Raw genomic sequence first — 42,753 nt, 5'->3', positions numbered from 1 at the left:
TTCAAGTCATCTGGGCCTTCGTTGGGCATGAAAGTAACGGCTTCGACTTTCTCTTGCTCACCGAAGATCATCTGACCGGATTGCTTTATGCCAGCGGCGAATTGCCCGTGACTGGCAAGAATGATTCCGACCATTGTTTGACGCCTCCTAAATATTATTTGGAATCACGTGAATTTAAAGAATATATAATTATGTTTGTATGAATATAAGCTCACGTAATTTCACCAAAAGTTTAACACAAACGTGAACGTTTTTACAAAGTCCAGACGAAAAAAATTATTGCGCTTTCAGAAACCCACTGTTGCATCATCTGTGTAAGTGAAATGCTGTCTTGACAACGACTACTGGTCTAGTTGCTTGCACCTGCTGATCGCACCGAAGCCAATTTTTGCCCACTGTTTCAAAAGTGTCGCGTCTGCCTAATGGCGCTTCCCGTGCCCCCTGGCTTTCTGGTATTCTGTTATACAACAAGCCCATTCATGCAATGATACTGCTGATATTGGTATAGATAACACGATATTTTGAAATAAAGTGCACGAACAAACGTGCGCAGTTTGTGACAATTTCCAGAAAATCAATGCAGGTGCATAAGCCCAGCCGCAGTCCCTTAAATTCACGAACAATGATCAACAATCCGCCCCGGCAATTGCGCAAGCGCGTATACTAAAACCAACAACGCAATGGAGGAAAACCGATGCAAACGATCCAACATACTCTCACCACGCCATTAAGCCGCGGAGCTGAAGTCAGCGGCTACTTGTTGACCAATAGTCCTGAAATCGACCCGTACCGCATTCGCCCAGCGATCGTTTTATGCCCAGGCGGCGGCTACGAAATGACATCAGATCGAGAAGCCGAGCCGGTGGCCATGCAATTATTAGCCCGCGGCTGGCATGTGTTCATCTTGCGCTATAGTGTCGGCGCGGACCACCCATTTCCCACTGCTTTAGTCGAGCTTGCCGCCACCGTTGCTTGGGTGCGCGCCCACGCCGCAAAATGGCGCATCGATCCCACCAAGATCGTGGCCGCCGGTTTTTCTGCCGGCGGGCATTTAGCCGCGACGCTAGGGACTTTTTGGGCGCAGCCTCGGTGGCAAGAATACGGCTTGACTGCCGATCAGATTCGGCCTAATGCGCTGCTATTGGGCTATCCGGTCATCTCCAGCGGCCAGTTTGCCCATGCGGGTTCATTTGCCACCTTGCTGGGGCCGCACCCGACTGAGGCGCTGAAAACCTTAGTCTCCGCGGAACAACAAGTGACCCAAAACACCCCGCCGACTTTTATCTGGGGGACCTTCGCCGATCCCACGGTTCCAGTGGAAAACAGTCTCATGTTTGCCAATGCCTTGCATGAACACGGCGTTGAATGCGAATTGCACCTGTTTGCGCGCGGCGGGCACGGCCTCAGCTTAGGCACCAATGAAACCAGCACGCCTGACGGTTGGGGCGTGGTGCCGCCGATCCAGCCTTGGATCGACTTATTTGCGACTTGGATGCACACTGTGATCGTCTAACGAAAAACGCGACCGCCTACCTAGCAGGTAAGCGACCGCGCTTTTTTTGCCTAATTATGGGCATGCCGCTTATTAGCAGTCAGCATGTGCCGCGTTGGCCATACTTGGATAAAACTCGTGCTCAAAACCAACAACCCGCCGATGATCTCCGCGCCGCCAAAGTAACTATGGAAACACAAGACCGCGACGACGGTTGCCGTTAACGGTTCAAACACATTCAACATCCCGACCATGGTCGGCTGCAAATACTTGAGGCTTTGTAAATAGAGTAAATAAGCAAATAGGGTGCCAAACACCGTGACATATACGATCCCCAAGACGATCGGCAAGGTCAAACTTGGCGGCGCCAATAAGAAGATCAATGGCGATAATAATACCCCAGCAAACAACATCGCCCAGGCGATCACGATCTGCGGCTCCACCACTTTTAACAGCTGTACCGGCAACAGCGTATATAACGCCGCGCCTAAGCCCGCACCAATACCCCAAAAGATCCCCGCCGGCGATAGTGCCAACGAGCCGAGATGACCATGCGTGACCAACAAGATGATCCCCACAAACGCCACGATCAAAGACAGCACGTCGATGCGGCTTGGCCAACGCCAATGTTTAACGGCTAAATACAACACGATAAACAACGGCCCGAGATACTGCAAAACGGTGATCGTCGGCGCATTAGAAGCCGCCACGCCGGCAAAATAGGTAAACTGCGAAACTAAAATGCCAAAAACACCAAATGCCAAGGCCTGCCTTAATCGTCGCGGCTGATGCACCAGCTGCAGCGTCTCTTGCCGACGCGTCGCCAAACACCACCCCATCAACAAGGCCCCAGCAGCAAGCAGCCGCACGGCGACCAGCCAGTCAGGGCGCAAATGGCAATCATCAAACAGCCACTGCGCGATATTCCCTGAAACACCCCACAAAACCGGCCCCAAAATCGCGCAAGCCAACCCCTTTTGCTTCCCCGTCATCCCTCAAACCTCCAAAATAGTCTGAGGCTATCCTACCGCGGCAGTTCTAAGTCCGCAATGATATATTGATAAATATATAAACCAGAGCGAAACAAGCCGCTCTTAGGGGTGTGGATAAGGCAGCGTGACGCGTTATGGCGTCAGCCATAGCGTGGTGCGATGACTTATCCGCAACCCCGTTGGCTTGTGCAGCTCGACGAAGAAACCAGAGCGAAACAAGCCGGGTTTAGGGGTATGGATAAAGCGGCCTGACTAATGCCAAAACAAATAGGCCAGCAGCACCGCCTGACCTACATGCTACTATGAGTTAGTTGCTTTTTTCCGCTTGTGCCAGCCCTTCTAAATACCAGTGACTGGCAAGCATCTCCGAACAATCCAGTTGATCAGCCAAATTGATCTCGTAGATCAAAGAGGCATTGGAGTTCATCGCGTGCAACACCCGTTTCCAATTGATCGCCCCCTGGCCAAGCACCAAACTATCATGATGCTGCCCCAGCGAATCGACCAAGTGGTAATGCCGCACGAATGGGCGCAAGTGGCGCATGGAGGCGATCAGCTTATTGTTGTCGCCATGCACATAAATGAAGGCATGGCTGACATCATAGGCCAATGGCAGCTGCAGCTGCAACAGTCGCTCTTCAAACGCCGGATCGCCATATGCAAAAATCGGCAACAGACTGTTTTCAAAGACGACATTATCTGGCGCCATCGCAGCAAAATCCACCATACGCCCTAACACGACCTTTTGCGCCGTGGCCAGATCCGGCCAATCGCTGGCAAAATCATGTTCGCCAGGATGCAAGGCATAGCCGCCGTGGATCAAGGCCACGGCATGCACTTGCTGCGCATAGGCGATCAACTGCGAAGAAGATGCCATGACGAAATCATAAAGCTGCGGAAACGCCAACTTGTTGACGCACAGCTCACAGCGGATCCCATGCCACTTCATCGGATGGTGGAACACCACTTTAGGCACTACCGCCTGGACTTTAGCCACCATTTGTTGAAAATGAGCCCAGCCGGCTGGCGTAAAATCGTCATCCGTCAAATGAAACTCAAATACATCTGGATGGTGCATCAAGCGATTGTCGATCTGGCGTTCATCGGTACTGGCCTTCAGCCCTAATTGCATCCTTTTGGCTTCCTTTCTGCTAGCTCAACTCGGCAGCCGCCGCATCATGCGGCGCAACCGGGTGCGATCGATCAAATGTACCCCAAGATCGTCCGCCAGCTCCCGTGCCGAATCGGAAAACTCACTGTTCGTCAACACCGTGGCTTCATCGAGCTTATAGAAATTGTGCCCGGTCCATACTTCTTGCACCGCCTTGTTGCCAACAAAACCAGTATACCGCTTGCATTGGAAACCGTAAGTTTTTCCTTGCTTGCTGGCGATGATATCGATGCCTTGATCCCCTGAAGCTTGCGTCACACGAATGTGTTTATACCCGTTGCGGCGCAAGAGGTAGCCGCAAAAGTGCTCGAACTCTTCGCCTTCCATGGCATCCACGGACTCCATTTGCAGATCACGATATTGAAAATGATGCCGGTACACCCAAATCGCATTGACCACGACCCACACACTAATGAACCCAAACGCTGCCGGATCGAGGACGCTTTTGAAATTGGCATCGCAAAACTGGCGCGCGAAGAAGCTGTAGACTAACGCCAACACAAATCCGCCTGTCAACAGCCAATAAGCGCGCATTAATAATCTATGGAACATTTTGACCACACTCTCTAATCGGCAAGTTGCCGAGGCTTTACTTAAGGGTAACAGAAGATTCCGGGTTTCGCCTAGGGCTTTTGGCCCAAAACCGTTGATTCTTGGGCGTGAATTCGGTAGGCTGGATAGGTAAACGAAAGGAAGCGGTTGCATGTCTATCTCCACAAAACTCTTCGCTAAGATCCAAGGCGAAGTGATCACCCAATACACTTTGACCAACGCCAACCACATGGCGGTGCGCCTGTTGACCTTCGGCGCGCGGGTCCAGCAACTGCGCCTCCCAAACGCTGCCGGGGCCGATCCGAATTTGATCGTCGGCTTTGTCACCTTGCAAGATTATCTCAATCAGCCTGAACCCTTCGGCGCCTTATTAGGACCAGATTTTGATCAACGCACCCGCACCGGTTGGCAAAACTGGAACTGGGACGCCCAGATCAACGCTGACGCCGTGACATTTTCACTCACCCTGCCAAAAAAAATTGACGGCCAGCCTGGCACCCAACACGTCGCCGTCACGCATCAACTCAGCGCCGACAACTGCTGGACGCAAACTTGGACCATCACCACCGATACCCCGATCGCGATCCGCCCTGGGTTTGACTTGGCGTTTATGCTTACTGGCGACCCGGCCCGCGTGATCGACCACCAGCAATTGACTCTCGGCGATCAGCCAGCGGCGACGCCTACCACTGGCTTAACCACAGCGACTAGTGCGCGCTTAAGCGACGAAGCGTGGCAATTAGCCTTAGAAACTGACGCCGCAGGCTTGGCAGTGTCGACGTTTGAACATATCGATACCACGACCAACTTCAACGGGATCTTAGGCCACCCTCGCGCTGCCGTGGGCTTGCGGCCGCTTGTAGCTGCTGATGACCAACCAATCACGATCACGGCTGAGAAGCCCTATCAGCAAACGACTAAGATCAGCTTGATGAGTCGATAATCCAGAGCGGAACAAGCCGGTTTTAGGGGTGTGGATAAGGGAGCCTGGCACAGTACGGCGCAGCCGTGCGGTGTCGGGATCACTTATCTGCGACCCCGTTGGCTTGTGCAGCTCGACGAAGAAACCCAGAGCGAAGTGGTGCGCATTTAGGCATGTGCATAAGGCAGCTTGGGTGCGTGATGGCAACGCCATCGCGTGCACGAGACGACTTATGCGCAATGCCGTTGCACCACGCAGCTCGACGCCACCCAGAGCGGAACAAGCCGCTCTTAGCGATGTGACTAAGGCAGCCTGGGTGCGGTGCGGCATGCACCATGACCGGGATGACTTAGACGCAATCGCGTTGGCTTGTGCAGCTCGACGAAGAAACCCAGAGCGAAACACCGCGGTTATGGGTGACGGGCTAACAGGGCTTGGTGATGGGTGGCACAGCCACACGCCGCCGAGACCGGTTAGAACACTCACCCATGCGGTGTGCAGCTCGACGCCACCCCGAAGCACAACAAGCCGCTCTTAAGCGGTAAGGCAACCTGGTGTCGTGGCACGCGGCGTGACCAACATGACTGACCCACCCTATCTCAACAACAAAACCACTAGCGAACCGCTGCCAAGCAGCCAACGCCAGTGGTTTTAGTTTGCCTTACAGCGCTTGTCGAGTGCAAAACGGCAACAAAAAAAGCGCCTGCCGAAGCAAGCGCCTGATCAGTGATTAGTTATTCGCGTTAGCGGCTAACTTTTGGTCCGCAACGTTAGCAGAAAAGCCGACGCGAGTGCGGGTTACACCGTTTTTGGTTTCGGTCACGGTAGCTGTCTTGCCATCAGCCGAAAGGGTCACATAATATTCAGAGACTTCTTCTGGCAAGTCGGTGGTGTTGACTTCTAATTGGTTGCCATAAACATGGTAGCCCACGGTGCGAGTCACATCAGAGTTGCCATTGCCAACGAACAAGTCAGCGATCTTCATTTCAGTCCCAGGGTTGCTGACGCCGCTGAAGTTGATCACGTTCTTGGCTTGCTTAGCCGTCGCCGTGTTGCCAGATGCATAAGCGGCCTTGGTGTAATAAGCATCCTTAGTCGCCAATGTGGTGACACTTTGGTTGGCTTGATCTTGGGTGCTGCCGCTGTTAGCAGAAACAGTCGCGATGCCGAAGGTTGCCAGCAATGCTGCCCCAACCAAAACTAATAGTACGGAATATAGCTTTTTCATTTAAATCTGCCTCCTGTTTAAATATCGATTTCAATCTGTATTAATTTCTTTCAACATCTATATCATACACGAAATTGGTCAGTTGTGAAGACTTGGGTGACCGGTTTCTTGCAATTTTGGTATAAACACAATCTAAATACACTTTGGAAGGCGTTTTCAGTGGTTTCCGTACCAACTGCTTGTCGCCAAAAATGAGCAATCTCGTGATTGCTCACTGATTCACTGTTTTTCAAAAACCATTGGACTGTATCACGACGATAAATATGACAGGTGCTGTCGACTGTGCCATCGATCATCTCGTCGCCGCTGCCAAACCAGCGTCCGGCAACAAAAACGCCTTGAAACCGCGATCCTAAAAAACGAATCGCGGCTCCAAGGCGTTGGTGTAGTGGATTAAATTGTGGCTCAGCCGCAACGAATGGTTTAGTGCTTTTGGTCTGGCGCTTGCGCTTTGAGTTGTTCGGCCAGCTTCAAGATATATGGCCGCAGCTCATCTTTGACTTCTGGATGGGTCAGCCCATATTCGATCGTGGTTTGCACGAAGCCAAACTTATTGCCGACATCAAACCGCTGGCCTTTGAATTCATGGGCAAAGACCCGCTGCGTTCGATTCAGCGTATCGATCGCATCCGTGAGCTGGATCTCGTCGCCTTTGCCAGGCTTTTGCTGATCCAAGATCGCAAAGATCTCAGGAGTCAGCAAGTAGCGGCCGATAATCGCCAAATCAGAAGGCGCATCTTTGACGGCTGGCTTTTCCACGAACTTCTTCACGTTGAACAATCCCGGATGGACTTCGCTTTCCGGATCGATCACCCCATAAGCGGACACATCTTCATGCGGGACCCGCTTGACCGCCAAGATCGACGAGTGCGTGCGGTCATATTCATCGATCAATTGTTGCGTCAGCGGCACCTTGTCTTGCATCAAGTCATCCCCAAGCATCACCACGAAAGGCTCATCGGCGATGAAAGACTTGGCCAAGCGCACGGCATCCCCTAACCCATTAGGATAAGGCTGGCGGACGAAAAATAAATTAACGCCAATATCCGTCGTATCATGCACCAATTGCAGTAATTTGGTTTTGCCTTTGGATTCGAGGTTTTGTTCCAATTCAGGCGCCGAATCAAAATGATCTTCAATAGAACGTTTCTGCTTGCCTTCCACGATCAAAATGTCTTCGATCCCAGAAGCCTTCGCCTCTTCGACGATGAATTGGATCGTCGGTTTGTCGACGATTGGCAGCATCTCTTTTGCCAGTGCTTTGGTCGCAGGCAAGAACCTGGTGCCCAAACCGGCAGCAGGGATCACAGCTTTGCGTACTTTCAATACGATTGCCTCCTAAAGTTTCGATATCTCCATCATACAAGAAACGGCTGATTTTGGGTAATTTTCTGCTCAAAAAAGCCTATATTCTAATCAAAATGGCAACAGGAAAGCCCTTTAATGTACTACTGTGAAAACCGCGGGTTATTAGGCAATGATGTTTCCAGCTTAACTGACCAGACACAAAAAACCGCTGCCACATCCAAGCGATGCCACAACGGTTTTTGCTGATTATTCGGTGACGCCGGTCTTAAAGATCGCAATCCCGTGGATCCCATACTGTTCATTATTGGTCTTTTCGCGGCCACTGGCCACGTCGATGATATATTGAATGAACTCATCGGCTAGCGTGTCCATATCAGTTTCCAACAAGCGGCCGGCATCAAAGTCGATCCAGCGCGGCTTCTTGTTGGCAATATAGGAGTTAGACGCGACTTTGACCGTTGGCACATACGTCGCAAACGGTGTCCCGCGGCCAGTGGTGAACAAGACCATTTGGCAATCGGCGCTGGCTTCAGCAGAACTGGAAACCAAGTCATTACCAGGCGATTGCAACAAGTTCAAGCCATGAGTCTTGATCTTTTCGCCATATTGCAAGACATCGGTCACTTGACTGGTCCCAGACTTTTGGGTGCAGCCTAAGGACTTATCTTCCAATGTCGTGATCCCGCCGGCTTTGTTGCCGGGAGAAGGATTTTCATAAATCGGTTGATGGAAGGATTCAAAATACTGCTTGAAGTTGTTGATCAGATCCACGATCTTATGGAAGGTGGGCTCATCTTTGGCCCGCGACATCAAGATGGTTTCGGCCCCGAACATTTCTGGCACTTCAGACAACACCGTCGTGCCGCCTTGGGCCGTGACAAAATCAGACAGCCGCCCTAGTAATGGATTAGCGGTGACCCCAGACAAGCCGTCACTGCCGCCGCATTTCAGCCCGATCTTTAATTCAGATAGGGGCTGTGGCGTCCGCACGTCGTTGGCTGCGGCATCATTGAGTTCTTCAAGCAAGTCCAAAGCCGTACCCAAGTCATCATCGACTTCTTGGGCGACCATGAACTTCATCCGGTCAGGATCGATGGCCCCGACTTTTTCGATTTCGGCTTGCATGCCATCCATCTGATTGTTCTCACAGCCTAAGCCATAGATCAATACCCCGCCGGCATTCGGCTGTAAGGCGGCATCGACTAACACCTTGCGTGTTTGTTCAAAATCGTCGCCTAATTGAGAACACCCATAAGGATGCTTCAGCAAGATCACATTATCAAAGCTGCCATTATCAGGATGCAACGCCTTGAATTGTTCCACGACAATATCCAGCAACGGGTTGATGCAGCCCACCGTCGGGATGATGTACAAGTCGTTGCGGATCCCGACTTTGCCATTCTTGCGCTTGTACCCCATGAAGGTCCGCCCGTCTTTAGGAACGGCGCGGGTGACATCATGCGGCTGATAGGTATACTCAAGTTCACCATTCAAGTTGGTTTTGACGTTATGCGTGTGCACCCACTCGCCAGCAGCGATCGGTGCGGTCGCATGGCCGATCGGGAAGCCATACTTGATGATGTCTTCGCCTTGGGCAATGGCTTGCAAGGCAAACTTATGCCCGCGCTTGATCTCAGCTGGCAAAGTCAGCTTGCCAGCTGGTGTAGTCACCGTGGTGCCGGCAGGAATGTCTTGTAAGGCGACCCCTACTTTATCCGCGGGATCCAAGATAATGAAGTTATTCATAGACTAACGCGCTTCTTTCTAACTAAGCTTTAGCGACATCATGCTTTTTTAACGTTAATGGTTCGATCTTCCCTAACCAAAAGGCAAAGGCGATGGCACCTAGTAAGGTGACTAACCCAGAAACGATCAAGGCAGAAACAAATGAACCGGTAGCAGAAACCACAAACCCAGTGATGATCGGGCTTAAGACCCCGCCAATGTTAGAGGCGGTGTTTTCAATGCCGCCTAAAGTAGACGACATGTTCTTAGGCGCCATGTCACCAGGGATCGACCATAATGCCGGAGCGGCAAAGGCCAGCCCTGCATAAGATAAGGATAATAAGGCGACACTGATGGCCGTGGACTTGGTCAAGCCGGCAAATAAGATCACGGTGCCGACTAACATCCCTAAGACTAAGTTGAACTTACGCGAAAATGTGATCGACTTGCCGCGGGTGAAGTACAGATAATCGGTGACCCAGCCGCCGATCAATTCACCAACGATCCCAGCCAATGGTGGGATCATCGCCGTAAAGCCCATGCTCATCGCCGCCATGCCCCGCTCTTGTTCCAAGTAGTTCGGGAACCAGGTAATGAAGAAGAAGATGGAATAGTTCAAGGCGAAGAAACCAAAGCAAATCGCCCAAACGTTGCGGAATTTCAGCAATTGGTACCACTTCATCGGTTGTTCCTTATCCAAGCCGTCTTGTTTCTTTTGGCCGCTGCGAATGTAGTGGAGTTCTTCTTTGCTGACATACTTTTGCTTTTCTGGATCGTTGTAATACCAAATCCAGATCAAGACCCACACGATACCTAACGTCCCAGAAGCGGCAAAGGAAGCTTGCCAGCCCCAGTGGCTGATGATCCACACGATCAATGGCATCGCAATGGCAGTGCCGACTTTGGTCCCAGTATCATAAAACGCGGAAATGCGCCCGCGTTCGCGATCAGGAAACCACCGCGCGGCGATCCCGGAATTGGATGGCGCCGCGCCGGCTTCGCCGACCCCTAACAGCATCCGCAAACCGATCAAGGAACCAAACCCATGTGCCAAGCCGGTCAAAGCGGTGGAAATTGACCACCAGCCCACGGCCAGCGCCATACTGATACGATGGCCGACCTTATCGGCCAACCACCCTGAAGGGATCTGAAACACCATGTAAGACCAGAAGAAGGCCGACATGACGATCCCCATTTCAGCATTATTGATATTCAATGCCTTCATGATGTCACCGGAAGCCGCTGATAGATTGGCCCGATCCAAGTAATTGATCGAAATCGCCAACCACATCAAGATCCCAATTTTCCACCGGACATTTGTGTGCGGCTTGCGTGTATGCTTATCTGTTGCTGCTGCTTGCACTGTTCTCACTCACTTTCAACTCGATACGCCAATAGAGAAAACGATTTCTTAAAACGCAAAACAACTTGCCTGTGCCGTGTGGTCAACACCCCTTTTGCCTGGTCACCGCACCACAACTATTGATAAGAAGATGAAAAATAGCAATTGGTCTAGCTGATGGTATCGGTTTCCTTAATGGATTACGCCTTGATAGTAGTGCTCCAGGTTCTAGATGTAAAGCGTTTTCCAATAAAATAACAGGTGTTATGCTGATATTTCAGTTGCGCAACTGTCACTTTTTTACCAATTTCTGTTAACGTTAACAACACCTATTTATCCCCATTTGGTGCAAAAATCAGCGTTTTTCATCCCGATCGCTGTCATGTGCTCGTCTACCAGTCAATTGTGGCCAACTGAAGTGCCCGCGTGGCTTTGCGGCGAAGTTAGTGAGTACTTACTGTTAAAATTGGCCTATCTAAAAGATTGAGACAGTCTGCCGCGCTTTGCCTGTAACAGCCGCCGAACTGTTATGCTCATTTGACCTTTTGACTGGCAATTTTTGGCATAAAAAAACGTTCGCTTCGCAGACGCAAAAAACCAGCCTTGCCGACTGTCAGCAAGACTGGTTTTTTGGCTCAAGCTTCAGCGTCCAGATCTAACGCCAAGTCATCAAAGGACAACTCGTCGGTTTCATCCAAGCTTGCGCCTGCGACTTGTTCGTCTGCGAGATACTTTTTATCCAGCATTTTGATAAACGGGTAATAAACCGCACACCCCAGCAGCAATAACAGGAGCTGATATACCGACGCGACCCAGCTGCCTGTGGCCAAATATCCGGAAAAGCCCACAGGCGTGGTCCAAGGCAGCGCGACGCCAGTGGTGTATGGAATAATGCCCAAGCGCGTCACCAAAGTCGACAACAAGAGATTCATCAAGGGCACCAGGTTGAACGGGATCAAAATGATCGGGTTGAGCACCACCGGCAAGCCGAAGATGATCGGTTCATTGATGCCAAAGATCCCTGGCAGCAAGGACAACTTCCCGAGTTCCTTGATCCGCTTAGACTTGCAAAACAACACCATTACGATCAATAAGGACAAGGTGGACCCGCCGCCGCCAAAGTTGGTGAAGAAGTTCGAAAAGGGATCGGTGAAGATATTTGGCAGCTCCCGCCCAGCTTCAAACGCATCTAAGTTCTCCATGGTCAACACTTTGGTCACTGGCGCAAACACCGAATTGGCCACCGCCGGCCCGTTGATCCCAAACGACCAAAAAAGCGTGCACGCCAAGCCGTAAATGATTTGGGCAAATAAGGTGTTGCCTGCGCCTTTCAGTGGCGTCTGCAGGCTCTCAAAGATAAACTGATGCACGGTACCAAAAGGCGTCAGCCCCATGCCAATGCGGATCAAGAAGAATAAGCCCATCACTAATCCGCTGGGGATCAACGCCGCAAAGGAATCCGCTACCGCTGGCGGCACGCCAGCAGGCATCTTGATCGTCCACCCGCGCAAAGCGGCAAATGCATACACCCGCACCGCCACCAACGCCACCACCAGCCCTAAAAAGATCCCGTTGGTACCTAAGTATTCCGTATCCAAGCCGATGATGCTGGTGCCGCCTTTGAGCGTTAAGTCTGTCGGCGTCAAAATGATAAACGCGACGATTGCCACACCAGCCGCTTGGATCGCATCGGTTTTTAACTCGCGCCCATACGCATACGCCGTGCCAAAACACGACAAGAACCCGACTAAGTTAAACACGGCGCGGGAAACATTGGACAGCCACGCCTGCCACCCTTCCCCAAAGATCCCCGCCCAAAACTCACTCCAGCCCGGGATCGGAAAGTTATTAAACAGCAAGAACAGTGACGCGACGATGATCAACGGGGTGGTGATCAAAAAACCATCGCGGATCGCGACTAAGAGCTTGTTTCTGCCTAATTTCTCGGCGACTGGCATTAAGGTGTGTTCTAATGCATTCATCATTGGTGTTCACGCCTTTCTATAGTTGACTGAGAGGATCATTGGCGGGCTTGTTTCAGCCCTAGCAACGCTTGTTTTAAGACGCGCTCCCCATTCATGGCGCCGTAATCCGCCGCATCGATCAAGATCACCGGCCGCCTCTTGCCATAAGCGGCCAAGGTTTCCTCATACAAATATTTGACTTGCGGCCCTAACATGATCACATCCACGGCCTCAGTGGCGACGGTTTGCGGCAAGGTGCCATGCGGCTTGGCAACAACAGTGACTGGCAGTTGGTGGTGATCCGCAACCGTTTGCATTTTCTGCGCCAACAAACTCGTCGACATCCCTTGGCTGCAGAATAAATAGATATTCTTGCCCATGCAGTCATCTCCTTTGCTTATGGTAATCATTAACTTTCTAAATTAAGCATAGCGAAGCAGGCACACGGTATGCAATCAAAAAGCCCACAAAAAAATCACCGCCGGCTTGCTGCCAGCGGTGATCAATGTAAGGATTGTTATTTTTGAGTCACATTATGGGTATGTGCAGGCGCGGCGTCAGCCATCGCATTCAAAGCCTGCATGTCGGCGTCATTGATCGTGAAGTCAAGTTTGGTATTGGCTTCAATGTGCGCTCGGCTGGTGGCTTTAGGCAATGGCAGGACGCCATTTTGCAAGACGAAGCGCAAGGCTAACTGCGACACGCTGACGGCATAATGCTTGGCGATCGCCTGCACCGCGGCGTTATTTAATAGATCCCCGGTGGCCAGCGGTGAATAGGCTTCGACTAAGATCCCATGCGCTTGGGCGAAGGCAGTGTTTTTCGGCTCCGTGGCCCCAATGTAATATTGGATCTGATCGACGGCTGGTACCACATCCCCATGATCGAGCAGGTTTTGCAAGTCATGGACGTCAAAATTTGAAACCCCAATGGCGCGTGTTTGATGATCCGCGTAAAACTGCGTCATCGTGTCCCACGCTACCAAGTTCTCCTTGTCAAAACGCGTGCCGGCTTGGCCCCATGGCCATGGTGCATGGATCAAATACAAGTCCAATGCGGCGATATCCAAATTGTCTAACGTCCGCTTAAAGTGTTCTTGCACCCCAGTCTTGTCTTTGATCTGCGCCGGCAATTTAGACGTGACAAAAATCTCCTCGCGCGGCAAGCCGCTATCTTTTAACGCCTTGCCGACACTTTTTTCATTGCCATACACAAACGCGGTATCGATATGGCGATAGCCGGCGTCCAAGGCCCATAACACGGCGTCATATGCTTTTGGGCCATCTGGGATCTGCCAAGTGCCAAAGCCGACTTGCGGGATCTTGACCCCGTTATTTAAGGTGAAGGTATCTGTTAAAACTGTCATTTGATCCATCCTTTCTTTACTGCCTTGATCAATTTGATTATACGCCCAGTCCAAGGCAAAAAAATAGCCGCCATGGGCTTGGCGGCTAAGGTAGGGTTGGGGTTTTTTACTTTGGAGGAGTAAAAATGAAAAAGTGGGGTAGAAACAAGTTATCGCTTGCTTCTATGGTGATTATATTAGCCGCCAGGTGTGAAGAAAGTTTGCCCAAGTTGCGACGGTTTAAAGGTCAATTTCCGACCAATACTCCCCTTACGCTAATTGCTTTAACGCCGCGACTAACCAGCGGGCAAACCCCTCAGCATCGACGGCAGTCGCGACTTGCACATTGGCTGGCTGGTTTTGAACCCCTTTGAGATCAAATAAACTCGCGCCAGCCGTAAGCGGATCCGCCAAGGCCACATCCAAATGCGTCGCAACGGTAGTGAACAGCTCAGGTGCCAGCACCAAAGCCACTGCTAAAGCATCATACATTTTCAACCCGGTTTGCATGCTGCCGCCGCGATAATGTCTGAACAAGCCATCAAACATTGCCCCAACTGCGCCAAGGGCCTTGATCTGCATCAAGGTGCCTGGCAGCAAGCGCGCTTGTTGGCCCACTTCAAGCGGCGCGATGCGCATCGGGATCGGTAACTTAGCGACCATGGCAGCGGCTTGAGGATCGCAAGCAAAGTTGAACTCGGACAAAACGCCAAGATTGCCGCGGCCTAATGCTCCGCCCATGATCACCAATTCAGCGACATTGGCCAAGTCGGCGGGATACAAATGCGCAAACAAGGCAATATCCGTTAATGGCCCGATCGCGATCAAAGTCACCGGCTGGTCGCTGGTGCTGACCACTTGATGCATGGCTGCCACCGCGGTTTGGCGCAAATCCGCAACTTGGGTCGGTTGCGGAAACGCAAAGCCGTCCATCCCGCTTTCCCCATGGATCTCCGCCGCAGCGCTCGGCGCGCGCAATAGCGGGCGTTGGCTGCCGGGGACGACTGGGATCTCGGCCTTAAAAAAGGTTAACAGCTTCAACGTGTTGGCCGTGGTTTTATCCCGGTCGACATTACCAGCTAATGGGCAAATCAAGCGCACCTCTAATTGTGGACTGGCGATGGCCAAGGCGATCGCCACCGCATCATCAATGCCAGGGTCGGTGCTTATGATCACAGGTTTCATGGAATCTCCTTTGAAGTCGTATTCTGATGGTGATAACTGTAGCGAGAAGCGGCGGCGCGGTCAAGGGGTGTGCCGGGGTAAATGCGGCGTTTTGCTCTGGGATTCTTCGTCGAGCTGCGTGGTGCAACGCGCTAGGACTAGCGGCACTGCCGTCTTTGTGTCTGCGCCACAACGCCGACAGTACACACTAGTCTACGCGCTAAATGCGCACCACTCCGCTCTGGGGTTCTTCGTCGAGCTGCACGCCGCAACGGGGTCGCAGATAAGTGATCCCGGCACAGCACGGCTTCGCCGCACTTTGCCAGGCTCCCTTATCCACACCCCTAAATGCGCGGCGTTCCGCTCTGGGATTGTCGTCGAGCTCCGCAAAGCAACGGGGTCGCAGATAAGTCATCGCGCCTCGCTATGGCTGACGCCATAACGCGTCACGCTGCCTTATCCACACCCCTAAACCCGCTTTGCTCCGCTCTGGGGTTGTCGTCGAGCTCCGCAAGCCAACGCAATTGCGGGTAAGTCATCCCGGTCACGCCGCGTGCCGCGACGCACCCAGGCTGCCTTACCCACATTGCTAAATTCGGCTTGCTCCGCTCTGGGGTTAGCGTCGAGCTCCGCAAAGCAACGGGGTCGCAGATAAGTCATCGCGCCTCGCTATGGCTAACGCCATAACGCGTCACGCTGCCTTATCCACACCCCTAAACCCGCTTTGCTCCGCTCTGGGGTTCAAATAACGGTACCTGTTTTTGGCTTTTGACATCAAACATCCCCTTGTCTGACAACTTCAATGCCGGCGATACTAACAGCGACAAGGTCGAAAAGGACATGATTTCGTTGGTGTTCACATACCCTAACGCTTGCATTTGTGCGCGGACGTTTTGGATCTGTTGGCCCAGTTCAGCGATCGGGGCGTCGCTGACCACGCCGCCGATCGGCAGAGGCGCATCGGCAACCAGTTGGCCGCCGGCTGCGACCACGTAACCGCCTTGTTCTTCGACCAGACGGTTTTGGGCGATCACCATGTCGGCGATATTCGTCCCTAATACCAGGATATTATGGTGATCGTGTGCCCAAGTCGCTCCCACGGCCCCTTGACCGGTTAAGGTGTTTTTCGCTAAAGCCAAGATCAAATGCCCGCCTTGGCCATAGCGCTCTTGCACCACTGCCAGGCTTAACCCAGCGGCTTGCCATTGGACGTGATGATCCTTAACGGCGAGGGTGACTTTTTCTAAGGCGGTGAAAGTCCCCACTGGCGCGATGGCGATCACATTGGCGACGACCGTGCCGTCTGCTTGCGGCACTTTGAGCGCCAAGTCGGCGGCTTTAAGCGGCACCGCCGCCACCGTATGGCGCAAGGCGGCTGGAAAATGCGTGGTGACCGGCGTGGCCGCATCCACGGTCACCCGCTGGCCAGCCTTGTAAACCGCGTCGATGGCAAAGCTTTGCAGATCATCCAACACGACAAAATCCGCCACCCGCCCTGGGGCGATCAAACCGCGATCCCACAAGCCCATGCGTCGCGCTGGGGTGTACGTCGCCATATAAATCGCCAACTTGGGATCTAAGCCCAACTTGATCGCCAAGCGCACGATTGCATCCAAATGCCCGTGCAAAAGGTCATCCGGCATCACATCATCAGTGACTAACGCGACATGTTCAAACAAGGCTTTTGTTTGGACAGCATCTACGACCGCTTCGGACAGAGACTTGCGCTGCAATTGAATGAACATGCCGTTTTCAATTTTTTCGACCAGTGATGCAGGCGTCTGTTGGGTGTGGTCGCTGGTAATGCCGCTGTAGATGAACTTCGCCAAGTCTAAGCCGGTATACTTCGGGCAATGCCCTTCCAGCGGCATGGTTGGCCGCGCTTGGCGGCAGGCCGCGATGATCTGATTGATCAGCGAATCTGGTTCTTCGGTCAACCCGTGGAAATTCATTGCTTCGCCAAGCGCGATCACCCGCGGGTCTTTTAACAGCGTTTGGGTTTCCGCCACGCCGATCACCCCGCCAGTGGTTTCTAGTTCTGGCGTGGTCGACGGCACAGATGACGGGATCGCATAAAAGGTATCGATCAAACTCGGCTGCGCCATGAAATCTTCCAAGCCTTGCAGCCCGGCGACATTGGCGATTTCATGAGCATCAGCGATCACGGTGGTCGTCCCATATTGGGCCGCGGCTTGCCCAAAGGCAGTCGGCGTGGTCATGGAGCTTTCAATATGCATGTGCGAATCGATCAGCCCTGGGATCAAAAACTTCCCAGCCAGATCTAAAGTCGTTTTAGCTTGGATCGTACTGGTATCTTGCGTCAACCAATAGAACTTTCCTGCTTTGACAGTCACATTGATCCGGCGAAAATCCCGCGTTACGTGATTGAATACCTGAGCATTGGTGATTAACATGTCGACTGCGACCATTTGTCCATCCTCATTTCTATTGTTCGTGTTTTGACCGAATTTTACTTGAAAATAGCCGCCGGTGCGCGGTGGACACGCAAACAGGCGGCTATCGTTCGGAAATTACTTATTCATCAACTTATTCCATTGGCTGATCCAACCCTTGAGGTGGCTGTTCACATACCCGAAATCAATGGTTTTCGCCCGCGCAGCGATGTCGCCATAAGTCTTGTTCTTGGCATCAGCGGCACTTAACGTCACGTCAGTGTTGACCGGGGCGTTGTTCAACGAATCCGCACTGGCGACTTTAGTTTGCGCCACTTTGCCTAAGCGATAATCGATGTACTGATAAGCGGCCTGCTTGTTCTTGGAAGCCTTGACGATCGAAACCGTATCATAGTTGGCATAGGTGCCACTGGCAGGCACGACATATACCGCACTCGGCGCTGCGGCTTGGATCATGCTGACGGCAAAATCGCCCACCACCGCGGCATCGATTTCACCGCTCTTGAACATGTTGGCCAAGTCAGAGCTTTGGGTGTAAGTCTTCACCACATTGGGTTTCAAGGCGGCCATCGCCTTAAAAGCGGCCGCCCCATTATCCTTGGTTACCGCTGTCCCCGCATGGTCGCCGGCAATGTAGAGCATCGCTGGACCAAAAGTGGTGGTAATGTCTGGGATCGCGATCTTGTTTTTCAACTTGCTGTCCCATAACTGATCCCAGCTGGTGATCTTGCCGACTTTGGCCGGGTTGTAAATGATGCCCACGGAGTTCACCGTGTAAGGCACACTATTGGTTGCTTTGGCGAGTTTTTGTTGCGCCGGGCTGAGGGCCTTGAAGTTTTTCAGCTTGCTGGTATCCAGCTTTGCCCACAACCCCTTCTTGTAGCCGGACAAGGCGTTGTTTTGCGATAATTCCATCACGTCAACGCCATTATTAGGGTTATGTTCAACTTGGGTATACCGCGCGGCACTGTCACCGCTTTGCGTCTTGACGGTCACCTTCGTCTTTTTGGTGAACGGCTTGGTGACGTCGCGCGCCATTTGTTTGGTCGACAGTCCAAAAGTCGATAAGGTCAAATGCTGGGCGGCGCCGGCTTGACTGCCGCATCCGGCTAATACCCCGATCAACAACAATCCGGCAACCAATAAACCTGTCTTTTTCATGATCTGAACTTCCCCTTTTTGATTAAGCTTGTAAGGCCAACAATGCCTCTTGTGGCAAATGCAACTGAACGCTGGTTTGATCCGCCAAGCGGTCAAAGCCGACTTGATCGACTTTCAACTCGCCTAGTGCGGTTTGGACCACGTACCGATAGGCATTGCCTAAGTACGTGCTTGATTTCACCTGCCCGCCCACGGTATTTGCGCCTGGCTCTGTCACTAACTGGATGCGGTCTGGGCGGATCGTCAATGCGGTGGCATCAGGTACGGCTGCGGCCGCTTGGAACGTGTCGCCTTGGACTTGATATTGCCCCTGCTGAGCGCTAGTCACCGGCAAAAAGTTTTCATAGCCGATAAAGCGGGCGACAAACACCGTTTTCGGGGCGCGATAAATGTTTTGCGGGGTATCGAATTGCTCGATCTTCCCTTGATTCATCACCGCCACCCGGTCGGAAATCGCAAAACACTCTTCTTGGTCATGGGTGACAAACATCGCGGTCATCTGCAGACGCTGCTGCAGGCGGCGGATCTCTTCGCGCATCGACACCCGCAATTTGGCATCCAAGTTGCTCAGCGGTTCATCTAACAGCAACAACCGCGGATTGACCACCAACGCACGCGCTAAAGACACCCGCTGTTGTTGGCCGCCGGACAATTCCGCTGGGAAGCGCTTGGCCAGCGCATCTAACCCGGTGATCGTCAAGATCTCGCTGACTTGCTTTTGGATCTCAGCTTTGGCCACTTTGCGCTGTTTCAGCCCAAAGGCGACATTATCAAAAACAGTTAAATGCGGGAACAGCGCGTAGCTTTGAAACACCATCCCAAACTGGCGCTTGTGCACCGGCAGCTTGGACACATCGGTGCCATCCACCAGCACTTGTCCACCGGTTTGCGGCAGCAGGCCGGCAATGATCCGCAGCGTCGTGGTTTTCCCGCAACCGCTGGGGCCTAAGATCGACACCAATTCGCCGTCTTTGATCTGCAGATTCAAGTCTTTGAGGATCTGGTGATGCTTATCGTAGCTCATTTCAAGGTCGCGAATCTCTAATTCCGCCATCATGTACTCCTATCTGTTCCATGTTCACCGGACGGTTGGTCCGGATCATTTTTTCTCTGTGGCAAAACGTCCTTGCGCTTGGTCCTACATTTCGTTCAACGCTTTGAGCCCTAAGCCTTTTTCTACCAGCAGCATCATTGCGGCGGTAAACAGCATCAACAACACGGAAATCGCCGAAACGGTGGGATCGTAGTTGTTTTGCAAGTAATTCAAGATCGCTGTCGGCAGCATGCTCAAATCCGGCCCATTTAAAAACAGCGAGATCGGGATGTTGTTGAACGAGTTGATGAAGCACAACATGAACGCCGCCACTAAACTGGCGCGGATGTTGGGGATCGTCACGGTCAAAAATGCCTTCAGCCTGGATGACCCATAAACCCAAGCCGCTTCTTCGATGTGTTCATCCATCAACACCATGCTGGCCGTGACCAGCCGTACCACATAAGGCAGGCATAACAGGAAATGCCCGATCAATAACGTCAGCAGCAAGGGCAGCTGCACGGTGATCACCAAGCCTTGGTACAAAGCAAAGCCGATGACGATTTCCGGAATGAACGTTGGGCTTAAAAACAAGGTCTGAAACCAAGCTTGATGATGGACGTTGTAGCGAGTCAGCGCGTAAACCAGCGGCACCCCGATCACCAAGGCCAAGAGGCTGGCCGCCAAGGCGATGATCAAGCTCATTTTGAACCCAGCAACAAAATCCGGTTGAGCAAAGACATTGGCAAACCAATGTAAGGTAAACCCGTGGATCGGAAAAGCGATCGTCGCGTCGGTGCCAAAGGCGGTGATGATCACCATGATCAAAGGGGCGATCAAGAAGAATAAAACGATCGCGCTGATGGTGACTAACACCTTATTATTAGCTTTAAGCATTGGCAGGCCTCCGATCTAACCAGCGGGTGACCAGGCGCATCAATCCCATGACGATCACCGTCATGATGATCAACACCACTGCGACCACACTGGCTTGATTCCAATCACCAAGCGTCATGGCTTGTTGATAGATCAGCGTTGACATCACCAAGTGGCGATTGCCGCCTAACAGCTGCGGCGTCGTGTATGCCGTCATCGCCCCAGCAAACACTAAGATACTGCCAGTCAAGATCCCGGTGGTCAATTGCGGGATGATCACCTTGGTCAAGGTGGTCCAAGGCTTGGCGCCTAACACTGCGGCCGCTTCTTCGACTTCGATGTTCAACTCATCGACACTGCCGATCAAGCTGGTGACCATGATCGGCAAGAATAAGTACACGGACCCGATCACGATCGCCGCGTTAGTGTATAACAGCGTCACCGGATGCTGGGTGAGGTGCAACCCCAGCAAGACCTTATTTAAGACCCCATCTTTACCTAAGATGATGATCCAAGTAAAGTTGCGCACCACCGCGTTAGTTAAGATCGGAAACAAGATCACCACTGACAGCAAGCTTTTGACGCTGGCTTTTTGCCGCGCGATCCACAATGCCAATGGCAACCCCAAGCCTAATGCCAAGGCGGTGGTGATCACAGCGATCAACAACGTACGGCCTAAAACATTGCGGTTATAGCCGCTGTGTAAGAAATGACTGTACCCACTGCCACCCAAAGTCGGCCAGATCGTCTGGAGCAACGGGAAGAAGAGGAACAGGCAAATGGCTAAGACTCCCGGTAACAGGAGTAAGAAAGCGGAACGATTCTTCAATATTAGCAACTCCCATTCGTGTTTGACACCAACTAATATAACATCATTTCCGGAATATTCAAGTCTAAATTTGAATTATCGTTCGTGTTTATTTCAAGATAATTTCTCTCTTTTCAGACCATTCACGCTGTTTTGTCTACCAATGCCTTGACACTGGTGGCGCTGAGGCCATACCAATCTGCCTTTGCCCACCCTGCGACGTATTAAAACGCTGCCACTCATTTAAGCCAAGCAAAATAGGCCAGCCGCAATGCGACTCGCCTATTAATGTTACTGTTTATGACTACTTTACCTGCTGATAAGGAACATGTGCCATTGCCGGCACTTGATCCCAAGCGACGGGATAACCGGCGCCATGCGCACAAAACACCGAGTCTGGGGTATTCGGCAAGTCCCCTACCGGATCATAATCACTAGCCGCCAATACCGCGGCTTGATCATGACACGGCTGATAACCGGCCACGACGCACTCCAATTGTCCCCGACCATGGGTGTAGGCGCGCACGGTTTGCGCATAACCTTGCATCTCACTGACTGGCGCTTGGCCGCTGACGCTGACAAAGCCGTCACCAGCTGGCTGCGGGGCGTCGGCAGTGCCGCTCATGCGCTGGATATCCGTCAACGCCCGCCCGACTTGTGCTTGGTCGACCACCAGCCGAAAATCATACCAAGGCTCCAGCAGCTGACAGCAGCCGGCTTGTTTTTGCATCATCAGCCCTTGCCGCACGGCGCGCCAAGTGGCTTCGCGAAAATCACCGCCGACTGAATGGACATTGCTGGCCCGCCCGCTGACTAAGGTGATCTTAAGGTCTGTCAAAGGTGCTCCGATCAACACGCCTAAATGTTCCTTGGCGGTCAAACTTGAAAGCACTTGATGCTGCCAGTTGCGGCCTAAGACTTCCAACGAACACTCACTGTCAAATACCAACCCTCTGCCAGGCGCCCCTGGCGTCATTCGCAGGTGCACTTCGGCATAATGGCGCAAGGGTTCAAAATGCCCGACGCCTTCGACTGGCGCCGTCAAGGTTTCTTGATAGCGAATGCTGCCTTGATCAAAATCCACGGTCAAATCAAACCGCTCTTTGAGCAATTGCTGCAGCACTTCTTTTTGCACAGTCCCCATCAATTGCACGCGCACTTCTTGCAAGTGCGTCGACCAAGTCACATGCAGCTGCGGGTCTTCATCATCGAGGATCAAAAGCGCCGCTTGGCAAGCATGCAAGTCTTCTGCCATAGGGTCCAGCCGGTAAGTCAACACCGGCTGGATCACCGGCGCCGCGGCATTTTCCGCTTGCCCTAAGCCCATCCCCGGATAAGTGTCCGCCAAGCCTGGCAAAACCCCGACTGCGCCTGCTTTCAATTCAGGGACGACTTGATATTTCTCCCCGTCATACACCCGCAATTGGTTGACTTTTTGCGTGCCGAATAAGACCGCCTTTGGCCGCAAGCGCCCGCCATCCATCCGGATCCAAGTCAAACGCTCGCCTTTTTGATCATGGGAGATCTTAAACACCCGTGCGGCAAACTCCGGCGCAAACTCCGGCGTGACGGCCCACTTGGCCAAGCCTTGCATCAGCGCGTCAACGCCAGTCAATTTCAACGCCGCCCCAGCGTATACCGGGAACACTTGGCGCTTTTGGATCATGTGCTGCACCGTTGCAGTTGCCAGCTCACCCGTTTCCAGATAATCCGCCAACACCGCCTCATCTTGCAGCGCGATGTTTTCTTGCACGGCTTCAGGCAGCGCATCTTGGCCTGATGAAAAATCCAAACATCCCGGCGCTAAAGACGCCTGCAGCTGCGCAAGGGTCTTGGCCAGATCGGCCCCTGGCACATCTGTTTTGTTGATGAAAATAAACGTCGGCACCTGATACCGCGCCAACAGCCCCCACAAGGTGCGCGTATAGCCTTGCACCCCGTCTGCGGCGCTGACCACCAACACCGCATAGTCCAACACTCGCAGCACCTGTTCAGTTTGGCTGGCAAAATCCACGTGGCCTGGCGTATCCAGCAAGGTCAGATCCAAACCATCAAACTGCAAATGCGCCTGATGCGAAAAAATCGTGATGCCGCGCGCTTTTTCCAGCGCATCCGGATCCAAAAACGCGTCGCCGTTATCGACACGGCCAATCGTACGCAAAGCGCCGGCGCGGTAAAGCAAGGCTTCTGATAACGTGGTTTTGCCGGCATCGACATGCGCGACGATCCCAGCAGTAATTTGTTTCATCCATAATCTCCATTTCGCTCATTTGCTTACTATCATACGCTAAAATTTGGCGGTGTTGCCTTTAATCTTGCATCAAGAAAGCTAACGCCAGCTATTAATCAAATCAGCAAGCACCATTGTGGCTAGAGCGTGATCAAAGACTGGCATCCTGAAAACCCTTTCTATTAATTGTCACCTTCACCATACCGCATGTTTCCCGCAACGTCAGGCTCCTTGAGACACTCACCTAAAACCGCGATCAGTCACGCTCTCACCAAACGCGTTCTCCAAGGCACGGGGGCGCGTGCTAATCGGACGCGTCGTCCGCCGGCTGCGCCGACTGCCGCCACGTCCGATTAGCCCAACCCCCTAAGTACGCCTTGGGTCACCCTCTCATCTAAACGCGTTCTCCAAGGCAACGGGGTCGCGGGTAAGTCATCCTGGCCTTGGCACGGCTGCGCCGCACCCGACCAGGCTGCCTTACCCACACCCCTAAGTGCGCCTTGGTTCACGCTCTCACGACAAAGACACGTCCAGTGGTGTGCTGACGTGTCTCGGGCGATTCCTTGCAAGGCAAGGCGCGGTTGCCGGACCGCGGTTTGTTGGGATACGATGCCTGAGTTTGCGCTCAGGGCTTGGCCGTTTTGGCCTCTTGGCAGGTTTGGCCCTGCTTTGAGGGTGGTACACCAGTGTCTCGCCCTTGCCCGAGTCTTTCCAGGCCATCTTCGGGATGTACCCCTTAGCGTGTGCGAGGCCCAGGTTGCCCCGGCTGGCTGCCCCGCTGTCGATGTCTGGGAAAACTTATGGAGTGCGCACCACCATACCCAGCCACATGATCGTTCGATTAAAATACCACGTCTTACCGATAATGTAAACCCTTTTTTAAAATCTTTTTTCGTGATTAATTCACATATACCAATTATAATATTTCGAACTATTTCAACGATATTTATCATCAAAATTAACAAACCAATTATTGGCATTTATTAATGAAAGCGTTTATAATACGACCACTAGGATACCGTATTTAGATTGGAGGAGTACTCATGCGCGATCGCTTTCAAACCATTCGCTTCGTTGGCGTGGTGGCTGCTGCCAAAAGCCGGCGTGTCCGCTTAAGCGATAATACCTTCACTCAATTGGATCTCTTGTCGCTTGGGGCTTATTATTACTTCGATAGCCATGGCAACCCGCTTGATTGGCCGGCATGGACGCTGTTGGTGGCGCATAATGCCAATTTCTTGAAGCTGCCAGGCAGCGTGAGCATTGGAGATTATTTGAAAGTTACTGGCAAGCTTCAAGCCATCAATCTGGAAACCCGCCGCCAAGATGAACACACCGTGGCCCACATCCTCTCTGCTCAACGCCAGCAAATCGCGTCTCGGTTTGCGCACTGGTTGCACCACCTGCCGCGCACCGCACCGCTGCTCAAAGCAACCCGGCAATACCTGGAAGCCGCGCTTTTAGCCTACACCGCCAAACAGCTTTCCTTAGGCACTTTGATCACGCGCACCCGCCAAGCTTTATTACCGCAGGCTCATTGGCTACTTGACGACTTTCAAGGGCTGCAAAACGACCTGCGCCCACTGATCGCCACGACTCAAGCGCAAATCGACCAGCTGATGACGCCGGCATTTTTGATCACCCACGGCCGACGTTTGGAAGTCAGCCGGGCCTATCACCCAGCCATGGTCGACTGGCATCCCCGCGCAAATGACCCGACTCGCGCTCAAGATGACGCCTATCGCCATGAACAGTTTCAACAGATCGTGGCCAATCAAGCCTTTCGTTCTTTGCATCAAGTGCCATTGGTGCCGCAGTCGTATTTTAAAGGCAAGCGGTTTTGGGATCCGCAAAACCTTGAGCGCTACAGTTAACTCACTAGGCGTTGGAGGGAGGGAGACCCGTGACCACACTTGATTTTGCCATTACCGGCACCTTAATGTCAGCCCAAGCAGAAACTGCCTATGACCTTAATGGCGACACCCATCACTATGACTTCACCGTGATCCAAGTGGCAGGCGTCGCTTCCGCAGATCCGCTGCAGATCGTTTGGCCGCCGCAAGAAAAAGTTGTGCGGCTGTTATTTGATGGCGGCTTGCCGTTTATGGGGATCCATATGGGCGATTCGATCAGACTGGAAGGCGCAGTCGGGGTGATCTATACCACCGCCCAAGCACAAGTCCCGCCGCTGGCCCGCAACTTGCACAACCTGACCCAGCGCATGATCAGCGACGCCAGGCGTTGGAGTATGCGAAAAGCCGGGAGCCAGCGCCGCCGATTCGATCACCTCACTGACTTATTTGCCGCGGAAAAATTACCGTTTCCCGATTGGCTGCAAAAACAAACCCGCTTATTTGCCATGAGCGTGCCGCACAGTTTGACGCACCTGCAAGCGGCTTTGACCGCCAATAACGACCAGCGCATTCGCTTGCGGCAACGCTTTGCCCAACCAGTGATGGTTTTCGTCAAAGACGTTGGTTTGGCATTGCTCAAAGCCGGCCCCTTGCCGCATCCGCCCCTGCCCACCTCCCCGCCAGGCACGGTGGTGCGCTTTGACCCTGACCAATTGCATCAGCTGTTTCTTGATTACGTCGCAGAAGCCAAAGCCTATCACCAAATAGAAAAATAAAAACCGGCTGTCTTGGCGTTTGACCAAGACAGCCGGTTTTGTTCGTTACGCGAATTCGATCACTTGATCAACTGGATAACGCGCGGACTTCATTTCATCCTGGCCGTTTTTGGCTGGCTTGCCGATCGCAATGGCCATCACTGGCACATACCGGTCTGGATCCAACCCAAAGGCCGCCGCGGCTTTAGTGGTATCATAGCCGCCGATCGGGTTGGTTTCATAGCCATGCGCCCGCGCGATCAACATCAGTTGCGTGGCCGCGATCGTACCATCAACTGTCGAATCATTGACTAAGACTTGCTTGGGTGCTTTTTCATACAGCGGCAAGAAAGTCCGCAGCACTTCATCGCGTTTTTCTGCTGTGATCTGACCGTTTTCATACGCCTTGTTCCATAAGTCTCGATAAGACTTGAAAGCTAAGGTGTCCCCAAAGATCTGCACCATCGCACTGCAAGATTCTAATTGTGGCGTATTAAACTTCATGAAGTAAGACCGCAGCTTATCTTTGCCTGCGTCATCATCGACCACCACAAAATGCCAAGCCTGCAAATTGCAAGCTGAAGGCGCCGTGATCGTTTCGGCAATCATTTGTTGCAGCTCAGCCCGCGGGATCTTCACACTGGGATCAAAATCCCGAACTGATTCCCGGTGTAACAAGACGTCGCCAAAATCATTATTGACAAAAGCCATCGTCGTCATCCTTTCTGTTCATTGCTTCACTTACAAGACCAGTATAACCCTTTTATACAATTAGCCAACGGGCAATCGATCAAAATATCAATAATATCATGCTGAACTGCCGCCTTGCTCGATCACGGCACTGAAAAATGCGCAATCGCTCATCGCTATACAAGCACCCGCCTCGACCAACCAAAAAACCGCCAGCCGATGACAGGCAATCATCATCAGCCAACGGCTAAGGGCTTATTCAGCAAAATTGGTGCTGGCCACGTTTTGCGGATAAGGATCATCCACCATCCGCTGGTAATCAAAGTAGCCGGACTCGACTTGATGCAGCTGCAGCAATGATGCACCGATGCCAGCGGCGCCATCATAATACCCCAGGCCAAACGCCAGGTTGTCTGGGCGCTTGCGTTCAAACGCCTGCTGCCACATGATGCCGGCGTCAGTCGCCACCGCGCGTGCCAATAAGCCGTCTGCAGTCACCTTGGCCAGCTCAAGCATCCGCGGATCATGCAGCGCCAAGAATGCTCCAAGATAAAACTGCAACACCCCAGCGGTGCCGCAACAGTAATTTTCAGTTTGCCAATAACCTTCTGAACGCTGCGTCGGCACGCCGAGTTCATCCAGCCCAGCGATCGTCTGGTTAAAGGCGGTTAAGTACGCCGGGTCGCCGGTTTGGCGATAATACTCGTAAAAATACCGCGACGTGCCCACTGGGCCGCCACAATAGCCCACATAACACATGTGATTGTCGTCGGGTAAATAATGCGGCAGCCGGATCGCCTGCTTGCTGAGCGAATGGTTTTGATAGAATTTGTCGACGCCGACGGTGGCTGCCAAAAAGCGCTTTTCGCCGGTGAATTCATAAAGTTTCAACAACGTGTAAGCTACGCCTGCTGGGCCCAGCGGAAAGCCGGTGTTGAACTTGCCCAGCGGCCCGCCGACAAATTTCAAGTCGAAGCCGATATAATAATTGCTGCCATCGGCTTCATGGCGTTGTTGGCTGATCAAGCGATCGCCAAAGCGCACCAGCGCTGCTGGCAAGCCTTTGACATGGTATCTTGGTGCAATTGCTAACAAAAACAACGCCGTGCCGCCATCTGCCACCACGCCGATTTGGCCGCTCCAGTCACCGCTAGGCCGCAGATCGCGCACGATCGCTTCGGCAATGCTTTGAACAGTTTGGTGATACCGCGGTGTTTTGGTTACCGTATACAATTCGTCTAAGACGAAAGCCACGCCAGCATACCCTGTGGTAAACGCATATGGGGTGAAGGCTTTTTGCATCGGGCTGTGGCTTTCCCAGCGGTAACATAAGTAATCGCCGGCAAGTTTGGCTTCAGTGAGATAATCCTCTTGCTCGGTTGCTTGATACAGCGCCAATAAGAACTTCAAGATCCCGGCGCTGCCAGCATATAGCGAAATGTCATCATAATAGCGCCAATCCCCGTTAAACGCGTCGCTTAAGTCCCAGTAGATCCCCTGAGGCGTGGTGACTTGGCGGGCATCGATATAATCAAACACGGCTTGGGCCGCTTGTAAGTATTTCGTCAAAATTATCCCTCCGCATTTTCATAGATCCGGTTGAGCCGTTTTTCAAAGGCACTTTGTAATAGGGTGTAAAAATAAATCACGATCACATACAAGATCCCCACCACCAGATACACGTCAAAGTATTTGAAATTCTCAGAAGCGATCATCTTCCCCGCCCCAAACAACTCGGTGACGCCAATAGAAAACGCCAAGGAGGTTTCTTTCAACAACGCGATGAAGGTACTGCCTGTTGGCGGCACGATCGCCCGCAACGCTTGGGGAATCACGATCTGTCGATACACCAGCGAGCGGCTCAAGCCCAGCGACCGGCCGGCTTCGATCTGTCCTGGATCCACAGACACGATCCCAGAGCGGAAGATCTCTTCTAGATAAGCCGCTTCTTTAAAGGCTAAACACAGCGTGGCGGTGATCCATGCCGGCGTCGTATCGTTGACATGCAGCATTTGCGGGATGCCGTAATAGGCGATGAACAACAACACCAGCGTGGGAAAGCCGCGAAAGATCAAGAGGTAAAACTGCGCAAACCACTTCATCCGCCGGCTGTTATACACGATCGTCAATAACGCCCCAAACACGATCGCCAAGCCCATTGCCACCACCGCCATGGCTAACGTTACCGGTAAATAGGCGACGATTTGGGGAATGATGGATAACGTGTAATGTAGATTCATGTTGTGCCCTCCGCTTATTGCTTGGTAATATCTTCACCAAAATACTTCACCGACAGCTTCTTCAGCGTGCCGTCTTTGGCTAAAGCTTTCAGCGCCTGGTTGTACTTAGTGCGCAGCTTGTCCGCTTTGGCGTCGCCTTTTTTGAATGGGAAGGCGGTTTCGTTGATGCCGATCTTGTCGCTTAAGATGCGCAGCTTTAAGTTTTGCTTCTTGATGGTCGTGCGCAACAGCTGGCGTTGGTTCAACACCCCGGCGACCTTGCCGTTATTGGCATCGGTGAAGACGCCGTTGCGATCATCGTAAGGTTTGACATTGACTTTCGGATCGTATTTTTTCAGCAAGTCGATGTTGCTTGATCCTAAAGTCGCCGATACCGTCTTGCCTTCCAGATCCTTCACCGACTTGGCGCTGGAGCTGGTCGGCACCGCGATTTGACCCGGATCATAAGCGTAATTGTCGGAAAAAGCATAGGTCTTCTTCCGCGCTGGCAGCACCGTGACGGCATTGGCAATGGTATCGACTTTGTTGGAATCAAGGGCGCCAAACAAGCCTGGCACATCGCCGATCACCTTCCAAGTCACCTGGTAGCCCATTTTTTTGGCGATCGCATTGGTCACATCGATATCAAAACCAGCCAGCTTCCCGTTTTTCTTGTAAGAATTTGGGTAAGTTTGTTCCGTCGTCCCCACGACGAGTTTCTTTTGGCTGCTAGCGCTTTGTTGGCCGCACCCGGCTAACACGGTCAGCGCTAAAGCGGCGGTCACGACTAAACTGAGCAATCCTGTTTTCTTCATCATAGTTCTCCTTTATGTTTGGTTTTCCTCGCGATTTCAGGCGGCGGTTTTGCTGGGACAAAAAAAGTCCCTGCATATGTGTTCACATATACAGGGACGATCAGCCGTGGTACCACCCTTATTCGCTGCTTTAAGCAGCCTCATCAATACACTTTGCCACTAAGACAAGGTCATATCTGGAATGATATCGTATTCTGACGTGCGCGCAGCTTTCACCGTTTGCTCGACTCGGAGCTCATCTTCACCTTAGCCTCGACTCCACCTTTGCACTGACGGTGGTCACTGGATAGCCTAATACTAAACTTACTCTTCTCGTCATAGTCGCGTGATATTCACTTGGTCGCTTGATTAGAACTTGGTGATTATACTAACGTTAAGTCAGCAGGATTGCAACCATATATTAATATTTAAGTCATAATAATTTAATCACGGACTAATTTAAACCCATTAAGCATGATGCATCTTCTTTTCAAAATGCCGCAATAACCGCGACAAGCTGAAGGTCATGATGAAGTACAAGACCATGGCAATGGCGATCGGCAAGACCCCAGAATAGGTGTCGGCTTGCACCACGCGCAGCTGATAGATCAAATCAGCGACCCCGATGATCGACACGATCGACGTTTCCTTGATCAAGGAAATAAACTCGTTGCCTAATGCCGGCCAAATCGAGGTGATCGCTTGCGGCAAGACCACATAGCGCATGGTGTCATGCTGGCTGAGCCCCAGCGACCGCGCCGCTTCCGTTTGGCCTTTGGCAATAGATTCGATCCCGCCGCGGAAGACTTCGCTGACATACGCCGCCGAATTCAACCCAACGGCTAAAGTGCCGGCGACCACCGCCGAAATGTTATAAAACATCCCGATCCCGAAATAGATAAACATCACTTGCACCATCAATGGCGTGCCGCGCACGAATTCGACATACGCGGTAAAAATGGCCTTAAAGACTTTAACATGCCCTAAGCGGATCAAGGCGATCAGCGCCCCTAAAAGCATCCCGATGATCACGGCGACTAGTGAGATCCCGACAGTGTAGCCGACCCCTTTGGCAAAATACGGCCAGTAATGCCACATCGACTTAGTGGCGTTGGTCTTGGCGATTTCTTTACCGGCATCTTTGAGATAAACCTTGTTGAACAAGTCTTTTTGCTGCACCTTAGCGATCGACTGGTTCACTGCCAGCCGCAAGCTGTCAGCGCCTTTAGGCAAGGCAATGGCGTTGCCGGCTTCGGCGCTGGACACGGAGAACTTCCCGTCGATCGCCGCCAGCGTCGCGTCGCTTTGCGCATAGGCGATCGCAGACGCCGAATCTTTGACGATGCCGTCGATCTTATGCGCTTTTAACGCCAACACCAGATCCGACGCATTTTCCATCGTGACCAGCTTGGCGCCAGGCATTTGTTGCTTGACCAAGTTGGCCGCGGTGCTGCCTAACACCGCCCCGACGCGTTTGCCGGTAAACGAACGGCGGTTTTTGTAATAGCCGCGTTCCGTTTTGTTCAAGATGATGTATTGCTTGGAAACATAGTAGTTATTGGAGAAATCCACATGCTGTTTACGCGTGGCAGTTGGCGAAAACCCAGACAAGATCATATCGACTTTGCCGGTTTCCAGCGCGACCAGCAGCGAATCAAAGGACATCTTTTTGATCACCAACTTAACGCCTAAGTCTTTGGCGATTTGTTGGCCTAATTCGATATCCATCCCGACGATTTTCTCTTTGCCATTTTCATTAACGGTAAATTCATATGGCGGGTAATTCGGCGAATTCCCCATTACCAAGGTACCCTTGGCCTTGACTTTCGCCAGCGAATCATCGCCAGCCGCGTGCACCGGCGTCGTGCTTACCCCCACCAAACACAGGATCAATGCGATCAATGCGATCAAATGCCACTTCAGTTTCATTTTGCTACCCCTTTAAGAAAATAATGGGTCAAGTATACGTCAAAATGAAATAATATTCAAATTAAATTCAATACATTTTGAGGGAAATTGACGCATCCGCACAACGCCTGCGGTATACTAAAATTCGAAAATGGAGGTTTGCTTATGCAAAACACAACGCGGGGGATCGTTTTCTTTGATCTCGACAGCACCTTATTAAATCATGATTCGCAACTCGCCCCAACGACGCTGACCGCCTTGACCCAACTGCAAGCCAACGGCTATTTGCCGGTGATCAACACCGGCCGCTCTCCAGTTGAAATCACCGCTATTGCCCAACAAGCGCACATCGACACGATTTGCGCCTTGAATGGCAGCTACATTGCCCACGCCGGCCAGCCAGTTTATCAAGCCGCGATCAAAACAGCAACCATCGCAAAGCTGGTGGCACAAACCCAAGCGCTTGGCGATGCCTTGGCGTTTTACACCGGCGATGCGATCATGGCCACGGAAGCCTCGGCGCAAGTTGCGGCGGCTTATCACTTCATCCACACCCCAGTGCCGCCAGCTGCGCCTGATTATTACCGCGATCATCAAGTCGTGATGCTGATCATTTTCACCACCACTAACGACGCCGTGTACCAACGCGCCTACCCGGAGCTCACCTTGTATCGCAACACACCGTATTCCATTGATACTGTCGCCAAGGGCAACTCCAAGCAAACCGGAATGGCTAAGCTGCAAACTGCCTTGGGCCTTACCGGCGTGCCGACTTATGCCTTCGGCGACGGGACCAACGACGTCCCAATGCTGCAAGCCGCCGATCACGCCGTCGCCATGGCTAACGGCATTCCAGCAGCCAAAGCCGCAGCAAAATTCGTCACCGCCGACAACGACCATGATGGGATCGCCATAGGCTTGAAAAAGCTGGGGCTGATCTGAGCGCGAGCACGCCAAAGCGCCGTCACCTATGAGTGAGGTGACGGCGCTTTTGATTAAGGGCGCAGCAAGACCAAGATTCGACGGAACGATCAATTGGTATGCCTCGCTTTATTTATTCCAAGGGATTTGGTCTACCAACTGGACCCGCTCGTTATCTGCACTGAGTGGTGTGCTCAGCGCGGTTCCAAAGGACTCAATTGAGATTGAGTTACTATTTGACGATAAACCATGAGTAACGCCTCCGAAAGGGTTGTCCAAACTACACTTGCAATCACGGATATGCCGTACTCCCTGTACCGCAATTGTAAAACGGTGACGGGTTTCCGCACTGTTACAAGGAACTTGGACAAATTAATCACCAGCCACTAAATAATTATTGACGCACACATGTTTTGTTTTCTCTACATTGTTGATATCTGTTGGAATAGGGACACTGCAAAGTTGATGCTTATGATTAACTAAGTTGCTTGCTTTCCTTGTAAACATTAATCCAACGATAAATTGTTGGACGTGCTGGATTACTGTTTCCAAACGTAATCAGTACGTCTCGAACGATTTCATGCAAATCACTATCACCATCTTTTTCGCGCTTATCAATCATAGCAACAATTCCTAGTCGTATATAGTCTTTTAGCTTAAAGTTTGACTTAGTGTCACCTGTTAATGCTACATACTCGCTGGTAAATTTCTTGATTCTTCCAAGCATCGCGGTCTTTTTGAGCGGACCGACGTTCTTTGTTTTCCCACTACGGACGACTGGACGAACAAGATAGTTACTTTCTGTGAGGGCAGACATTCTAACACCCTTTAACGGGCCAGTTCTTACGACTGTATAATATTCTGTTTGCTGCATAGCCTTAACAAGAATTTGGTCAGCAATAGGATCTAAAGAAATATCTCTTTCAGATTCCCCTGGAATATGAATAACTCGACCCGATACATTAGATGTTTTCAAATCGCTAAGCTCATCGTCGTTTCCAGATGACGTGATGCGAACACCGGACATGGCTAATACAACCGGTAAGGCATCCTGCGCGTTTACCATATTCAAAGCCGCTGCAAGAACGTCGTCTCTATTTGGAGTTTTACGAACAACTTTGCGATCAGCAATGACATTAGCAACATCGATAGCTTTAACGGTTGTTTTGATATCGCTGAACTCCGACATTTTTTCAATCATGTTGCGATACGCCAGAATTCGCGAGACGACCGTGACATTTCCGTCGCCTTGATTCTTTACCGTATTTACAGCTTCAACGACTTGCTCTGGATCGAAGTCGAAAAACGCCACTTGGAAGGTGTCTTCAACTTTTTGTAGAGTCTCAAGAAGTGCGGTATATTGATTGATTGCCAATATCGGTTGCGCGTATTTTTCAACAGCAAGAACCATAGCTGCCTTCTTAAAATTATTCGCCCATTTATACGTATAGTTCTGCATCTTCGTAGATGCACCATCGTCTCCAGAAAATGACACAAGTGCATTCTCATCAAACAGCGGATAGTTTTTTTCGTTCAAGACAGCAACAACCCTTGCTTGCTTAACCTCATCCAATTCATTAAATTCTTTTTCGAAACTATCAATCAATTTTTCTGGCCGTTCTAATCCTACAAACTTTTTAAGTAGCACTTTAGCTTCGTGGATGTGTTTTTCATCTGGAAAGATTTTAACTACTTCACATTTCACCAATTCTAATTTCAAACTAACGTCCCCTTCTGTGATTATTTCCTTTTTGACACTCAACAGCTTAATATAGTCCATTATGTTGGTAAAGTCTTATTGATATTTTCTCATTTTATTCTATTTTCAAGAGACTCTTTCCACAATCCGCTTAGCATTGAATTCACGGATGACGGCAAGTGCGATCTGGGGACGACTCCTTACGATGGCCTCGATGGTTTCAGAACTAATATTGTTGATTGCAGATAAATCAATTCCTTCGGACATAATAAGGGTTCCCTTTTCCTTGTTGAGCCCGCTGGAACGAATATATCGCTGAGTTGTTTCGATACTTTCGTGGTCGGCAAATTATTGACAATCCATGATATTGTGCGTCAGATCGTACAAGCGTGTGACAGCGCCGACCTTTAGCGAGTGAGGCGTTACATTACGACCACTAACCTTGGAGAAATCAGTCATCATATTGGTAAAGGTTCGCTCCGATAGCTCATGAAAGAGAGTATCGTTCTCTTCGCAAGTAAAATACATTTCGCGAAGGCTTTGATAGTAGTTGTCAGCCATAACCTTGACGTTGATCTTGACACCCTTGTCGCGTACATAGGCAGCCTTATTGACATTACCGTTCACGTCTTCAAGGTCTTTGATGTCAGTCCATCGAACCTTAAAAGTCGCCGATACACGAGTCGCAAATTTGAACATGAAGTCTGTAATTCCTGCATACTTCTCACCGGGGTTTTGAATATCGGATCGATTAGATCTACTCATTTCAAAGTCCTTCAACGCCTCGAAATCATTGATTGACATTGGAGACGTATGTCCAACGTCTTTTCCTAATTTCCCTTGTCTAGGACATACTTGACGATATAGTTATAATCTACCTCGTCAAAAACTCTGTTTTTTTCAAGAGCTTCAATGAAGGAGGCAACTGTCATCATATCCGTTTTAATCGTGGAGTCCTTGATGTCCTGATCTCGGAGCGTTTCAATGTACTTTGCTTGAACTGAACTAGGCTTGGATAATGAGTATCTGCGCTTAGATTGTCCCCAGTGATGTCTACTGGGCGCTTATGGAAAAGCATATCGCAGAAGCGCTCAACATTTCCCTTGTAGGTTCGGCGAGTACGATCTGATCGTTGACTATCCAACCATGTTTCGTAAACTGATTCTACTGACTTTTCCATAATTAACTCTCCCCAATCTTGGGCATTTTTTTATTTCTGATATCGAGATAAAACATCTCTTTGCCAAAACGTTCGCGGTAAGCTCGATACAAATTTTGGCTTGATCCACCAAAGATGCTGCGCGCTGTGTCTATCGACGGAGCAAGACGTGGATCGCAGCTTTCGCTATATTCAAGTAAGGTACGAGCTCCAGTAGATTTAATCATGAAATTCATATGATCTAGGATCTCTTCTTTGCTAAGATAGACCCAGTTTCTTCTGGTAACCTTGCTGGGAACACCATATTCTTCGAATGATCGTTCAAGGAGCTGGGAAATGATGTTCGCACCAAAGCGATTACGAAGTGCGCCGGCTCCCGGAACCTTATTAGGGTCTGAACGCTTAGTGTAGTCTACAGAGGAGTAAATCATGTTTTCCCCCATAAACTTAATCACGGAGTTTTTTAGCTCCGAGTCAGACCTTTTCGACCAATCATAGGTCAGGGTCTTTCCGTCTAAATTGAGCTTCTCGAGAACCTGATGCCAATTTAGACCAAGATTCTTACGGATCCAAGGAACTGATGGTTGACCCTTGAGACGTTTATATTCAGTTTGTTTAGGCGAATTAAGTAGATCCAATCTTTCAAGCTCTTTCCGGATTACTTCGAGCATAATTTTTTCATCTTTAGGGTATCTGTCGGGTCTCATTTTTCTGCCTCCTTAGCTGATATAAGTATCATACACGAAGCTTATTTGTTGTCGAGTAAACATTAAAATGCTTTTTAATCTATATGAAATGAATTATTCCGTCATGGTAAAATTTAAATTTTATCATAATTCTGGTACGAACGCCCGGCTTTTCGAACGCTAATTTCTTAGATTAACCTTTACCGCGAGTGTTGACCATTCTACTGAACACCCGAATCGCTTCTGGCGTTCGCAGAACAGATTACATTTCAATCCCTAAATCAAATAGCATTTGAAACCATTTTTCAATGAACTTGTGTGCATCCAAAATTTTATCAGCTTCTTCCTGATCTTCTTCACCAAGTTCAAAAGCGCTCAGATAATCCTGGAGAGATAGCGTCGTCAACTCAACCGGATAGTTATTCAAATTCATTTTGGCGTAGTCCACAGATGTTTTTCAGCATCTTCGAAGCTCACGGAAGTCCGCTTAGTTCAACTTTACTTCGTGTTATGTTGTACGAATTATATGTACTGTCATAAGTTTCTGCACATTTTTGATCTACGAGTTGCTTTAATGCTGCACGGAAGTCGGCCACTAACGCCTCGAAGACGTCCAGACCATCAAGCGTGTTATCGTTGTCGCCCATTATTGTCCTCACCTTGTATCGCAACACGCCATATTCCATTGATACTGTGGCTGAAGTCAACTCCAAATAAACGGGGATGGCCAAGGTGCAGGCCGCCGACAACGACCATGATGGGATCGCCATAGGCTTGAAAAAGCTGGGGCTGATCTGAGCGCGAGCACGCCAAAGCGCCGTCACCTATGAGTGAGGTGACGGCGCTTTTGATTAAGGGCGCAGCAAGTAGCGATTACTTGCCTTTTTTCCCTTTGGCCATAAACGCCAAAGCCAAGGCGACAGCGCCAGTGGCCACTGCGGCGCCTTGTTCCTTCCAAGCATTAAATGCCCGCTGGTGTTCTAAGCAAAACCACGCTTTGGCGTTCACCGTTTGCTTTTGGCACTTAGGCATTTTACAGATCCGAGTTTTCGAGTGCATGCTGATTCCCTCCTGCGATCCGATCGGCAGCGGCATGGTCTGCCAATTCACCGATTTGCGTCGACAATTGTTGCAAAGTTGCCTCGACAGCACCATCTGCGCCTTGATGCGCATTATCGATCAGCCAAGCCAAAGAACGCCCTGAGGCTGTCGGTTGCAGCAGCACTTGATCCACAAAGGCGCGATAGTTCATCAGCGTGGCCAACACCGGCTGTGATTCGCCTAAAGCCGTATAAGCCGTCACGCTAAGCGAAACCCCGCCATCCAAATACCCCAAAGCCCGCCGCAACAGTTGTTCACTGGCTTTAGCTTGACTGGTTTTGACCTTAGGATCCGTAAAGGTCAACGCGTCTTGGCGGCTGCTCAACATCAATTGGGCATTCATTTGCGCCAATTCGGTCACCGCTTGCGTCAATAACGTCTGCCGCAATTGCGGGTCTTGGGCACTGAGTCCGGTGATGATGAGCTGCCGGGCACTATAATAAGCGGCAAACCGATCGTTGTATTGCCCTTGTTCCACCCGTTTTAGCGTCTGGGACACGGTTTGGATCTGCGCGGTGATCGTCGCCAGCTGGTGGGATAAGGCCGCTAATTCTGGCAAATTCCCCAGCTCTTGCACGGCGCGTTTTTCTAGGGTGACAAAACTGCGCGTTTGCCCGCTGGCGGCATCTTTTAACACCGCATACAGCTGCCCATTGTCTTTGCGCATGCCTAATTGCCATTCTCCTGAGCGCAACTTGGCCTTGGCGTAATCAGAAAACTGGGCCACATATTCGTCTGGTGATTGGCTGAGCAGCTGCTGCAGCCAATCGCGCATCGGCACCTGCGCCACCAATCGTTGTTTGAGCGCCTCAAACAACTCAGACTGGGCAACTTGCTGGATCGGCGCCAAGTCATCTGCTGCCAGCTCATAGCGATAAAGACTAGGGTCTAAAACATCAAATGCCGCTGGGTCTTGGGCGGGCAATGTGAATTGATAATCTGTCATCATGATCTCCTCAATATCGATCGGCGAGTCTCTAGTTAGATTATAGCATTTAGGCACCGGCTTTTACTGGGCAGGAGGTGATTGAAAGCCAGCACAAACAGGCGCACCTGACCTGAAGTGCAATAGAAAAGTTAGACAATTTAGAAATTGAATTAAGCAACTATGGCTTGTTCCCGGTATTCAACTGGGGTCAGGCCATTTTTGTTTCTTGAAATTCTGACGTTGTTGAACCAGTCCACGTAATCATTCACCGTTTCCGTAGATCTGAAAGCGTGTTGATCTGATACCGTTTCAGGCACTCACGTTTCATGAGGCTGAAGAAGCTTTCGATAGGCGCGTTGTCATGGCAATTTCCTTTGCGAGACATACTTTGCGTAATGTTCATGTCTTTGAGGCGTTGCTGGTAATCGGCCATTTGATACTGCCAACCCTGATCTGAGTGCAGAAGTGGTTTGATCCCATCCTTGAGATGATGCTCTAATTCGTCAAGTGATGCTTGAATTAAGGCCTTGTTTGGAGAAGCGCTAACGATGGACGCAAGCACTTCACGGCTGGCGCTACCACATCCTGGTGGTCGACAACCACTACCTGAACGAGTACCTCTTCTTCCTGCAGAGCTACCGCCACGGCACCAAGCTCCACTACTCAGATGACCTACTGGAAATGCCGCACAACAAAGCCCAATATGGCCAGGTCATGAAGGACCTCTAGGCGCACACCAACCTCACAATCGAGTACCGCGACACCCACCACCTCGTATATCCCGGCACCGACATCACCTTCGACGCCAGCCACGGGCATGCCTTCAGCACGAGCTATTACCCTGACGAACCTTAAACTCCGCCAGAAGCGCCGCCCGCATATCGCGATACGCCGTGACCTCCGCCAGCTTCCACACATCCATCCGGGCAATGATCTCCTTCCGCTCTGTCAACATTTCAGCCGCAATCACCTTCAGCAGCAACAGCTCAGCCTCGAGTCCGGCCTCCGTGTACCGCTGCGCCGCCACTAAAAATTCTTCCATGTCTTCCCCTCCTCACCCAATTAATACGCCAAGTCGGCTATATTTCCTGCATGAGTTACGATTTTCACCCTATCGCGATATCGCTAATGTCGTGCAATTATATTCTTCAAAAATTTTATTGTCACAGCATATCCAACTCTGGTAATCTACCTTTGAACAATTATCTTTTATCGCTTCAAGGTCTTTCTGTTGACCCAATTCGTAAAAATAAGAGGAGGATATCTATGGCAAAATACAAAGTGATTCTTCATTTTTCAGACGGTGATGTTGAGGATGACAACTATGGTGAATTCTACAGTAGCAAGGCAGAAGCTGAAAGCGCTGGCCAGGAAGGGCTGCATGACACTCAGACCGGCGCAGAAATTTTGAACCTCTCAAACCCTGGCGATAATCCGTACGATCCGCAAGACTTTGACCAGGCATGGTATGAAGTGGTGAAAGTTAAATAGACTATCCGTTAGTTGAATTACCCAGCATGCCGACTTGCTCCAACTAGCATACACGTCACCTTCGAGTCACCATGGCTGTGAAATCTTGACACGCTATATTAATCCTCCCTAAGACTGATTGACGGCACCTAGAGGGAAACGCTAACATTAAGGCAAAATCAGCGATAATTGGAGGACAATGCTATGCAAAAGTGGCCCTATTCAGAGCTCTCACACGCGGCAAAAGAAGCCGGTGGTCCCGAAGCGTTAATCCAAAAAATTAAAGATGCCGCAAACGCCGCTGGATATCGCAACGGGCTTAACATTGGTAAGCAGCAGGGACTTGTAACTGGATCAATGGCCACCCTCGCTGCCGTTTCGTTAGTAGGTGGCGGAGCCTACGCAGTGAAGAAATACCGTGACCATCTTCGTCTTCAACACGACTCAAGCATCAAACAGGCTGTCGATGACGAGAAGTTACGCGAAATGCAGGCTGAAAGTGACGTTGCAGAAGAAAAGTTGAAAACTGCGTTAGCACAGCACGATTCTGTAAATCCCAATGATCCGGATACCCAGCTTCCCTCTGATCCCGTCTAAACTGACATATCCAGCCAAATCTGTAACTAATAAGTACCCATTTTCTGGAGGCCTCTTAATGAAAAAGGAAAAGTTCCCCGATATCGACTGGTGGTGCGACAACTGCCGTGCATACCTAAATGATCAGCCGGGATTTATGGACTCAAAGGGTAGTTGGAAATGCGCAGAGTGTGGCTATACTAGCAGTATTACAGAAGCCGACATCGTCTACGACTCGCCTGCTGAGGAATATTCGGATGCGGACTTTCAGACCTGTACCAACTGCGGACGCTCAATTGCAGATGCCAATCTTACATTACCTTGGGAAGCTGGTAACAACCCGTCTGCCTACGTCAGATGCCCACACTGTGGCTATGATAATATTCTCAGCGGTTTTGGTGAGGATGACGACTAGCTAAGAGATTACTCTCTATCCGCATAACCTGTCCCTACGGACCCACTATGAGGCTCTCTTCTCACCCATCTCCAAAAATATTGAAAAGCGTCAGCGCTCGCGGCCGGAATCAAATCCCTGGCTGCGGGCGCTGTCTGTCTTCTGCTCTGATCACGCATCAATTGAAACATCATAAAGAAAATTACGCACACCGTCCCCAGCCAACAAGCGGAATGTCCTGAGGTCGAAACGGCCGCAATCATCTTGAGCAACAGCAACTCAGCTTAGGGCCCTGCATTCGTACACCGCCGCTTCGCTTCAAAAAATATGCCATCTCTTCACGTACTTATACAATAAATTTACCAAACCATCTGTTTTTACTCTTTCATCTTTCTCTTATGCTAAAATTATTTATGATGGGGGATGTTTTCTCTTCCCAAAATATTCGTAAACACATCTTAGTAGCGTATTGAATACGGCTACTAATACTCTGGAGGAAAAATGATGAAAAAGATTGTACTGGGGGCTTTGCTCTTACTGGGACTGGCAGGATGTGGTGCACAGAACACGGCACCAATTCCACACTATTCAAGCACCAAGGAGCAAGAACTACTATCATCCAAAAAAGATAAGTTGAACGATACACAAAAGAAGCAATTTTGGAAAATCGGCCGTGCTGCGGCAAAGCGGGCTACAAAAGTCGATGGTAATGAGAAAAACTGGAAGTACTTGAAGGACGACACTCTTTATGTAGCGAAAACTGCTAAAAAGCAGCAATACGAAATCGTCTATCAGGTCAAGGCCACTAAGCCTTTTCCAGTAAAAGTTAGCTACGGCATGCTAATCAAATTCAACAAAAACTCGCTAGAGAAACCAAGCTACAAGGTTCAGAGTCTCGATACTAACCTCGTCGATTTCTGATAGTGTTTCCTGGTTTGAAGTGCAATAGAAAAGTTAGACAATTTAGAAATTGAATTAAGCAACTATGGCTTGTTCCCGGTATTCAACTGGGGTCAGGCCATTTTGTTTCTTGAAATTCTGACGTTGTTGAACCAGTCAACGTAATCCTTCACTAACTTGCACAGTTCCTCGAGATTATTGATCTGATATCGATTCAAGCATTCACGCTTCATCAGACCGATAAAACTTTCCATTGGGGCATTATCGTGACAGTTACCTTTGCGAGACATACTTTGGGTAATGTTCATGTCCTTTAAGCGTTGCTGGTAATCTGACATTTGATATTGCCAACCTTGATCGGAATGCATGATGGGCTTGAGTTCATCTTTGAGATGGGTTTGTAATTCATCAAGCGTTGCGCTGATCAAGGCTTTATTTGGCGAAGCACTCACAACAGCAGCGAGAACTTCCCGACTGGCTTCATCCGTAACTGACGAGATATAGCCCCATTCGCCATTGTACAGTCGTACCTGCGTCACATCGGTATGAAATACTGTGAGTGGCTGAGTGCGTCAAACTTCTGTTTCAAGATGTTAGGCGCAACGTGGCCGACATTGCCTTTGTAGGAATGGTATTTGGCTGTATGTTTCGAGTAGATCGCACATTTCAATCACATATAACTCATTAGATGCCTAATGGTTTCCTCGGCGTAATGAAGGCCGTTCTTATCTGCTTCATCATGAATTCGTCGGTAACCATACGTTTCCTTAGAATCATAAAAGCACTTCTTGATGAATACCTTGATCTCGGCATACTTATCAGGTTTCTTATCGCGGTTGAGCCGATCGTAATAAGTCGCTCGTGGTAAGCGGAGAGATTTAAGCAACTCATTGAGATCATATTGCGACCTTAACGAAGTCACGATACCAGCCTTTACTTTCGTAGAGAGTGTTTTTGTGAATTCTTCGTCAGG

The 42,753-nt window shown here is 50.7% G+C and carries 42 protein-coding genes and 2 pseudogenes; 9 read left to right on the top strand and 35 right to left on the bottom strand.

The window, feature by feature from the left end; all coding sequences use genetic code 11:
- On the bottom strand, positions 1-134 hold a 134-nt coding region (locus EKM91_RS10110; protein ID WP_420795949.1), incomplete at its 3' end, for a PTS sugar transporter subunit IIA.
- A gap of 560 nt (positions 135-694) precedes the next feature.
- Between EKM91_RS10110 and EKM91_RS10105 the strand changes: the two genes are divergently transcribed.
- A complete protein-coding gene (locus EKM91_RS10105; RefSeq protein ID WP_125753630.1) occupies positions 695-1,513 on the top strand; it encodes an alpha/beta hydrolase in 819 nt (272 codons plus the stop codon).
- Positions 1,514-1,563: 50 nt separating this feature from the next.
- On the opposite strand, the gene EKM91_RS10100 is transcribed toward EKM91_RS10105, so the two are convergent.
- The 3 genes from EKM91_RS10100 to EKM91_RS10090 all read right to left on the bottom strand — a co-directional run bounded on the left by EKM91_RS10100 (position 1,564) and on the right by EKM91_RS10090 (position 4,207).
- Entirely contained in the window at positions 1,564-2,484 is a 921-nt protein-coding gene (locus tag EKM91_RS10100) for a DMT family transporter (protein ID WP_125753627.1), read from the bottom strand.
- A gap of 307 nt (positions 2,485-2,791) precedes the next feature.
- Positions 2,792-3,616, bottom strand: coding sequence for a sugar phosphate isomerase/epimerase (locus EKM91_RS10095; RefSeq protein ID WP_125753624.1), 825 nt, complete (start codon positions 3,614-3,616; stop codon positions 2,792-2,794).
- 24 nt (positions 3,617-3,640) lie between these two features.
- Positions 3,641-4,207 (bottom strand): restriction endonuclease, encoded by a 567-nt coding sequence (locus tag EKM91_RS10090; RefSeq protein ID WP_125753621.1) that lies wholly within the window; start codon positions 4,205-4,207, stop codon positions 3,641-3,643.
- A gap of 151 nt (positions 4,208-4,358) precedes the next feature.
- On the opposite strand from EKM91_RS10090, the gene EKM91_RS10085 reads away from it, so the two are divergent.
- Positions 4,359-5,150, top strand: a complete 792-nt coding sequence (locus EKM91_RS10085) for an aldose epimerase family protein (protein WP_125753618.1) — start codon at positions 4,359-4,361, stop codon at positions 5,148-5,150.
- Positions 5,151-5,859: 709 nt separating this feature from the next.
- Here EKM91_RS10085 and EKM91_RS10080 read toward each other — a convergent pair.
- The 14 genes from EKM91_RS10080 to EKM91_RS10015 form a co-directional block, all read right to left on the bottom strand.
- Positions 5,860-6,357, bottom strand: coding sequence for a hypothetical protein (locus EKM91_RS10080; protein WP_125753615.1), 498 nt, complete (start codon positions 6,355-6,357; stop codon positions 5,860-5,862).
- Positions 6,358-6,780: 423 nt separating this feature from the next.
- Positions 6,781-7,683: a UTP--glucose-1-phosphate uridylyltransferase GalU gene (galU, locus tag EKM91_RS10075; RefSeq protein WP_125753612.1), complete on the bottom strand. Its 903-nt coding sequence runs from the start codon at positions 7,681-7,683 to the stop codon at positions 6,781-6,783.
- A gap of 228 nt (positions 7,684-7,911) precedes the next feature.
- A complete protein-coding gene (locus tag EKM91_RS10070; RefSeq protein ID WP_125753608.1) occupies positions 7,912-9,411 on the bottom strand; it encodes a UxaA family hydrolase in 1,500 nt (499 codons plus the stop codon).
- A 22-nt stretch (positions 9,412-9,433) separates the two neighbouring features.
- Positions 9,434-10,762: an MFS transporter gene (locus EKM91_RS10065; protein ID WP_225419494.1), complete on the bottom strand. Its 1,329-nt coding sequence runs from the start codon at positions 10,760-10,762 to the stop codon at positions 9,434-9,436.
- Positions 10,763-11,367: 605 nt separating this feature from the next.
- Positions 11,368-12,717, bottom strand: a complete 1,350-nt coding sequence (locus tag EKM91_RS10060) for a PTS sugar transporter subunit IIC (protein WP_125753606.1) — start codon at positions 12,715-12,717, stop codon at positions 11,368-11,370.
- Positions 12,718-12,752: 35 nt separating this feature from the next.
- A complete protein-coding gene (locus EKM91_RS10055; protein WP_125753604.1) occupies positions 12,753-13,076 on the bottom strand; it encodes a PTS sugar transporter subunit IIB in 324 nt (107 codons plus the stop codon).
- Between the two features lie 137 nt (positions 13,077-13,213).
- A complete protein-coding gene (locus tag EKM91_RS10050) occupies positions 13,214-14,062 on the bottom strand; it encodes an aldo/keto reductase (RefSeq protein WP_125753601.1) in 849 nt (282 codons plus the stop codon).
- Positions 14,063-14,311: 249 nt separating this feature from the next.
- The gene (locus tag EKM91_RS10045; RefSeq protein ID WP_125753598.1) at positions 14,312-15,226 is read right to left on the bottom strand and encodes a nucleoside hydrolase; all 915 of its coding nucleotides are present in this window, start codon (positions 15,224-15,226) and stop codon (positions 14,312-14,314) included.
- A gap of 692 nt (positions 15,227-15,918) precedes the next feature.
- On the bottom strand, positions 15,919-17,634 hold the full coding sequence (locus EKM91_RS10040) for an adenine deaminase C-terminal domain-containing protein (RefSeq protein WP_125753595.1): 1,716 nt from the start codon (positions 17,632-17,634) through the stop codon (positions 15,919-15,921).
- Between the two features lie 102 nt (positions 17,635-17,736).
- Positions 17,737-18,780, bottom strand: a complete 1,044-nt coding sequence (locus EKM91_RS10035; RefSeq protein ID WP_125753593.1) for an extracellular solute-binding protein — start codon at positions 18,778-18,780, stop codon at positions 17,737-17,739.
- Between the two features lie 22 nt (positions 18,781-18,802).
- Entirely contained in the window at positions 18,803-19,834 is a 1,032-nt protein-coding gene (locus EKM91_RS10030) for an ABC transporter ATP-binding protein (protein WP_125753590.1), read from the bottom strand.
- An 84-nt stretch (positions 19,835-19,918) separates the two neighbouring features.
- Positions 19,919-20,710: an ABC transporter permease gene (locus EKM91_RS10025; RefSeq protein ID WP_125753587.1), complete on the bottom strand. Its 792-nt coding sequence runs from the start codon at positions 20,708-20,710 to the stop codon at positions 19,919-19,921.
- Entirely contained in the window at positions 20,703-21,518 is an 816-nt protein-coding gene (locus EKM91_RS10020; RefSeq protein ID WP_125753584.1) for an ABC transporter permease, read from the bottom strand. The genes EKM91_RS10025 and EKM91_RS10020 overlap by 8 nt, the downstream gene beginning before the upstream one ends.
- A gap of 283 nt (positions 21,519-21,801) precedes the next feature.
- The gene (locus EKM91_RS10015; RefSeq protein ID WP_125753581.1) at positions 21,802-23,745 is read right to left on the bottom strand and encodes an elongation factor G; all 1,944 of its coding nucleotides are present in this window, start codon (positions 23,743-23,745) and stop codon (positions 21,802-21,804) included.
- A 1,025-nt stretch (positions 23,746-24,770) separates the two neighbouring features.
- Between EKM91_RS10015 and EKM91_RS10010 the strand changes: the two genes are divergently transcribed.
- On the top strand, positions 24,771-25,601 hold the full coding sequence (locus EKM91_RS10010; RefSeq protein ID WP_125753579.1) for a hypothetical protein: 831 nt from the start codon (positions 24,771-24,773) through the stop codon (positions 25,599-25,601).
- Positions 25,602-25,630: 29 nt separating this feature from the next.
- Positions 25,631-26,356, top strand: coding sequence for a hypothetical protein (locus EKM91_RS10005; RefSeq protein ID WP_125753576.1), 726 nt, complete (start codon positions 25,631-25,633; stop codon positions 26,354-26,356).
- Between the two features lie 45 nt (positions 26,357-26,401).
- Here the strand turns inward: EKM91_RS10005 and EKM91_RS10000 are convergent, their stop codons facing one another.
- From EKM91_RS10000 to EKM91_RS09980, 5 genes are all read right to left on the bottom strand, one after another.
- The gene (locus tag EKM91_RS10000) at positions 26,402-27,046 is read right to left on the bottom strand and encodes a nitroreductase family protein (RefSeq protein WP_379896250.1); all 645 of its coding nucleotides are present in this window, start codon (positions 27,044-27,046) and stop codon (positions 26,402-26,404) included.
- Between the two features lie 234 nt (positions 27,047-27,280).
- Positions 27,281-28,594 (bottom strand): lanthionine synthetase LanC family protein, encoded by a 1,314-nt coding sequence (locus EKM91_RS09995; RefSeq protein WP_225419493.1) that lies wholly within the window; start codon positions 28,592-28,594, stop codon positions 27,281-27,283.
- Positions 28,595-28,596: 2 nt separating this feature from the next.
- Positions 28,597-29,265, bottom strand: coding sequence for an amino acid ABC transporter permease (locus EKM91_RS09990; RefSeq protein ID WP_125753566.1), 669 nt, complete (start codon positions 29,263-29,265; stop codon positions 28,597-28,599).
- Between the two features lie 14 nt (positions 29,266-29,279).
- On the bottom strand, positions 29,280-30,059 hold the full coding sequence (locus EKM91_RS09985; protein ID WP_225419492.1) for a transporter substrate-binding domain-containing protein: 780 nt from the start codon (positions 30,057-30,059) through the stop codon (positions 29,280-29,282).
- A 447-nt stretch (positions 30,060-30,506) separates the two neighbouring features.
- Entirely contained in the window at positions 30,507-31,967 is a 1,461-nt protein-coding gene (locus tag EKM91_RS09980) for an ABC transporter substrate-binding protein/permease (protein WP_125753559.1), read from the bottom strand.
- Positions 31,968-32,111: 144 nt separating this feature from the next.
- On the opposite strand from EKM91_RS09980, the gene EKM91_RS09975 reads away from it, so the two are divergent.
- Positions 32,112-32,888 carry a Cof-type HAD-IIB family hydrolase gene (locus EKM91_RS09975; protein WP_125753556.1) on the top strand — a complete coding sequence of 259 codons (777 nt, stop codon included), beginning with the start codon at positions 32,112-32,114 and terminating at the stop codon, positions 32,886-32,888.
- Positions 32,889-33,342: 454 nt separating this feature from the next.
- Here the strand turns inward: EKM91_RS09975 and EKM91_RS09970 are convergent, their stop codons facing one another.
- The 10 genes and pseudogenes from EKM91_RS09970 to EKM91_RS09935 all read right to left on the bottom strand — a co-directional run bounded on the left by EKM91_RS09970 (position 33,343) and on the right by EKM91_RS09935 (position 39,482).
- Positions 33,343-34,587: a hypothetical protein gene (locus tag EKM91_RS09970; RefSeq protein WP_125753552.1), complete on the bottom strand. Its 1,245-nt coding sequence runs from the start codon at positions 34,585-34,587 to the stop codon at positions 33,343-33,345.
- A gap of 327 nt (positions 34,588-34,914) precedes the next feature.
- Complete coding sequence (locus EKM91_RS09965) at positions 34,915-35,370, bottom strand: tyrosine-type recombinase/integrase (RefSeq protein ID WP_164508534.1); 456 nt, start codon at positions 35,368-35,370, stop codon at positions 34,915-34,917.
- Between the two features lie 378 nt (positions 35,371-35,748).
- On the bottom strand, positions 35,749-36,432 hold the full coding sequence (locus tag EKM91_RS09960; protein WP_125753546.1) for a hypothetical protein: 684 nt from the start codon (positions 36,430-36,432) through the stop codon (positions 35,749-35,751).
- Between the two features lie 241 nt (positions 36,433-36,673).
- Entirely contained in the window at positions 36,674-36,859 is a 186-nt protein-coding gene (locus tag EKM91_RS13895; RefSeq protein WP_164508533.1) for a hypothetical protein, read from the bottom strand.
- Positions 36,860-36,884: 25 nt separating this feature from the next.
- Positions 36,885-37,181: a hypothetical protein gene (locus tag EKM91_RS13890; protein ID WP_164508532.1), complete on the bottom strand. Its 297-nt coding sequence runs from the start codon at positions 37,179-37,181 to the stop codon at positions 36,885-36,887.
- A gap of 103 nt (positions 37,182-37,284) precedes the next feature.
- A complete protein-coding gene (locus tag EKM91_RS09955; RefSeq protein WP_125753543.1) occupies positions 37,285-37,470 on the bottom strand; it encodes a hypothetical protein in 186 nt (61 codons plus the stop codon).
- Positions 37,445-38,458: a hypothetical protein gene (locus tag EKM91_RS09950; protein ID WP_164508531.1), complete on the bottom strand. Its 1,014-nt coding sequence runs from the start codon at positions 38,456-38,458 to the stop codon at positions 37,445-37,447. Before EKM91_RS09950 ends, EKM91_RS09955 begins: the two co-directional genes overlap by 26 nt.
- 152 nt (positions 38,459-38,610) lie before the next feature.
- Positions 38,611-38,709 (bottom strand): IS3 family transposase, encoded by a 99-nt coding sequence (locus tag EKM91_RS14265; RefSeq protein ID WP_164508530.1) that lies wholly within the window; start codon positions 38,707-38,709, stop codon positions 38,611-38,613.
- Positions 38,710-38,752: 43 nt separating this feature from the next.
- A pseudogene (locus EKM91_RS14260) lies at positions 38,753-39,002 on the bottom strand (transposase); the annotation flags it as partial.
- 261 nt (positions 39,003-39,263) lie between these two features.
- Positions 39,264-39,482 (bottom strand): hypothetical protein, encoded by a 219-nt coding sequence (locus EKM91_RS09935; RefSeq protein ID WP_125753530.1) that lies wholly within the window; start codon positions 39,480-39,482, stop codon positions 39,264-39,266.
- Positions 39,483-39,706: 224 nt separating this feature from the next.
- Here EKM91_RS09935 and EKM91_RS09930 point away from each other — a divergent pair, with 224 nt between their 5' ends.
- From EKM91_RS09930 to EKM91_RS09915, 4 genes are all read left to right on the top strand, one after another.
- On the top strand, positions 39,707-39,931 hold the full coding sequence (locus EKM91_RS09930; protein WP_125753527.1) for a hypothetical protein: 225 nt from the start codon (positions 39,707-39,709) through the stop codon (positions 39,929-39,931).
- 183 nt (positions 39,932-40,114) lie between these two features.
- The gene (locus tag EKM91_RS09925) at positions 40,115-40,507 is read left to right on the top strand and encodes a hypothetical protein (RefSeq protein ID WP_125753523.1); all 393 of its coding nucleotides are present in this window, start codon (positions 40,115-40,117) and stop codon (positions 40,505-40,507) included.
- A gap of 58 nt (positions 40,508-40,565) precedes the next feature.
- Positions 40,566-40,901, top strand: a complete 336-nt coding sequence (locus EKM91_RS14095) for a hypothetical protein (RefSeq protein WP_225419491.1) — start codon at positions 40,566-40,568, stop codon at positions 40,899-40,901.
- Positions 40,902-41,384: 483 nt separating this feature from the next.
- Complete coding sequence (locus EKM91_RS09915; protein ID WP_125753520.1) at positions 41,385-41,801, top strand: hypothetical protein; 417 nt, start codon at positions 41,385-41,387, stop codon at positions 41,799-41,801.
- A gap of 92 nt (positions 41,802-41,893) precedes the next feature.
- Here EKM91_RS09915 and EKM91_RS09910 read toward each other — a convergent pair.
- Together EKM91_RS09910 and EKM91_RS09905 are read right to left on the bottom strand one after the other, a co-directional pair.
- Positions 41,894-42,337: pseudogene (locus tag EKM91_RS09910) on the bottom strand (transposase); the annotation flags it as partial.
- 113 nt (positions 42,338-42,450) lie between these two features.
- On the bottom strand, positions 42,451-42,753 hold a 303-nt coding region (locus EKM91_RS09905), incomplete at its 5' end, for an IS3 family transposase (protein ID WP_164508528.1).

Origin of the sequence: Lacticaseibacillus baoqingensis (assembly GCF_003946165.1) — a bacterium.
GTDB lineage: Bacteria > Bacillota > Bacilli > Lactobacillales > Lactobacillaceae > Lacticaseibacillus > Lacticaseibacillus baoqingensis.
Note: the sequence above shows the minus strand (reverse complement) of the source record. Positions and strands in the feature narration are given on the sequence as shown.

Coding starts and splice junctions, on each gene's coding strand:
- EKM91_RS10105 (WP_125753630.1), top strand. CDS start 695: ATGCAAACGATCCAACATACTCTCACCACGCCATTAAGCCGCGGAGCT.
- EKM91_RS10100 (WP_125753627.1), bottom strand. CDS start 2,484: ATGACGGGGAAGCAAAAGGGGTTGGCTTGCGCGATTTTGGGGCCGGTT.
- EKM91_RS10095 (WP_125753624.1), bottom strand. CDS start 3,616: ATGCAATTAGGGCTGAAGGCCAGTACCGATGAACGCCAGATCGACAAT.
- EKM91_RS10090 (WP_125753621.1), bottom strand. CDS start 4,207: ATGTTCCATAGATTATTAATGCGCGCTTATTGGCTGTTGACAGGCGGA.
- EKM91_RS10085 (WP_125753618.1), top strand. CDS start 4,359: ATGTCTATCTCCACAAAACTCTTCGCTAAGATCCAAGGCGAAGTGATC.
- EKM91_RS10080 (WP_125753615.1), bottom strand. CDS start 6,357: ATGAAAAAGCTATATTCCGTACTATTAGTTTTGGTTGGGGCAGCATTG.
- EKM91_RS10070 (WP_125753608.1), bottom strand. CDS start 9,411: ATGAATAACTTCATTATCTTGGATCCCGCGGATAAAGTAGGGGTCGCC.
- EKM91_RS10060 (WP_125753606.1), bottom strand. CDS start 12,717: ATGATGAATGCATTAGAACACACCTTAATGCCAGTCGCCGAGAAATTA.
- EKM91_RS10055 (WP_125753604.1), bottom strand. CDS start 13,076: ATGGGCAAGAATATCTATTTATTCTGCAGCCAAGGGATGTCGACGAGT.
- EKM91_RS10050 (WP_125753601.1), bottom strand. CDS start 14,062: ATGACAGTTTTAACAGATACCTTCACCTTAAATAACGGGGTCAAGATC.
- EKM91_RS10045 (WP_125753598.1), bottom strand. CDS start 15,226: ATGAAACCTGTGATCATAAGCACCGACCCTGGCATTGATGATGCGGTG.
- EKM91_RS10040 (WP_125753595.1), bottom strand. CDS start 17,634: ATGGTCGCAGTCGACATGTTAATCACCAATGCTCAGGTATTCAATCAC.
- EKM91_RS10035 (WP_125753593.1), bottom strand. CDS start 18,780: ATGAAAAAGACAGGTTTATTGGTTGCCGGATTGTTGTTGATCGGGGTA.
- EKM91_RS10030 (WP_125753590.1), bottom strand. CDS start 19,834: ATGGCGGAATTAGAGATTCGCGACCTTGAAATGAGCTACGATAAGCAT.
- EKM91_RS10025 (WP_125753587.1), bottom strand. CDS start 20,710: ATGCTTAAAGCTAATAATAAGGTGTTAGTCACCATCAGCGCGATCGTT.
- EKM91_RS10015 (WP_125753581.1), bottom strand. CDS start 23,745: ATGAAACAAATTACTGCTGGGATCGTCGCGCATGTCGATGCCGGCAAA.
- EKM91_RS10010 (WP_125753579.1), top strand. CDS start 24,771: ATGCGCGATCGCTTTCAAACCATTCGCTTCGTTGGCGTGGTGGCTGCT.
- EKM91_RS10000 (WP_379896250.1), bottom strand. CDS start 27,046: ATGGCTTTTGTCAATAATGATTTTGGCGACGTCTTGTTACACCGGGAA.
- EKM91_RS09990 (WP_125753566.1), bottom strand. CDS start 29,265: ATGAATCTACATTACACGTTATCCATCATTCCCCAAATCGTCGCCTAT.
- EKM91_RS09985 (WP_225419492.1), bottom strand. CDS start 30,059: ATGAAGAAAACAGGATTGCTCAGTTTAGTCGTGACCGCCGCTTTAGCG.
- EKM91_RS09980 (WP_125753559.1), bottom strand. CDS start 31,967: ATGAAACTGAAGTGGCATTTGATCGCATTGATCGCATTGATCCTGTGT.
- EKM91_RS09975 (WP_125753556.1), top strand. CDS start 32,112: ATGCAAAACACAACGCGGGGGATCGTTTTCTTTGATCTCGACAGCACC.
- EKM91_RS09965 (WP_164508534.1), bottom strand. CDS start 35,370: ATGTCAATCAATGATTTCGAGGCGTTGAAGGACTTTGAAATGAGTAGA.
- EKM91_RS09960 (WP_125753546.1), bottom strand. CDS start 36,432: ATGAGACCCGACAGATACCCTAAAGATGAAAAAATTATGCTCGAAGTA.
- EKM91_RS13890 (WP_164508532.1), bottom strand. CDS start 37,181: ATGGCGATCCCATCATGGTCGTTGTCGGCGGCCTGCACCTTGGCCATC.
- EKM91_RS09955 (WP_125753543.1), bottom strand. CDS start 37,470: ATGCACTCGAAAACTCGGATCTGTAAAATGCCTAAGTGCCAAAAGCAA.
- EKM91_RS09950 (WP_164508531.1), bottom strand. CDS start 38,458: ATGACAGATTATCAATTCACATTGCCCGCCCAAGACCCAGCGGCATTT.
- EKM91_RS09935 (WP_125753530.1), bottom strand. CDS start 39,482: ATGGAAGAATTTTTAGTGGCGGCGCAGCGGTACACGGAGGCCGGACTC.
- EKM91_RS09930 (WP_125753527.1), top strand. CDS start 39,707: ATGGCAAAATACAAAGTGATTCTTCATTTTTCAGACGGTGATGTTGAG.
- EKM91_RS09925 (WP_125753523.1), top strand. CDS start 40,115: ATGCAAAAGTGGCCCTATTCAGAGCTCTCACACGCGGCAAAAGAAGCC.
- EKM91_RS14095 (WP_225419491.1), top strand. CDS start 40,566: ATGAAAAAGGAAAAGTTCCCCGATATCGACTGGTGGTGCGACAACTGC.
- EKM91_RS09915 (WP_125753520.1), top strand. CDS start 41,385: ATGAAAAAGATTGTACTGGGGGCTTTGCTCTTACTGGGACTGGCAGGA.